This window comes from Paenibacillus sp. OK003, assembly GCF_900109515.1.
Classification (GTDB): Bacteria; Bacillota; Bacilli; order Paenibacillales; family Paenibacillaceae; genus Paenibacillus; species Paenibacillus marchantiae.
This window is the reverse complement of record NZ_FOBD01000013.1, coordinates 115344-173014: the sequence shown is the minus strand read 5'-3', so window position 1 is coordinate 173014 and position 57671 is coordinate 115344. Positions and strand designations below refer to the sequence as shown.

Here is a 57671-nt window from a genome sequence, read left to right as displayed (position 1 = left end):
GAACGCAGCAGCTTCTGCACTTCTTTTTCTTCACTCAAACGTTCACCATATGGAGGGTTAGTAATGATTACACCATATTCGCCCTGTGGTCTTGCACGATGGGCGGGCAGGACGCTGACCTCAATATCTTTGGCGAAGCCGGCACTCTTGATTGCTGCCTGTGCAACTTCAATGGCTTCCGGATCGATGTCGCTGCCCGAAATTTGCAATGGAATATCGTCTCGAACCGCGTCAAATGCTTCTTCGCGCGCCTGTTCCCACAATTCTTCAGGAATGACAGCCCAGTCCTCGGAGTTGAAGGTCCGACGAAGTCCCGGTGCAATGTTCCAGCCGATCATAGCGGCTTCAATCAGCATTGTACCTGATCCACAACATGGATCATAGAAGGGGCGGGATACATTCCAGCGGCTGAGCTGAATAAGCGCCGCAGCAAGTGTTTCTTTGAGTGGTGCTTCAGTTACGAGTTTACGATAACCCCGTTTATGCAGACCTGGTCCCGTCGTATCTAAAGTAAGCAGGGCGCGATCATTCAGCAGAATGACCTCAATCACATAACGAGACCCATCCTCTGGGAACCACTCCGTGTCATAAGTCAGCTTCAGTTTCTCTACGATCGCTTTTTTCACGATCCCCTGCGATGCAGGTACACTGCTCAACTGAGATTTTTGGGAACGACCTTCAACCGGAAATTCGCCATCGGCTGGAATCCATTCCTCCCAAGGTAATGCTTTGGTACCTTCAAATAATTCATCGAACGTTGTCGCAGGGAATTCACCCATTTTGACCAATACGCGGTCGGAACTTCTCAGCCACAGATTACACCGGCAAATATCAATATAATCTCCAGTGAAGAAAACCCGGCCATTGTCGATCGTAACATCCTCATACCCCAGCTGCTTCAGTTCCCGGGCGACAACAGCCTCGAGTCCCATCGCCGAGGTCGCAATCAATTGCAATTGAGCCATGTGATTCATTTCAACTCCATTTCAAGCTGGAGAAGGAATATCCTTCTCTCTGCTGTATAGTGACGGTGCGGCCTTGCCGCTTTCCGTGAAAAAACTTACAATGAGAAATGCGGTGCGCTAATGCATTCATCTTTCGAGCCGATGCAGCAGTCAACCGCCTGTGTTTGACAACAAACATTTATTATAGAACATTGGCATCCATATGGAAAGCAGTCCAAGTGTCCAAGGAGGATTTTAGCGGTGAATCTGACCCCTGACGAATATGTAAATCAATTATTTCAAGAGGATGATCTCTTGTTAAAGGTAAAAGAAGCCATCCGATCGAACGGCATGCCGGAAGTTTCGGTTGCAGCGGCCTATGGCCGTTTGCTCACTTTTCTCGCGAAGACATCGAAAGCGGAGGCTGTACTCGAAATCGGTGTACTGGGCGGATACAGCGGTATCTGTCTTGCTCGCGGTTTAAGTGACGGGGGAACCCTGACTTCGCTGGAACTGAAAGAGGAATACGCAGCGATGGCTCGTGGTCATCTGGAGGAAGGAGGCTTTGGGGATCAGGTCGAATATAAAATTGGCCCCGCAGCCGACAGTCTGGAGCAGCTGGCACAGGAAGGACGAACCTTCGATTTCTTCTTCATTGATGCAGACAAGGAGAATTATCCCGTTTATCTCGATTACGCCATTAAGCTCGCGCGGCCGGGGGCGGTCATTGTGGGAGATAACTGTTTCCTGCGCGGCCGTACGCTAAATCCGGACAAGCAGGGTCCGGCGGTCCTCGCGGTTCGACGCTTCAACGAGCAGATGGCGAGTGACCCGCGCCTCGTAACAACGATGCTGCCGGATTATGATGGTCTGGCTCTGGCCTGGGTGAAGTAAGAAAAGATGCAGATCCGTTAAAACGGATGGAATGCGCATTCAATTCGAAAAGAAAGAGACGATAACACTCCTGAATCTCAGAGTATGATCGTCTCTTTCTGCTTATTGGAGTGAAGTGATGAGAGCCTTATTAAACTTCCGGCGTTCCGTAAGTCTCGAACCATTTTTTGATCGTGTCAAAATCATCGCTGAAGGACAGCCCGAGCATCAACAAAATGCGTGCTTGCTGAGGACTGAGGTTGTCACCGGCGATAACGCCTTTCCCTCCGCCATATACACTGCCTGAACCTGTCCGAGTGGTCGTTACGAAGATTACGCCATCCTCCACCGCTTTGGTACGTGCTTGTCCCATTGCTTTGGAGATACCGCCTGCTCCGGTACCGGACGTTACGATTCCCTTGGCGCCGCCCTTCACAAATCCTTCAATGGCTTCGCCGCCAGCTTCCTGATAGGAAATCGCAATTTCCACCTTGGCGAGATCTGCCTTCGTGATTTTGCTCAGGTCAAAGGCCGGTTTCAATGTACCTTCAGGCTTCAAGGCACGTGCAGGGGCACGGTAAATTCGAATGTTTTCTTCATCAATATAACCGACTGCACCAAGCATCGGGGTTTCAAACGTGTCTGTTCGATAATCATTCGTTTTGGTCACGCCCCGTGCCAATTGAATGGTATCGTTCAACATCAGCACGGTTCCAAATGAAGTGGTGCGCCCGCTGCCTGCGAGCTTGATGGCGTTGTACAGATTCGCTTGTGCATCTGAGCCGATAACGGTCCAAGGGCGCATGGACCCTGTGATGACGACGGGTTTATCACTTTGTACGGTCATGTCGAGGAAGTAGGCGATTTCCTCCATGGTATCTGTACCAGTGGTAACCACAACACTGTCATACTGGGCCAGAGCCTTGTCTACCGTCTTAGATAAGTCATAGAGATCAGCCATGGTATAAGAACCTGAACCTGAATTTCCGAATTGGAGTGTGCTAACATCTGCAATCTTCTGTTTGTCCGGTAAGGCGTCGACCATTTCTCCAATCGGGAGTGTGCCAGCTTTATAGTTCTGGAAGCTGGTTGCATCCTCGGATTGACCCGCAATCGTACCACCCGTTCCAATGACCAGAACATTAGGCAGAGCGGATTGTTTGAACGAATCCGATAGAGCAGGGATGGTCGTATTGCGAGCTGGAGTGGATGATGCGGTCTGAACTGCACTGGTTGTACCGCTCACTTCTACCGTAGCCGCCTGAGCCGCATAGGTTCCGATTGGGGACAGGGAAATGGTTAGAGCTGTCAAAGCAGCTGTGCTCCATACAGCCCAAGGACGAAGATTTGAAGTTTTTTTCATGAAAAGCACTCTCCTTCAGGTTAGTTTCGTGTGATGTTTGTTGAGGGTGGTATGTATATAAGTTCAAATTGATTGTATTTCATGTTAAATAATATGACAATTGTAAATATAGATAGAGTAATCGGTTACATTGATAGATATTTAGAGTATAAAGTGTGTTTATAAGGTTTTATGGATAAATATGAGAAGGTGAAAAAGAGAATAAGGAGTGTGAAATCATACTAAAGAAATTTTTGTGTCATATTTTATTACATATGAGACTTTTGACCTGATAGGGTATAGAAAAAAATTGGGGAAAGTGTTGCAGGATCGTCCATAGCAGAAGTGTTCTTATCCAAGACGAATAGCTGGGGTATTAATTAGCAAGTCTTGACGATTTTTGTAATACGTTCTAGGAAATGAGGCTCAATTATTGCCAAATATTTGTATGCCAGCAGCGTTGAGTCTATAATATATGGTGATTTCGATATGTAAATAAATATATATTAATGATTGGAGGAGAAACGATGAACCGAGCACCCAGAAAGTATGCCAATTACATTCCGATCCGAGAGCTGGAAGGGGTGGAGCAGCAATTATTTCCCTTCCAGGTGTATGCTGAATTTCGTGACAATACTCCAGTCCGCTATGACAACCATCGAGAATGCTGGGATGTTTTCCGTTATGAAGATGTGCAATATGTGTTGAAAAATCCTAAACTGTTCTCTTCTGAACGTGATCGCGCGAACGCCAGCATGCTTACTACCGATCCACCGAAGCACAAACAACTGCGGGATCTGGTTAATCAGGCGTTCACACCTAGAGCGATCGAAGCGTTAGCTCCGCGTATTCAGGAAATCGCTGATGAGTTATTGACGCCGCATGTTCCAGAAGGTCGTATGCGTCTTATCGATGATCTTGCTACTCCACTTCCGGTTATCGTGATTGCCGAATTGATTGGAGTCCCTTCCACAGATCGCCAGAAGTTCAAAGACTGGTCTGATGCACTCGTGAAGGGTGCGCGAGATGACAGTGATGAAGCTTTCCAGGAATTGATGGAAGAAAAGAAACGGAACCAGCAGGAGCTGGCGAGCTACTTCACGGCCATAATGGAAGAAAGACGTCAGCGACCAGAGGATGATCTGATCTCTTTGCTGCTTGCTGCGGAGATTGAAGGGGAGAAGCTGACCGCAGAGGAAGTGGTCGGATTTTGCATCTTGTTACTTGCTGCGGGCAATGAAACCACAACGAATCTGATTACCAATGCTGTTCGTATTCTGTCAGAGCAGCCTGAGCTTCAGCAGCAGCTGCGAGAGCACCCTGAACTTATCCCGACTGCGGTAGAAGAAACGTTGCGTTATTATCCGCCAATTGTGGCTATTGGGCGTATTGCCAAAGAAAACGTAGAATTGAACGGACAAACGATTCAGGCAGGGGAACAGGTGATATCCTGGGTAGGATCGGCCAACCGGGATAGCGCTCAATTCGATCAAGCAGAGAAGTTTGTGCCTGACCGCAAGCCGAACAGACATATGGGTTTTGGATTTGGTATTCATTTCTGTCTCGGTGCGCCGCTTGCACGACTGGAGGCGAGGGTTGTACTTCAGACGATGCTTCGGCAAATGGAAGACATTCAGCTTGTGCCGGAAACGGTTCTGCAGCCGATTCAAAGTGCTTTTGTATTTGGCGTTAAAGAATACCCGATTCAATTCACAAGCATCTGACCAATGACTAATTGAATAAATAAGGTTTGAGCAAATGAATGCCAAAAGCCGCTTTCATGCCTAATAGTAGGCGCTGAAAGCGGCTTTTTATAAGAACAAATATGATGTGAATCCAAGCGTCAGGATTCTCTGATCAGAGGGGGCTTTTTGTACAGCTTGAGTCTTACCCACACCATGTTGAGCAGCAGCAGCCCACCAGAGACGATGAACAGTCCTTCGATGCCAATGAACCCGGCCATAAAGCCGCCGATTACGGCTCCAAGCATGTTACCCAATGCGAGTGTGCTCGTGTTAAAGCTGAACGCCCGGCTAATCATGCTATCTGGCGTATAGGAGCGAATGAGCGCGTTGACACTTGGAAGCAGGCCACCCATGAACACACCCATCATGAAACGGACGAGGATGAGCTGCCATACCGTCTGCACGAAAGCTTGAGGTATAAGCATGAGCCCTGTTCCTATAAGAGAGAACGTAAGTACCTTGTGTGAACCTACCCTGTCACTGAGTTTCCCGAGAATCGGGGACATGGCCATGTTGGATAGTCCCGTGACTGCGCCGACAAGCCCTGCCCAGAAGGCGACGTTGACATCCGAACCTTGTAACTTCTGTACATACAGCGGCAAGAGTGACATCGGGCTAATCATGGCAAATTGCAATAGGAATGTTACAGCGAATAGCGCAGGTAACTGGGGAGACTTGTTCAATTCCTTCAGACCGGACAATACGGATTGTTCCGGCAGTTTGGCCGCTTCCTTGCGGTCAAACTTCTCTCTGACCAGGAACATGGCGAGCATGGAAGCCGCAAAGATCAGTCCGCCAGTAATATAGAAGATAGGGCGGAAGCCCACTGCATCAGCAAGCAAACCGCCGATCAGCGGACCTAGAATCGTACCGGCCACTTGGCCGGATTGGCTGATGCCCATGGCAAAACCCATGCGATCCTTCGGCGTTGTACCCGAGATCAATGCAACTGCTGCCGGGTTGAAGCCGGAGATCGTACCGTTGAGCAGTCGTAATAAAAGGAGCTGCCACGGGTTCTGTGCAAAACCCATCAAGGCAATAACAATCGCCATCCCGAAGCCGGAACGCAGCAACATAATTTTCCGTCCGTACTTGTCAGACAATTTGCCCCACAAGGGCTGGAACAAAAATGAGGTGAGGAAGTTGGCAGCAAATATAAATCCCGCCCATATGCCAATCTCATGCTCACCAACCACGCCAAGATCCTTGGCGAGATAAAGGGACAAAAACGGGGTAATCATGGTCATGCCCGAGTTGACCAGAAATTGTCCAAACCAAAGCACAATGAGGTTTACTTTCCACGTTTTCAAAGTGCTTTCACTTCCTTTCAGATCGTTTCTGCAACGTTTCAAAAAAAAACGATTTTTTCATTATAACATAATTTTCATATGGATGAGGGGATGTAAGGAATGTCATAGTATTGTCATCGGAACAGATCGACACGTGGTTGTTACCGCTCTTTAAAAAGGGCATAATGTTATTTATGAGTCCAAAAACTATTGGAGGCTTCTTACATGAGCTATAATGATCGTCTGATTCAGGCCAGCTTCAAACAGCAGGTAGACCGTGTTCCCGTGTGGTACATGCGTCAGGCTGGGCGTTATGATCCCGAATATCGCAAGATTAAAGAAAAGTATTCTTTGCTCGAAATTTGCCGTCAACCTGAGCTAGCAGCTGAAGTTACACTCATGCCGGTACGTAAACTCGGTGTGGATGCGGCTATTTTGTATTCCGATATTATGAATCCGGTTGCTTCCCTCGGTATAGATTTTGATATTGTTAAAAATATTGGACCTGTTATAGACAATCCAATCCGCACGGCGGCAGATGTGGATCGTTTGCGTCCTATTGATGTGGAAGGAGATCTGTCTCATATTCTGGAGACGATTCGCATTCTGGACAAGGAACTGGATGTACCCTTGATTACATTTGCCGGTGCACCGTTTACTATTGCCAGCTATTTGATTGAAGGCCGACCTTCCAAAGGGTACATACGGACCAAAACGATGATGTACAGTGAACCTGAAGTGTGGCATAAATTGATGCAAAAACTGGGCGATATGGTGATTACATATGTCCGTGCACACATTGCGAACGGCGGTAAAGCATTCCAACTGTTTGACAGCTGGGTGGGCGCACTTTCGCCAAACGACTTTAGAACGTATGTGTTGCCGACGATTACTCGTATCTTTACCGAATTATCGGATTTGAATGTACCTAAAATTTATTTCCCTGGTGTGGCTTCTGGTGAATTGCTGCCAACCCTGCATGATCTGCAAGCTGATGTGATTGGGCTGGACTGGAGAGTATCGATCTCCGAGGGACGTAAACGACTGGGCGGAAAATTTGCTGTGCAAGGTAACCTGGACCCTTATGTGCTGACTGCACCGATGGATCTGATCAAGCAGCATGCCAAATTGATTATTGACGAAGGTATCAAGGAGCCGGGGTATATTTTCAATCTGGGGCACGGACTATTTCCTGAAGCATCTTTGGATAAATTAAGAGAACTCACGGCGTATATTCATGAATATTCCGCTGAAGCATTGAAGACTGGGGTGACGGTTACTAATGACTAATACAGTAGGTGTACTGGTGATGTCGTATGGCACACCTGAGAATATGGAAAGTATTGAAGCGTATTACACACATATCCGGAGAGGACGTGCGCCTGAACCGGAACAATTGAAGGAACTGACCGACCGTTATGAAGCGATCGTTGGGGGCGTGTTCCCACTTCGAGAAAACACGGATAATCAGGTGAAGGCCCTCCAGGAGACGTTAAACAAGGATGACCGTTCCAATGAGGTTGACTTCCGTTGTTATCAAGGGTTGAAGCATGCGTATCCGTTCATTGAGGATGGCGTGGAACAGATGGCGAAGGATGGAATTCAGACTGCAATAGGCATCGTACTGGCACCTCATTTCTCCACGATGAGTGTAGGAAGCTACATCAAGCGCGCTCGTGAGAAAGCGGAAGAATTAGGCATTCAGATGTCCTTTATTGAGAGTTACCACCTGCATCCCAAATTGATTCAGGCTCTCTCCACACGTGTTAGCGCCAAATTGGATGCTTTCGAAGAAGCGGGAGCCAAACGCGGCGATGTACGAGTGCTGTTCAGTGCACACAGTCTGCCTGCGCGAATTGTAGATATCGGTGATCCATATCCGCAGCAACTGCTGGAGACTTCGGAAGTTATTGCTTCCCGTTTAGGAATTACCAACTGGCAGTTCACGTGGCAAAGTGCGGGGCGAACGGCAGAGCCGTGGCTGGGCCCTGATATTCTGGACACACTTCAGGAGCTTGCTCGTGAACAGGTTGAGGATGTGCTTGTAGCCCCAATTGGATTCGTATCGGATCATCTGGAAGTGCTGTATGATCTTGATATTGAAGCCAAAGCGATTGCCAAAGAGATCGACATGCGCCTCATGCGTATCGATTCTCTCAATAGTGACCCGCTTTACATGGAAACGTTAAGTGACGTCATTATTAGCCAATGGCAGCAAGGAACGGAAGAGTAATGGAAGACCATAAACGTCGTGTCGTTGTTGTCGGCGGAGGTCTGACCGGCCTAAGCGCGGCATTTTATATCCGGAAGCATTACCGGGGAGCAGGAGTTGAACCTGTCATTACCTTGGTTGAGAAAAGTTCTTCCATGGGTGGCATGATTGAGACGCTGCACCGGGATGGGTTCGTTATTGAGAAGGGGCCGGATTCTTTCCTTGCCCGCAAAACGGCGATGATTGATTTGGCTAAAGAGCTGGAAATGGACCATGAACTGGTCAGTCAAAATCCGGAATCGAAAAAAACGTACATCATGCAGCGTGGCAAGTTGCATCCCATGCCGGCAGGACTCGTTCTCGGTATTCCGACGGAGTTAAGACCGTTTCTGAGAAGTGGTCTTGTATCTCCGGCAGGCAAGCTGCGGGCATTAATGGATTTTGTCATCCCTCCCCGCCGTACAACGGAGGATGAATCGCTCGGTTATATGATTGAACGCCGTCTTGGAGCGGAAGTGCTGGAAAACCTCACTGAGCCACTGCTTGCGGGCATCTATGCAGGTGATATGCGGCGATTGAGTCTTCAGGCAACCTTTCCGCAATTCGGTGAAGTGGAACGGGATTACGGTAGTTTGATCCGGGGAATGATGACTGGCCGCAAACCGGCAGAGACTCATACGGGAACGAAGAAAAGTGCTTTTCTGAACTTTCGTCAGGGTTTGCAGAGCCTGGTTCATGCGCTTGTACATGAGTTGCAGGACGTGGATCAACGGCTGAACACTTCCGTGCAATCCCTGGAGGTTCAGACTGGAGATTCAGCCAGATATAGCATTCAACTGGATAACGGAGAGCGCCTTGAAGCAGATGATGTAGTCATTACCGTGCCTACGTATGTTGCATCTGAACTGCTGCAACCGCACGTGGATACAGCGGCTCTGGATGCGATTAACTATGTATCTGTCGCGAATGTGGTGCTGGCTTTTGAGAAAAAGGATATCGAACATGTATTTGATGGGTCTGGTTTCCTCGTTCCGCGTAAGGAAGGCCGCAATATTACAGCATGTACTTGGACATCAACCAAGTGGCTGCACACCAGCCCGGATGACAAAGTACTGCTTCGTTGCTACGTTGGCCGTTCCGGAGATGAACAGAATGTGGAACTCCCGGATGATGCACTAACAGATCTGGTACTCAAGGACTTGCGTGAAACAATGGGCGTTGAGGCCGTTCCGATCTTCTCGGAAATTACTCGGCTCCGCAAATCCATGCCACAGTATCCGGTAGGTCATCTGCAGCAGATTGCAGCACTGCGCGAACAACTTGGCAGCAAATTGCCGGGGGTATACATTGCCGGCGCTGGTTATGAAGGGGTAGGCTTGCCTGACTGTATCAAACAGGCGAAGGAAATGTCAGTTCAAGCTACGCAATTGATTGCTGCAAAGTAATTAACGTATTTGGCTGTCTCAAACGTAGATTTTTTCTACAGGGAGACGGCCTTTTTTGCACCATAAAGCGAAAAGGGGAGAGGTCTGAACTCTTTCAATATTTGCAGTTCCAAGGAATGATGGAAATCCAGAATATGCCTGATATAATATGATAAGGATTGCTGTGAAGAAGAGGAGCTGCCTATGTATCCCCCAAGATCAAAACGAAGTGTACAAAAGAAAAAAGTGAAACGTGCCCGAAAACGCCGGATTTGGATCATTAATCTGGTATTGATTGCTGCAATTGGACTCGTCGGCATCTATTACGCAGTAGGCATGCGGGAGCAGCAAATAGACCCGGCGGTGACAGAAACGGCTGTGAATCAGGAACCTGTGAATGAAAAAAGCCCTCAGGGCGGTGATCAGGTGAATTCACCTGACACGGATTCGGAGGCAAGTAATACCCCGGATGAAGAATCGGAGGATTCTGCTGAACAGGTAACTGAGAATCCAGGCGCTACGTCGGGTGAGAAAAAGCCTGATGCTACAGGCTCCGAGGCAAATGGAAAGACGGATACAGGAACGAAAAAACCGACGGATACTCCCGCTTCTTCCGGCTCAAAGGGAAGCGAAGGTGCCGGAACTGGGGCGACACAGCCATCTCATTCGGCGAAGGATGTAACCATTAACTTTGTTGGGGATATTCAGTTTTCCGGCAAAGTGGCTGAATTGTTGGAGAAGAACGGTTATGACTATCCCTTTGCAAAGCTTGGCAACTTGTTCAAGGAAGATGATTTGACCATTGGAAACCTTGAGACTCCCGTAACCCTTGGTGGAACTGGTGCAGCAGACAAAACCTATGTATACAAGTCTTCGCCAAAGGCGCTCGAAGCAATGGCTTCAGCAGGATTTGATGCCGTGAATCTGGCCAACAATCATATTCTCGATCAAGGTGTAGAAGGCTTGGTCGATACGTTAACTTACCTTGAGCAATATGGTATTGCGCACACAGGGGCGGGTATGAACAGGGATGAGGCCTATGCACCTGCATATCTGGAACGCAAAGGCATGAAGATTGCACTGCTTGGATTCAGCCGGGTTGTACCTGAAACAAGCTGGAAAGCGGAAGGGAATCGGGCTGGTGTTGCCGAAGCTTACGATTCTACTGGAGCGGTAAAAGCCATTCAGAAAGCCCGTGAAAAGGCAGATCTGGTTATCGTTGTTGCCCATTGGGGAGAGGAACGGGTCAGCACTCCAAATAATGATCAGACTCGTCTGTCTCATGAATTTGTAGATGCCGGAGCCGATCTGGTCATAGGTGGGCATCCCCATGTCTTGCAAGGGGTAGAGTACTACAAAGGCAAATGGATTGCATATAGTACAGGCAACTTTATTTTCTCGAAATCAACGACAGAGGAAACGTGGAAAACAGCGGTTTTTCAGGCGAGCTGTAGTAAGGATGCCAAATGCAGCATGAAGGTTATTCCTTACGAGGCAGGGTTGGGTCAGGCCATTCCGATGGTGGATGAAGCTAACAAGCTGCTGCTGGAGCAGATGACACAGCTCTCGCCAGGCATTCGCTTTGATGCGAATGGGTTCGCTTCGCCAAGTTGAGATGCATTTTGTTGAGGAGGGGATGAAATGAACAACCTTTGTGTAGCGCACCGTGGATTTTCGTCCATTGCACCAGAAAATACGATGGCTGCATTTCTGCTTGCCATGGAGCAGCCGGAAGTTCAGTGGATGGAGCTGGATGTACAGTTGTCGCGTGATGGTGTGCCGGTCGTTATTCATGATTTTACTTTTGATCGGACTACGAATGGAAAAGGATTTGTTCGAGAAAAGGACTGGGCAGATATACAGCAGCTGGATGCAGGATCATGGAAAGGAAAAGCCTATAAAGGGGAACGTGTTCCTGCGCTTAGCGAAGTGCTGGACCGGACCTGTGGCAAAGTGCGATTGAATATCGAACTGAAAACGCAAGGCAACATGTATCCCGGTCTGCCAGCAGCGGTCATTCATGAGGTGAGGAAGAGACATATGCAGCATGATGTGGTCATCACTTCGTTTGAACCTTCGGCTCTGGTTGAAGTGAAGAAACTGGCCCCGGAGTTCAAAACGGGATTGATTATTGATGCACGTCCAGGGGATCTGGCAGCAGTGCTGCGGCAGATGAATTGCAGTTTTCTTTCCATCGGATACACCAATGTGGACAAATCGCTGATGCGTGAGATGCGTATCGAAGGCATTCAGGTAATGGCCTGGACAGTGGATGACAAAATCATCATGAAGCGGCTTGCGGCGATTGATCCGGAGCTGATGTTATGTACAAACCGGCCTGATGTGTGGGAACAGGCTTTTCAGGAAACGAGCAGCCGATTTTTCAGGCCGTAAACTCCAATTTTTGAATAGCGAAAATATGATATGTACTTATATAATAAAAAGATAAACATGCTCCATATACGCTAATGAATCCGATAAAGGTGGTCGTAAACCCATGCTGACAAACATTCGCAATGTATACTGTGTAGGACGAAATTATAAACTTCATGCAGAAGAATTGGGTAACGCGGTTCCGGATGAACCGATGATCTTTATGAAGCCTTCCCATGCGGTTGTGCCCTTGAATGGTGAAACGCTGCAATTACCTGCGACAAAGGGCGAAGTTCATTATGAGGCTGAACTAGTCATCCAAATCGGGCGGGATTATGAGCCGGGTATGGCTGTGGATGAGTTGGTTGACGCGTATGCGTTTGGCATTGACTTTACATTACGTGACGTACAGACGGTTATTAAGAAAAAAGGCCATCCGTGGACGGCAGCCAAAGGGTTCAAAAACTCCGCTCCGGTTACTGCATTCCAGCCATTTCCGGGGGCTCAGGCTCTTCTTGAGAAAGACTTTACACTCACCAAGAACGGTGCCGAGGTCCAACGGGGCAATATCCGTAACATGATCTTCAACCTGCAGGACATTGTGGATTATGTAGGTCATCATTACGGCCTGGGGGCTGGAGATGTTATCTTTACGGGCACACCAGAAGGGGTTGGACCAACGGCAGCAGGAGATGTGCTTGAACTGGCCTGGGACGGCGAATCCTTGGGCAAATGCACGATTGCAGCAGCAGTTGAGTAAGTATCATAGATAATAAATCAGCTTACTTAGAGTGAATATGAAACAGATAAAGGGGCGTTAGACGCTCCTTTTTGGCGTGCCCTCATTCTCTGCCATAACACATGAGAGACTTTTCATTTACGCGAAGCTGTAGGCTGTATTGGCACTCTCCGTGACCAACTCCTCCACTTCACTGCTTTGTACTGCGTGTTGCTCCGCGCTAATGCTTCCACTTGCGAGTCGTTGATCTAATTGCTCCTTGAGCTGCCTTATTTGCAATGCGACAACCTCGTTGAAATCACCATCATGTTCATCTGCAATCATCCTCAGCGATTTACCCGCGTAAAGATCCTGAACCAAGTCGTCTTCCGACTGTTGATTCAGAGCACTCAGCAACTCATCTCCGCTCTCGTCTTTGGTATCGATGCTAACGATGGACCATTTCGTCAAAGGTATAGGGGATATTGCTGATCTGCCCCAGGCTGTTCCTGCGAAGGACATGGTAACAATCATGGTTCCGACAACGATTACGCGCTTCATATTCATATATGTCATCCTCATTTCTATAGTTAAGTACGAACTGAATCGTAGCTGGTTTGATGTAACGCTCTGAGGATAGTGTAACCGGGAAAGCTGAACTGAAACTTAAAATCAGATAAGTAATCTAAATATGGGGGACATCGAGCTACGAAAAATATATTTAAATCCACACTTGACAGGTTGGGTTAGTGGGTTATATGATGAACTCAATTATTTTAACACTAATTAAATGAACAGTGAAATAATATGAACTGATGCGAGCTGATTGGACCACCAAAGGCTCCCGGGACTACTCCACTATGGAATGTCTACGGGAGCCTTTTTGCGTATTTGCTGCTGTTTCAGTTAGACAGGGAGGATGAAATGAGCAATAGGGACTGGGAAGCATTGGAAAAGACAGATTGGTTGTTTCGTAAAATGGTCAGACGATTCGTGAAGGAACGAGATCGCATATCGGTAGAGGGGGTCAGTTTACCGGGCATGCTTATTCTGCACAAAATCATTCGTGAAGGGGAGCAGCGATTGGGGGATTTGGCTGAACAACTGGACTTCACTTCAGGTGCCATTACAGCTTTAACAGACAAGTTGGAGAAAAAGGGGCTTACGATCCGCAGGCGAAAGGAAGATGACCGCCGGACGGTTTTGCTCGACATTACTGCCAGTGGGCGGGAGATGTTTGCACGGAACAGCAATATCGGTGCCCGATGTATCACGCTTCTGTTTGAGGGCTTTACGACGGAGGAACTGGAGCAGCAAAGCCAATTTTATGAGCGGGTGATAGCGAATCTGGAGGGGTTCTCGGATACGCTGCTGGAATTGGCAGAGAACAACGGGAGACAGGAACACGATCCGTCCACCAAAAGTAACCCTGAACAGAAGCAGAGGGAGAATACCGGAAAGAGCAATTATCTCAGTTATTAACGTTTGATCAGATAATGAAAACAAACCATCCAAGGGAGAGATGATCAATGGGGCATTCAACAATTTATCCAACCGGGGCAACCGTATATAACCCTGATAAGGCTTGGGGCGGTTATACCGTCTATCAGGCAGGCGAGGAAGGGGTTGTACTGATTGATATGAATGGTAAGGAGGTTCACCTGTGGAAGGGGCTGCTAGGCTTTCCGGCTAAAGTTTTTCCAGGCGGCTTTGTATTGGGCAGCACGGGGCGAAGAGATCCGAAGTTCGGTATCCAGGACAACGTTGATTTGGTTCAGGTGGATTGGGATGGCAATATCGTATGGAAATACAACAGCTACGAACACATTGAAGATCCAGGATATGAACCGCTGTGGTACGCTCGTCAGCACCATGATTTTCAGCGCGAAGGCAATCCGGTCGGCTATTACGCCCCTGGGCTCGCACCCAAGACCCAGAGCGGGAAGACACTGATTCTTGCGCATAAAAATGTGAATAACCCGTCCATTTCGGATAAACCTCTGCTTGATGATGCGATTATAGAAGTCGATTGGGAAGGAAATGTATTATGGGAATGGCTGCCGAACGAGCACTTTGAGGAACTTGGATTCGATGAGGCCGCCCGTAATGTTCTTTTCCGTGACCCGAACACACGCTCATTTGGACATCTCGGTGGTGGGGTGGGGGATTGGCTACATATTAATTCAGCTTCTTATGTTGGTCCAAACCATTTCTATGGAAATGGAGACGAGCGGTTCCATCCCGACAATATTATCTGGGATGCCAGAGAAGCAAATATTATCGCAATAACCGACAGACAGAGTGGAAAGATCGTATGGAGACTAGGGCCGGATTACTCTTCGCCTGAAGTAAAGCATATTGGCACCATTATTGGACAGCACCATGCACATATCATCCCTAAAGGTTTGCCTGGAGAGGGGAATCTGCTGGTATTCGACAATGGCGGCTGGGCCGGTTATGGCCTGCCCAATCCGGCTTCTCCATACGGCTTGAAACATGCCGTTCGCGATCATTCACGCGTACTGGAGATCAATCCGGTGACCCTGGAGATCGTTTGGCAATATACATCCGCAGAAGCCGGATTTTCCGTTCCGACAGATTCCTATAAATTTTATAGTCCGTATATCAGCTCCGCTCAGCGCTTGCCTAATGGAAACACGCTAATTACGGAAGGTTCCAATGGAAGACTGTTCGAGGTTACATCCGAGTATGAGCTAGTGTGGGAATATGTATCCCCTTATAAGGATGGACGGAACACCAATATGGTCTATCGCTCGTATCGCGTGCCTTATCACTGGGTACCACAGCTGGAGAAGCCGCAGGAGGTTGCTATTGAAGCCATTGATGTTTCCGACTACAGAGTACCGGGAGCTGCGCCCAAAGGTTCTGCATCCGTTGTAAGTGTTGAGATAACACTGCCGTTTGTTGAAGGTGCAGCCTGTGTGGCAACGTCAGATGAAGGCAAATGAAGTGGCGCAGAGCGACGAACAATGATTAGAACGAATGGGGTGCATACTTTGAGAAAACCGTCCACCTTAACGGGTGTGTTATTAATGCTCTTATCCATGTTATTGATATTATCGGGATGTTCTGCAAACGAAACGGTATCCGAAGCAAAAGGCGCATCCGGCACAGAGGCCAAAAAAGTGAAAATCCGGATCGCAGATACAAGTACGAACCCAACATTCAGGGTAGCCATTGCCAAAGGTTTCTTTGCGAGCCACGGCATTGATGCAGAGAGCATTACGTTTGGTTCGCCAGCGGAAGGTGTAAATGCGCTATTTATCAAGCAGGTGGATATTGCGTACGGAGCTGACTTTCCTGTATTGAACGCTTTGGCAAAAGGGGATTACTCTGTCATTGCTTCCGCAGGTCAGGCTACGAATGAAGCGGCAGCTGCGTGGAAGTTGTATGCCAAGAATGATATACAGAGTGGAGCCGATCTGAAAGGTAAAAAAGTAAGTTTCATCCGCGGTACGTTTATTCCTTATCTGTGGGATGAATATTTGAAGGACCAGGGACTGGAACTAACTGATGTAACCCAGGTGGGTCAGGGAGCATTTGACGAAGCCTACATTGCACTAAAGCAGGGCGATCTAGATGCAACCTGGGTCATTGGTTCCGCCTTGACTGATAAATTTGATGCGCTTGAAGGCGTGCATCAGCTCACCGATATGTCCCAAACCCCTGTACGTCTTGGAATGGGGCTCGTAGCAAGCAATGAATTAATCCAGGGGAACCCTGAAACGGTGAGTGGTTTTCTCACGGCGCTGAATGAAGCCTCCGTGTATGCCCAGGCACATCCTGAAGAGGTTGCAGACCTGATGTATAAGGAAACCAAGCAGCCTAAGGAGGCCACCTTGAAGGATCTGCCAATCAATCCATGGGAAGTTGGATTTACCCAGGCAGCTTATGACAGTCTGGCAGGGCAGAAGCAATATATGGTGGATAACGGGATCATCGAACACGATTTCGATCTCGATAACAAACTGAACCTGGAGCTCCTGAAGCAGGCACTGCCAGATAAAGTGACTTATAGCAAATAACTTGCAAATTGCATTGGAGGTGTTCTCATGTCCTTACCTGCAGATCAGCATACGATTCGTATCGAGCAGCTTCGTAAAACATACAATGCCCCCACCCATGGGGATGTACACTATATTATCAAGGATGTCGATCTGGTCATCAAGGGAGGGCAATTCTTTGTCCTGCTCGGTCCCAGCGGATGTGGCAAGTCCACGCTTCTAAATATGATTGCAGGCTTTATCTCTAAGTCGGGCGGTCAGCTCAAGGTGGATAATAAGGAGATTGATAGGCCAGGCAAAGATCGGGCCATGGTATTCCAGCAGGCGGATTCTTCTCTTTTCCCGTGGCTTACCGTAAGGGAGAATGTGGAGTTTGGACTTCGGATGTCCAAGGTGCCAAAGTCTCAGCGGCGTACAATATCAGACCGATACATCGAGCTTGTTGGACTGGGTAGTCATGAAGCCAAATTTCCGAAGGAGCTGTCAGGTGGCATGAAGCAGCGGGTGCAATTGGCCCGGGTGCTAGCCAACGATTCGGCCATCCTGTTGATGGATGAACCCTTTGGAGCGTTGGATGCAATGACTCGGCGTACGATGCAGAAAGAGCTGGTCAATATTTGGCAGGAAACCCACAAGACCGTTATTTTTGTCACTCATGATATTCAGGAGGCGCTCTTGCTGGGTCAGCGGATCGGAATTATGTCAGTAGGACCTTCTTCGAAGATAACGGATATTTACGACAATACTCTGTCTTATCCAAGGAACATTGCCTCATCTGAGTTCAACACGCTATATGATCAGATTCAAAGCCATTTTGAAGAATAATTGAGGTGATAGCAAGATGAGATGGTTGGAGAAGAAGTGGGTGTCTATCCCTCTATTGTGGGTGACGGTTATTCTGATTTGGCAGCTTGGAGCCATGCTCTATGGACCCGACGTGATTCCCGGTCCATGGGATACGATTCTTGGTGCTCGTGAACTGATTGCTGACGGTACACTGATGCAGTATATCGGAATTAGCTTTACACGTGTGCTTGCGGGTTGGGTACTTGGCAGTGTGATAGCGATCCCGGTAGGGCTGATTATCGGCAAGGTTCATATGATCCGGCTGTTTGCCGAACCTTTCCTTAATTTTATCCGCTTTATTCCGCCGATTGCATTCATTACTCTATTCCTGGTCTGGTTCGGAATCGGGGAGCAATCGAAGATTGCACTCATCATGTATGCAACGTTCTTCATCGTTGTGTTAAACACGCTGACAGGTGTACTCTCCATTGAAGAAGACAAGATCCGGTCAGCCCGCAGTATGGGAGCAAACGAATGGCAGATTTTGCTGCATGTCGTTGTTCCGGCGACGACTCCGTATATCTTCACGGGGGTACGATTGGCAATGGGCACTTCCTATATGGCTATTATCGGCGCAGAGATGATTGCTGCGAATGAAGGTGTTGGTTATCTGATCTGGAATTCCCGATTATTCTTTCGCACAGATTGGATCTTTGTCGGCCTGATTTCTCTGGGCTTTATGGGCTTCCTCACCGATCGGTTGTTCAATTGGTTTGGTCGCAGCGTGCTCTACCGTTATGGTGTAATTGGTGGAACGAAGCGGGTCTGAACTGGAACTTGAGGTGATGTAATCCTCGAATTCTTGGTCAAACGGAAGAAGGATCACTCATCTCAGTTTTATCGCAATATCATAGACCTGATTTGGTAGCTTTCAAAGCTGCTGAATCAGGTTTTTTGTATGCGGGGCTGGGGAGTTTCGGCATTGGGATCAAACCGTGGTATAATTGAATTTCAAAAATATAAAACGTCATGTGGGCCATGGATGCTGCCACATGCAGGAGAACTTATGGACTGGATTATTGGCGCCGTATGCGCTTTTATTGTGGCGGTTGCTGCCTACGCGAAGAAGTCGCTAACCCTGTCCGGCTGCCTCGCGGCTGTGATCATGGGTACGATATATTACGGAGCGGGCAACCTGTTCTGGTTTGGAACACTGCTGTTGTTTTTCATTACCTCAACGCTGTTCTCCAAATTTCGCAAGGATCGCAAGCAGGAGCTTGAGAAATCGTATGCCAAGACGGGTAATCGTGATGCTGGACAGGTTATGGCTAACGGTGGAATCGGCATGTTTCTTGTTCTGGGGAACTGGGTCCTCCCACACCCAGCTTGGATGTATGCTTTTATCGGTGTCATGGCTACCGTTACTTCAGATACATGGGCAACCGAGTGGGGAAGTCTCAGCCGTAAGCCGCCACGCTCTGTCGTGACGTGGAAGGTGCTGACTCCAGGTACCTCTGGAGGTGTTTCATTACTTGGGACACTAGCTGCTGCCATAGGCGGAGCTCTAATTGGGGCAGGAGCGTTCTTCTTTTCCTCGATTGCCGGGATCGAAGGCTTGAGTCTGCTTAGCTGGACGTGTGTCGGCCTTGTCGGCGGATTGGCTGGAGCTTTTGCCGATTCCTATCTGGGCGCAACGGTTCAGTATATGTATCGTTGTACTGTGTGCGGCCGTGAGGTCGAGGTAAGTGAGCATTGTGGACACAAAACCGTTCGATCGCGTGGCTGGTCTTGGATGAGTAATGATCTGGTAAACGTGCTCAGTTCATTGATCGGCGGATGTTTGGCGATCGGTTTGGGTATCATTTTGGCGTCGTAGGGAGGGAGTGCGTTTGAGCACTGTGCAAGGAGACAAATCGGAGGCTATTCTGGATGCAGCTTACGGTATTTTCGGTTCAAAAGGATTCTATGAGACGAAAATGTCCGATATTGCGGACGAAGCGGGCATCGCGAAAGGCACCATTTATTTATATTTTAAAAATAAGGAACAATTATTTGTTGCCGTATCCAAGCGGGACTGCGACAATTTTATCAGTCGCCTGGATTATGCGTTGAACTCACATCAGAGTACGGGCGATAAGCTTGGTGCGATCGCCAAGACTCACCTGACGTATTATTATGAGCGTCGCAATCATACCAAGATGTTTTTCATGGCACCCAATAATGATCCGGATCTGATGAAATTCATGAAGGCATTTATGAATGAATATATGAGCATGGTGCGTGAGGTATTAGAGAATGCTGGCGTACCTGAGCCTGTGCTGCTTGCAGAAGCTTATATCGGAATTCTCGATCGGCTAAAGATGGATATTATGCTGAATCCGGAGTTTAACGAGGAACATCTGAACAAACGAATTGCCTTTGCAGCAGCTCTGTTTCTGGACGGATGTCGTTCCTTTTTGCAAGTATAGCGTGAGTGAGCGTAGTTGCATTGCATCTTAAGTGCAGCTTCATATTGAATTTATTTTACAGAGAAGTAGGTTACGACCAATGAACATAATGACGGTAGAGCAAGTTGCGAAAAGCTATGGTGAGAAAATATTGTTTAAAGACGCCTCATTCGGCATGGGCGATCAGGACAAGATTGGTGTCGTTGGTGTCAATGGAACCGGGAAGTCCACATTTTTGCGTGTCATTGCAGGTATGGAGCCAGCGGATGAGGGACAGATCTCGATTGGGAATGACGTGCGTATACAGTTCCTGGCACAGAATCCGCAGTTTAACCCGGATAATACAGTCTTGCAACAAGTATTTGAAGGCGACAGCCCGGAGATGAAAACGGTACGTGAGTATACAGAAACGATGGAGCTACTGGAACTTAATCCTTCCGATCCGGCACTGCAAGAGCGTTTGTTGCTTTTGAACCAGCAGATGGAGCAGCTTCAGGTCTGGCAGATGGAAAGTGAAGCGAAGAGCATTCTGTCCAAACTGGGCATTCGTCAATTCGATGCGCTGATGGGCACATTGTCAGGTGGACAACGTAAACGGGTAGCGCTTGCCTCTGCGCTGATTCATCCCTGCGAATTGCTCATTCTGGATGAGCCTACGAACCATATTGATAATGATTCCGTAGTTTGGCTGGAACAGTATTTGCAAAAACGGCGAGGCGCTCTGCTCATGATCACACATGATCGCTATTTCCTGGATCGTGTAGCAAATGTGATGCTGGAGCTGGATCATGGACGTTTATTCCGGTATGAGGCCAACTATACTCGCTTCCTGGAACTGAAGGCTGAGCGTGAAGAGCGTGAATCCGCATCGGAACAAAAACGGCAAAATCTGCTGCGTACGGAGCTCGCCTGGATTCGTCGCGGTGCAAAAGCACGGACCACGAAACAAAAAGCGAGAATTGATCGATTTGAACAGTTGAAGGATCAACAGGGTCCCAATCGCTCAGGCTCACTAGAGGTATCCGTGGGGTCCACACGTTTGGGTAAAAAAATACTGGAGATTGAGCATCTGTCCAAATCGGCGGATGGCCGAAAATTGATTGACGATCTCAGTTACATTGCGGTACCAGGTGACCGGGTAGGTATTGTCGGCCCGAACGGTAGCGGTAAATCAACCTTGCTGCAAATGATTTCTGGCAAGCTGGAGCCCGATGCCGGGGAGGTTGTTGTGGGCCCGACAGTTAATCTGGGCTACTTCACTCAGGAGCATCAGGAGATGAATGAATCTCTGCGGGTTATTGAGTACATCAAGGAAGTGGCCGAGAATATAAAAACGGCGGATGGATCTCTCATTACCGCTGCTCAGATGCTGGAACGTTTCCTCTTCACCCCAGCGTCACAGTGGACACCCATCTCCCGTCTGTCTGGCGGAGAAAAGCGTCGTCTATACCTGCTGCGTGTGCTGATGGCTGCACCGAATGTCCTGCTGCTGGATGAGCCGACGAATGACCTGGACATTCAGACACTTGCAGTACTCGAAGATTACCTGGATGATTTCCCGGGTGTTGTATTTGTTGTATCCCATGACCGGTACTTCCTGGATCGGACGGTGGATAAAGTACTGTCTTTTGAAGGTGGCGGTGCTGTGCGTGTGCATGTTGGGGACTATAGTGAATATGCAGAATGGATGCTGAAAAATGCCCCTGGATCTTCTCAGGATAGCGGGGCGGGAACAGCAGCTAAAGTGAAACCGGCAACGGAGGATAATAAACCTGCTGCCTCGGCGGCTAAACCTAAGCTGAAGTTCAGCTTCAAGGAACAGCGTGAATATGACCAGATTGATGAGAATATTGAGAAAGCTGAAGCCAATCTCGCCCGCATTAATAAAGAGATGGAAGAATCGTTCAGCGATTCAACCCGTCTGCAGGAGTTAATGGCAGAGCAGGCGGAGGCGGAGCGTCATCTGGACGAACTGATGGAGCGGTGGACCGTTCTGAATGAGCTTGCGGAACAGATTGAAAACAGCAAATCTTAAAGTATAATTCAATGAATCGTCCTCTCTTCAAAAAGCGACTTGCAGTCGTCTTTTGGGGGAGGGCGATTTTTTTGAATTGATGTAAATGAATTTATATGAAACGTTAACCATATTCAAACCGTTTATTAAATAAAGAATTCCATAGAAGGGGGAGAACTCCACATCCATGTACAGAGAACTGAATGAACAATTGGCAGTGATCAAGGAAAAGGGAAGAATGTACGAGAAATGGAATGATCGGCTGGAGAAGCTGAATCAGGAGGAAGATGGCTGTAAACACGGAATTACACCTTGGAGGCCTGCTTTCATTCGCAGACTATTTCTTCGATAATCTCTTTGTGGACTGGATGGTTCAAGACAAAATTCGCAAAGCAGAAACCCAGGTGAAGGATGGACTGAATGCAGTGCGAAGCACGATGCGTGTACTGAAGAATCAGATTCAGGAGCACAAGGTGAAGTTGGAGCATCTGGAACGTAGGTATTGCGAACATATTGAACGAGCGGACTGAGACATTTCAAAGAAGAAGGACACTTCTGGCTTGCTCCTAAACGGCGCAGCTGAAGTGTCCTTTTTTACATGTTAAAAGTGAATCTTAGATATCCAAGTCGGCATGCCCGACAAGATCGAGATACACAACTCTGATCATGAATTCAAATGCTGTATTGCCTTTCTACTTGTCCATGACCATGTCCCATTTTACTTGGTCGTAATATATGCGGCAAGCAGTCTCGCTGTATTCAGGACAGCGTCTTTATGCGTGCGTTCCATGGAGTGGGAAGCGTGAACGCCCGGACCAATCAACGCAGCGCGAATGTTATTTCCTCCACGTAATGCTGCGCTGCCATCGGAGCCGTATTGTGGATAAATATCAACGACATAATCAAGGTTTGCTTGTTTGGCCAGTTCGATCAGTCGAGTGGTCATATCGTAGTCATATGGTCCCGATGAATCCTTGGCACAGATGGATACATCCGTCTCTTTGCAGCTAAGGTCGTCACCCATTGCGCCCATGTCTACAGCAATCAATTCGCTGATTTCCGCTGGGATATAAGATGCGCCGTGTCCAACCTCTTCGTAGTTCGAGATAAGCAGCGAAACGTTATGTATTGGTTTCCAGTTTTCTCGATGTGCAGATTCCAGGATACCGAACAAGGCAGCTACGCTGGCTTTATCATCAAGGTGACGCGACTTGATATATCCGCTGGGCGTAATGACCGCACGGGCATCGAAGGAAATAAAGTCCCCAACAGAGATGCCCAATGCCAGAACATCTTCCTTGGAAGAGACCACTTCATCAATACGTACTTCCATATGGCTCTCGCTTCGCTCAAACGTGCGTGCATCTGGATAGACGTGTACAGATGGGTGCAGGGAGAGAATGGTGCCTGTATAGGTCTTTCCATCACGTGTGTGGATGGTGCAATACTCATTCTCGATACTGTTCATGGTAAATCCACCGACAGAGGTGAGCTTCAGTGTACCGTAGGAAGTGATGGAACGCACCATAGCTCCCAATGTATCCACATGTGCGCTCAGTCCGATCGTTCTGGAAGAGTCCTGCCCAGGCAATGTAAGCACAGCTCCGCCTTTGTTGTTCAATTCAAAAGCGATATGAAGTGATTCAGCTTCCTTGCGGATCATCTCAATAATATCGTGGGTATAGCCACTAGGGCTGGGGGTGTCGAGTAACTTTTTCAGAAAAGACAGGACATAAGATTCGTCAATGGTAAAACTCATATGAAAATTTCCTCCTCGTTAATAAATGTGCAGAAAGTCGTTCTAAAAACAGAATACAGCCTGTCTGGCAGAATGTACAATCCCATTCTTGATAGCCAGCAGGCTGCCTCTGATGTGTTACAGCGTACCCGAAGAATTTCCTTTTCGTTGACTCTGAATGGAATCGGACTCCACCGAAGTGTTGTCCGAATCAGTCGTTCCGAATGTATCTATGGATTTAAACGAATCCAGAGAGGAGGAAGAGCTGCTTGCTGCGGAGCTTTCCAATTCGGATACACGCAGCTTCAATTGCTTGTTCTCGCGTTGCAGTCGATATTGGCGGAAGATGCCATAAGAACCTACAATGATTCCACCGATTAGGGTGCAGCCAAGAATGAGCAGAATAAGCGGGATTTGAACCGTGTTAAATAGCAGGTTGACTTGCACGGAATCCACATTAATGACCGCAAAAATTCCGGTAAGTAATGCAAAAACGAGACCTGCGATGAGTGCCCATTGCATTTTCATGGTGGTGCCTCCTTGTTGAACAATTCAAGACTATGTATGCAATTACCCTAATTCATGGCTCTTGCATCTTGCTTGATTATAAAATCCCTTGCCCGAATGGGCAAGGGACACAGGTCACATGGACGAGAGAGCAACCTTATTTCGTTAGTTGTTCCATTTGCTCAATCAGTTCCTTGAACACACTCATAGCTTCGCGAATCGGCTCTGGCGTAGACATATCCACTCCTGCTTTTTTCAGGATGTTGATGGAATAGTCACTGCCACCGCTCTTGAGGAATCCAAGATAACGGTCCACGGCAGGTTGGCCTTCTTCCAGAATTTGCTTGGAGAAACTGGTCGCTGCTGAGAAGCCGGTCGCATATTTGTACACGTAGAAGCTGTTATAGAAGTGGGGAATACGCGCCCATTCCATTTCAATTTCTTTGTCCACCACCATGCTGTTTCCATGGTATTTGACGTTAAGGTCATAATAAATTTCCGAAAGCAGTTGAGGTGTGAGAGCTTCACCCTGTTCAGCACGCTCGTGAATAATTTTTTCGAATTCTGCAAACATGGTTTGACGGAATACGGTGGTACGGAACTGATCTGCATAATACGTCAGCAAGTACAGTTTTTCCTTGGGGTCCGTCGATTTATTGAGCAGATAATCCATCAACAAGGCTTCATTCGTTGTTGAAGCAACCTCAGCCAGGAAAATGGTGTACTGTGCATCACGATACGGAAGTGTAGTGTCTGAATAGTGGGAATGTAGTGCGTGGCCCATTTCATGTGCCAGTGTAAACATGCTATTCAGGTTATCTTTGTGATTCAACAAGACGTAAGGGTGGGTGCCGTAGGCTCCCCAACTGTATGCGCCTGAACGTTTATTCTCATTTTCGTATACATCAATCCAGCGATCATCATAGCCGGCCTGTAATGCGTCTGCATAATCCTTGCCAAGCGGCTTCAAGCCATCTTTAACCGTTTGTTTTGCTTCCTCGTAGGTAATGTCCATTTTGTATTCATCCACCAATGGGGCGAAAAGGTCATACATATGCAACTTATCTACACCGAGCAATTTTTTGCGAAGGTCCATATAACGGTGTAACAGCGGAAGGCTCTCATGAATCGTATCCACAAGATTGGTATATACATCCTTCGGAATGTTGTCGCCGTAAAGAGACATTTCCATGACGGAAGGATATTTCCGAACATCGGCATAAAACATGTTTTTAGTTACGTTAGCGTTCAGAGCTGCAGCAATCGTGTTCTTTTGCTTGGCATAGGTTTCATACACCGCTTTGAAGGCACGTTCGCGAACTTCCCGATTCGGATTTTCCAAGAACTGAATATAGCTGCCATGAGTCAGTTCCACTTCGTTTCCATGCTCATCCTTTATTTTCGGGAACTTGAGATCTGCGTTGTTCAACATGCTAAAGATGGTCTGTGGTGCCTGGGACAGGTTGCCCACCTGTGCGAGCAATGCTTCCTCGGCTTGGCTCAGTACATGAGCCTTTTCACGTTTCATCTCTTCCAATGTGAACTTATAGGCAGAGAGTTTCTCGTTGGAGATGAGGGCATCCAACTGATCATCCGGAAGGGACAAGATTTCGGGTGTAACATAAGATAATGCTTCACCAACCTGCACGCTTAACTTTTGTGCTTTTTGGGACAGGTTTTGATATGTAGGGTTAGCTGTATCTTCATCTTGATGCATGCGTGCATACACAAAGAGGCGTTCGGTTTTGAGGCTGATCTCATCTTCGAGTTCAAAACAGCTTTTGAGAGTATCGGGTTTGTTCAGTTTGCCCTGGAATTCGGAGGCTTTCTTGGTCAAAGACGATACTTCTTCATATTCCTGATCCCAAGCTTTCTGATCGGCAAATAGATCTTCCAGTTTCCAGGTTTGTTCAGTAGGTACCTCGGAACGTTTCAATAGTTGACTCATGGGAATCCTCCTTTGATGAAGTGATGAGTATATAGACGAAGCTGCCTTCGTCCCACTCGCTTGTGCGGAGAGAGACGAAGGAATCAGACTAAGTACCAGCAGAATGAACAGCGATTTGCGGTATTTCAACGGCCTTCCTCCTCACTATACGAATAATCCCGTATAGTATGACCTGAGGGGCATTGAAATATTTGAAAAAGCTAGGCTCCCATATTGACCAAAAAGTAAACGATCAGGAAAAATGCGAAACAAATCAGCAGGGTGGCAATCAGAGCCATGCCCCGTCTTAAACGATCCGGGATGGAGTTGCGTCCCAGAATCAGCACGATTCCTAGGGAAAAAGCAAGAATTATGAAGATGACAACATTGCTTGAGTCAAGCTGCATGGGCTAGACCCCTTTGAAGGCAGCCATCAGTTGACGCCATTCGTCCTCGCGGTTCTCGAAATCGGCTTTCGGGAAGCGGCGTTCAGCCCAGTGCATCAACGCAGGACGGCTGAGGAATGTATGGCATTCTTCGCCCCATTCTTCCGAGATTTCACGAAGCACCAGATACTTGCCTTGAACTTCTACGGTCATCATATTCCACTTGTCTGTTTTGTATATTTCATGTTTTTTTATCATAGGTAGTCTCCAAACTAACGGTTTTGGTAAAATGATACCGTACCCTTGGATTCAAAGCAAATTTTTTCGACTTTTATGGAAAAGATAAATTGCAATGTAGAAGGTCATACAGTATAATAAGGGTATTCGCCATAGATGGCGATATTTTTAGGAGGTTGTTCATTTGAAAGGTACAGTTAAATGGTTTAACGCAGAAAAAGGCTATGGCTTTATTTCAGTTGAAGGCGGCGAGGACGTATTCGTACATTTCTCCGCAATCCAAGGCGACGGCTTCAAAACATTGGAAGAAGGTCAAGCGGTAGAATTCGAAATTACTGATGGAAACCGTGGTCCTCAAGCAGCTAACGTAAACAAATTGTAAGAATATTTCCGGTCATACGGATTTCTTATAAATGATTGGCTTATAGCTGAATATACGAACCCAAGCACAGTCCCCCCCATGGGAGGCTGTGCTTTTTTTGATATGTTTTGATATGTTGAGATCCATAAGGGAAATCCTTGTTGGATGCTTATGTGCGGCTAGTCATGCTTGACCAAAGCTTCATGGAAAATCCAACAAGTGCGGCCAGGGAAAACGCCATCGCAGTGAGATAGAAGGTGCTTCGGTTGGTATGCTCTAATAGCAATCCCCCCAGGGTTCCGCTGAGCAGACCGGAAGCGCTGGACCACACAATGGTGAACAGGGCCATACCAGTGGCGCGATAGCCATCCGGAACAAGGCGGGTAATATAACGGACTGCAGTCACGTAGAAGATGCCAAAGGTCACGCTATGCATCGTCTGAATAGCAACGACTGCCGCTGGTGTATTTGAGATGGACATCAGAAATAAACGAATCGTATACATCAGTGCAGCGATCGTGAGCAAAGGAAGTTCTTTGTAGCGATTGCCGTATCTGCTTAGCAGCAAAAACACGGGAATCTCACTGACCGAAGAGATCAACAGGGACCAGCCGATCAGCCCTTCACTGGCACCTAGATCTTTCAGCGTAATGGTAAGAAAGGCTTCATTCATCCGGTGACCCAGAGCGAGCAGGAAAACGCAACCGAAAAAGGTGAGGACATCCCTTCGTTTCAAGATGGACCACAGACCCGAAAGATCCATCTTAGTGCTGCTGCCCGAAGGCTGATCTTTTAATCGAAAACCGATCAGGAGTGTAGTTGCGGCCAGCGCAATACATACCCACATCGTCCATCCCGGTCCGAAAGATCCGAGAAAATATCCAATGCTTAACGCAAAGAATGCATAACCGATCGAGCCAAATACACGAATGGAAGTGAAATTTCGCCCGTACTTGCTCGCGGTTGTAATTGCCATCGTATCGGAAAGTGGATAAACCGGGTAGTAGAAAAAGTAAAACAGGGCCACCAGTACAAACACCTGACCAAAGGTTGTGGCATTGGCAAGCATGACACCGGTGAGCAGTTGCCCGGCAAGCAAGATGATCATCACTTTGCGTACGGTTTTGTAGCGGTCACTGGCCATACTCCAGAACATGTTGGAGAATACGGAGACGAGAGGACCGATTCCGTAGAGGTAGCCGATTTCGGCCCGACTGAATCCCAGATGACTGAAGTAAAGCTGGAAATACGATACCACCAGAACGGTGGAACCGAAGATGGTGAACATAAGTGCCCGCAGCCAGTTTTGATCTGGCCGGGCGGTATGACTTGATTTCATGATGAAAGGCTCCATTCTTGATTACAGTTCAAATTTATTATCCCTTGAGGGAAGTTGATTTCCCGGATGGGGTTACAGACATGGTAGGTTCCTTCTGTGTACGCCGGATGACAAGCCAGACAATGACGAGCTCGGCAAGCAGGCCGAGGGATTGAGCGACTGCGCCGATCATGCCGTTCCACGCAGGGAATATGCTGACCAGTATGAGCAGGACGATCACCGTACATATGGCATTGGCCGTCTGGGAGCGAAACATCGTTTTGGTTTGTCCGCGCAGCAGAATCAAACCGTTGCTAAAGTCGAGAAAAGGTGAAATTAGCGGAAACAGTACAAATGCACGCAGCGTCCACAAACTTTGCTGTAGCAGATTGCCCTGAACACTCATTACATTTTCCAATACCCAAGGTCCAAGCGGGGTGTAAGCAATCGATACGGTCATGGCAAAAGGAATAAATCCGGTGACCAGTGCGAACTTTTTCACCAGTTTGGGATCAACAAGATAGAAATTTAGCACGATTTGGTGGATGTATGTAAAAAAGCTCAGCATCAACTGCATCAGGCTACTCGCAACGGCAAAGGAAGAGATGGCTAGAGCAATCCCGGTCGTTTTGCCAAGTACGATATTAATGACGGGTCCGATAAACAGGGCCACGAAACTGGACAATAACAGTGGCTTGTAGAAGCGAAAGACGTCTGCCTTGTTTTCAACAGGATGATCCTCCAGCTTGGCTGGCATCTTGCGCTTGATGCTGTTGCCTTCGAGAAAACTGACCAAAGCCTCAATCATCATACCCGCGGCAAAAATGATAGCGCCTACACGTCCACTGTCAATGCTGTCGGTATAGATGAAATACAAGGACAGGCCATACATGCCGGCAAGGCGGAATAACATGCCGATCGTCAGCCATTTTGTACGGTTATTCGTAATAATGATGCCCTGATAGATGTTGCGGATGACCGAAAAGATGCTGACATACATGAGAATCTCGTAAACGTCAATCACTTTGGTTAACAGATCCGGACTTACGCCAAACAGATATTTGAATACACCTGTACCAATGGGAGAATATACGATGAGGAATCCGATCAGGAGCACACAAGCGAGAAATATTTTGGTCACAAACGTGAGGGCCTGAAAGGAAAGGCGATCCCGAACCAGCGCCGAACAGGTTTGACGCAGAAGGGTTGAAGGGCGCTCGGTGAGGGTCAGCAGGCTACCAGCGATGGCGTAGCTGGCAATGACCGTCTCGGGATGAGCGGAACGTGCGAGTGTACTGTTAATGATTACGTGCGAAATGGTAACGAGAGAGGCGGATATGCCCAGTGGGACAAAAAATGCAAATAACCGTCTCCACGAAAGTGGTTCACTTGACGTCATGTCAACGACTCCTTTGATGGATGAAATATGGCTAGTATATCACAAAGCCTTGAAAGCGGATGCGATTTTTTGTGCGGAATATGCGGGAGATCATTTGTACAATTAAGGGGATCATATTATAATAGGATTGGTTAAAAATCGCTCTAATACGTATTCAACCAAGTGGAGGCACATTTATTTTGAGCCAATCAAATCGAAATCGTCATCAATATCCGCGTGGACCGTTGGCATTGATGAGAGGGGTGTACAAATACACCATTCCGGAAACGCGGAAGGAATTGGATGGATGGCGTGCCCAGGCTGAGAAAATTCCGAATGAGGAATTGCGCAATCAGGCACTGGCCAGTCTCAGGGACAAGCAGTTCCACTGTGAAGGCGGGACCGTTTATGCTTTACCTGATTTGCCGAACAGGCACATTCTGATTCCACTGATCGTTTCATATCAGACTATTAGTGATTATTTGGACAATCTGTGTGATCGTAGTACATCGATGGACCCGAATGACTTTCGGCTTCTCCATCAATCTATGCTTGATGCGGTAGATCCCGAAGCAACCCCTGTCAATTATTACGCGCTTCGCGAGGAGCAGGATGATGGTGGATACCTAAGGAATCTGGTGACCTCGTGTCAGGAGCTGACTCGTCAGTTGCCAGGATATGCATCCGCCAAGCCTCAAATTCAGGATCTGGCAGGCCTATACACGGACCTGCAGGTATATAAGCACATCAAGCCGGAACTGAGAGAAACGGCATTGCTGGAATGGTGGTCGGAACATCGCCACCGCACCCCTCAGTTCCGTTGGAACGAATTTGCCGCCGCTACCGGCTCTACGCTGGGCGTATTCATGCTGTTTCTGGCTGCGAGTGATGATCAGCTGACAGAAGAGCAGGCGGCTTCGATCCACACTGCCTATTTTCCTCATGTATGCGCACTGCACATTATGCTTGATTATTTAATCGATCAGGATGAAGATCGCATCGGAGGAGATCTCAACTTCTGCAATTATTATGAGAATGTGGAGACAATGCTGGACCGAATTGCTTTTATTGTGGAGATGGCCCGCAGTGATGTGCAGAAAATTCCGGGGAGTGCGTTTCACCGGATGATTATTGAAGGACTGCTTGCCATTTACCTGTCTGATCCCAAAGTCAGCGAACAACAGGAAGTTCGCGTCGTTTCCAAGCGTCTGATGAAGAATAGTCCGATGACAAGAGTATTTTTCTTTATCTTTAGCCGCTGGATTCGTAAGCATATGTAAGTCAGGCGTTTGTGGTGGGAGCCTGAAGTGAAACTAGAGGAGGAAGAAACATCATGAGAGCAGTAAAGAAAATCGCAGTTTTAACGAGCGGTGGTGATTCACAAGGGATGAACGCGGCTGTTCGTGCGGTTGTTCGCAGCGGACTGTTTCACGGTCTCGAAGTGTACGGGGTTCAACGTGGATACCAGGGTCTTTTGAATAACGACATTTTCCCAATGGACTTGCGTAGTGTAGGGGATATCATCCAGCGTGGGGGAACGGTTCTGCAATCGGCACGCTGCAAGGAATTCTATACCGCTGAAGGTCAGCAAAAAGGCGCAGACATTTTGCGTGCACGTGGCATTGACGGCCTGGTTGTTATTGGTGGAGACGGTTCATACAACGGCGCCAACAAACTGAGCAAGCTGGGCATCAACACGATGGGTCTTCCGGGAACGATTGATAATGACGTTTCTTTCACCGATTACACGATCGGATTCGATACAGCAGTAAGCGTAGTAGTAGATGCAGTTAACAAATTGCGCGATACGATGTCTTCACACGAACGTTCTTCTATCGTTGAAGTTATGGGTCGTCACTGTGGCGATATCGCTTTACATGCAGGACTTGCATCGGGTGCAGAAACGATTCTTGTACCGGAAGTTCCGTTTGACATGGATGAAGTGGCAGATCGCATGAAAGCCAACTTTGCACATGGCAAACGCCACAGTATCATCATCGTTGCTGAAGGTGTGGGCAAAGGTGAGGATGTAGCAAAAGAACTGATGGAACGCTGCCCAACATATGAGCCGCGTGTAACTGTCTTGGGTCACATTCAGCGTGGGGGTACGCCAACTCCGTTTGACCGTAACCTTGCGAGTCGTCTGGGAGATTTCGCAGTTCGCAGTCTGATTGCAGGTGAGACAGACAAAGGTTGCGGTATTATCAAGGGTGAACTGACCCTGACCGATATTGATAAAGTTGTGAATACCAAAAAAGACTTCGATATGGAAACTTACGAGCTTGCACAGCGTTTGTCCCAATAATCGAGTTCCAGTCATCACCAAAAGTTCAAATCAAAAGAGCACAGTCCCGTTTTACCGCGGGCTGTGCTCTTTTTTTATATGTCCATTATTTATTTTCGGCCATACGTACCGAGGCTTGCTTCTGCACAAGAAACAATCTCCAGAGAAGCGCCGTTGCTCCAACAGCAAGGCCGGCAATGAGTCCGACCCAGTATCCAAAGGCACCGAGAGAAGTATACGTAGCCGTGATGTAGCCGACAGGTAGACCGATGATCCAATACGCGACAAACGTTATGATCAATGCAGGATTCACGTCCTTGTAGCCCCGAAGTGCTCCCTGTGTTGGGGTGGCAATGGCATCAGAGATTTGAAAGAAGATGGCGTAAATCAGGAAATGCTGTGTCAAAGCAATAACCTCGCGATCATTCGAGTACACGCCCGCAATTTGTTCCCCGAATACCAGTAATACCACAGCGGTTAACAGAGAAAGGCCAATGGCACCTCCGATACCCAGGAGGCTGTATTGCTTTGCGTCTCTCACACGCCCTGCGCCCGCCTCATAGCCCACAAGAATCGTAAGGGCCATACATATACTCACAGGCAGCATATACAGCGTAGAAGCGAAATTCAGGGCCGCCTGGTGGGCAGCTATCGTAATGGTGTCGAACCGGCTCATTAATAATGTGACCGCTGCAAAGATGGAGGTTTCAAAAAAAGTAGCGAAACCAATGGGAACGCCGATCTTGAGCAGCTCTTTCCATTTGGTCAATGAAATGTTGGGCATTTTCCGAAAGATCCCATATTGGGCAAAGGGCTCAATCCGGTGTACGAAAAAGAGGCTAAGGAGAAAAATGAGCCAGTATGTACTTGCTGTAGCCACACCTGCTCCAACACCTCCCAGTTGTGGGAAGCCCCAGCGTCCGAAGATAAGTAAATAATTCAGGAAGATGTTTACTGGCAGCGAAACAAGCGTAATCATCATGGTGATCCGTGTCTGGCCCAGTGCATCCATAAAACTCCGAAGCACAGTATAGCCGAAAAGGGGGATAACCCCAAAAGCCAAAGCACACAGGAAATAGAAGGCGACTTGGGCAACCCGCGGCTCCAAGGGCATTCCGTTTAGAATCGGACTGAGCAGCAATGTGCCTGCTGCAAGAACGACGATTCCGACCGCCACACCGAGATATAAGGCTTGAATGACGCTATGACCAATTTTGTCATTACGCTTCGAGCCGAGCAGGTGGGAGACGACAGGTGTTATGCCGATCAGAATACCGCTGAGTCCTGTCTGCACCGGCAACCACAGACTTGTGCCAATAGCGACACCCGCGAGATCAGCAGGGGAGAACTTGCCTGACATATTGGTATCGAAAAACGACATGGCAGAGAGGGCGATTTGTGTGGTGAAGATGGGTAGAAATATAATCAGGAATTGCTTTACTTTTTGAGAAAAGCTGGTGGTGGTCATGTTCACTGGCAGTGCCTCACTATTCTTAAGAGTTATCACTAAACTGTCATGTACGGACAGCTATTTATTGTAGTGGATTTTGCCCGATTTGAATAGGGAGGGGGAACGTGGTTGTGCGGAAGGTAAGATTGAGAGCATAGTAAAAAACCTCGCTCCAGAGAATACGGAACGAGGTTATTGGAGTAAAGTGAACAAAAATAAGAGTGCATTATTTATAATTTACATCTGGTGTGTATCGATTGGAGGCATTCCAGAGCAGGTACTCATCTACATTCATGTCTTTCATCGCACGAATTTGGTCCTCTACCTGTTTTTTGCCGTATTTGATGTAATGTCCACTGCCTAACCAGCTTGCGGTAAAGTCCTGAATCCATGGGCGGATAACGGGTTTAAGCTCCTTGGTTGGATCCAGTTTCTTATGTGTATCTTTCATAGAGCCTTTAATGGTTGTATATGGATCTTTATCAGGGTCCTTCACACCGTACCAGCCGGTGGAGTAGTGACTCGGGTAAACCATCGGCGAGATGACATCCACGTTTTCAGATATTTTCACAAAATCCTGTCCAATACCCTCGGCTGCTGGAACAGAGGCGGCGTAACCGAATATATCAACCGAGACTCGAACACCCAGCGGTGCAAGCTCCTTGCGTGCATACTGCACGAATTCAGCTACAATGTCGACTCTGGACTTGTCGGATTTAGTGTATTTCAATGCGTCTGCACGCGTTTCAAAACCTTCCGGAAAACGAACATAATCGAACTGGATTTCCTTAAATCCCAATTTAGCAGCTTCCTTGGCAATCTCTATATTGTAATCCCATACTTCCTTGCTGTAGGGATTCACGAAGCTGTCGCCTTTACCATTGGCCCATACCGAACCGTCCTTATTGCGGAAAGAGAGCTCCGGATTTTTCTTGGCGAGGATTGTATCCTTGAATACGACCACTCGTGCGATCGGGTAAACATCATGTTTTTGCAGACGTTTCATCAAGGCATCCATATCACGGATAAAAGGCTGAGATTTGCCCATTTCCTGTAACGTCTTGTTCTCCGTAGGGTAAGTTATGTAACCGAGATCGTCCTTGATATCAATGACCATGGAATTGAGCTCTGTGTTATCCATCAGATCGAGTAATGATGTCATTCGTGCACCACCGGCGCTGTAAGCCGTCACATAGATGCCTTTGACAATGGGTGCATCAGGTTGTGGGTCGATTTTGGTAGGCGGGTTATCCGCATCAATAACGACCTGTTCTTTTTGAGATTGAATGATGGCGGTATTGAAACTGCTTGTTAATGATTGAAAGGGTTGTTTCCCTTGATCGGCTGTAGCAGGTGTACCACTGAAGGTTCCCCAGACCATAGCCAGTAAAGCCCAAAACATGTTCATTCATTTCCACTCCCCTATGTGCATTCCATGTTTGAATTATACAATAAAGCCTCTGGGCTTTTAACCATATTATTCAAGTGATGAAACATACGGGAAAAATGAAAACCGCTTCCTGTTGAGGGTAACCCCCACAAGAAGCGGCGTGATCAATCTAAAAAAAATTATTGAATGTAAATCTCATTTTGATGCTCACAAATACTGTACTGAATGATTTCCATTGCGTCTCCCTGTTCCAGGATGCCCAGCCCATCCCGGAGAACAATCAGTGAGTCGAGCTCATTCGGTTTTAAGAAAGGGAGCATTTCCGGGCACCATTTGTTGACGATTTCAAACAGTTTTACCGTTTCCATATCCACAATAATCACCCTTCCCTACTCGAATTCCAAAATGGTAAGTCATTCGGCGCGATTCGGAAAAGCACATGGTTCTGTGAAATTGAAGGGCACATCCTGCTATACAACATATTTAGGAGCCGTACACCGTTATTATACCACAATGTTTTGAATTGTTAACCGTACATCTGTCTCAACTTCTGCGGAAAGAGCCCATAACTCCAACCGTTTCCACAATATTAACAAAAGCCTTCGGATCGGTTTCCTTGATAATTCGTTTGATTTCAACGAGTTCGTAGCGAGTAGTCACTGTCATTAACATGTCCTTATCGATGTCTGTATATGCTCCCTGAGTCTTAATTTTGGTGACCCCACGAGGGCGAACAAGCAATTTTTTCAACATCGCTTCGGTTTCATTGGTAATAATGTACAATGTGACTTTGACATGGCTGATGTGAATCAGATCCAGCACTTTGCCTGTGATATAGATCGATACCATGGAGGCAAGCGCGATATTCCAGTCATCATTCAGATAGCCTGCCAGCATAATAATGGCTCCGTTCATGCCAGCCATTACCGTACCAATCGGGAAATCACGATTCCGGGTAAAAATGGAACCAACAATGTCCAGCCCGCCTGTCGAGCCGCCGACTCGGAAAGAAACGCCCGTACCCAGTCCCACTAACACGCCGCCAAATACACAGCTCAGAAGGGGATCTGTTGCCACAGCAAAAACAGGCAGAAGCGCGATGAACCATGAAGTGGCTGCTACCGAAACAATACTTAATGTAATGAAGCGTCGTCCAAGAATAAACCAACCTGCAATGAGCAGAGGGATGTTCAGAACAAAATACATTATACTAAGATTCAAATTCGTGAAATAGCCGAGAAGCATGGAAATACCGGATACCCCGCCGCTAAGAAGCTGATGGGGAACCAAAAACCAGTTGAAGCCGCAGGCAATAGCTGCAGCACCCAATACGATCACTAAAAAGTGCCAAATCATTTTGGGCAATTTAATCACCTCATTTATATTTAAAACCAGATTGCTGGTAATCTTGAATTGTTTTGTGATATAATAATTTGTGGATATTCTTGAGTAGGAAACTTTTCCTAAATGGAGCAATAAAATTTTTTGAAATGTTTCAAACACATGTATGTAGTTTTAGTCTTATGTTTGGGACCCATTCATGGAATTATATTCGTTCGTGAAAATAATTTGGCTTGATGGGATACCCTATAAATATTAACGCTACTTAAGAATACAGACAACAAAGTGGATTGTCCACCATGTCCACCATATAAAAGGAGCATGAATAATTTTGACAAATTTAAATTTCACAGATTTCAATCTTGAACCACTGGTGCTGCAAGCCATCACTGAGCTCGGGTTTGAAGAAGCAACACCGATCCAATCCCAAGCGATTCCTTTGGCACTCGAAGGCAGAGATTTGATTGGTCAAGCACAAACAGGTACGGGTAAAACAGCTGCATTCGGTATTCCGTTGATCAGCAAGATCACTAAAAGTGACGAGAAAATCCGCGCCCTCATTATGGCACCTACACGTGAACTTGCAATCCAAGTTGCTGAAGAAATCGAAAAACTCACTCGCTTCAAAGGTCTGCGCTCCCTGCCAATCTACGGCGGACAAGATATCGTTCGTCAGATTCGTGCACTGAAAAGAAAACCACAGATTATCATTGGTACACCTGGACGTCTCCTTGACCACATCAACCGCAAAACAATCAAACTTGATGATGTACAAACTGTTGTATTGGATGAAGCAGATGAAATGCTCGACATGGGTTTCATGGAGGATATTCAATCCATCCTGAAACAAGTTCCAGACGAGCGCCAAACCATGCTGTTCTCAGCAACAATGCCTCCTAACATTCAAAAATTGGCACAACAATTCTTGAACAATCCTGAGCATATTTCTGTGATCCCGAAACATGTTAGTGCACCATTGATTGACCAATCCTATATCGAAGTACCTGAGCGTCAAAAATTCGAAGCGCTTAGCCGTTTGTTGGATATGGAATCTCCTGAGCTGGCGATCGTATTCGGACGTACTAAACGTCGTGTTGACGAATTGGCTGAAGCTTTGCAAAAACGTGGATACTCTGCTGACGGTCTTCATGGTGACTTGTCCCAGAATCAACGTGATGCGGTAATGCGTAAGTTCCGTGACGGCAGCATTGACGTACTCGTTGCAACAGACGTGGCTGCACGTGGTCTCGATGTATCCGGCGTAACTCACGTTGTGAACTTTGACCTTCCGCAAGATCCGGAGAGCTATGTTCACCGTATCGGTCGTACAGGTCGTGCGGGTAAAGAGGGGGCTGCATGGTCTTTCGTAACTCCGCGTGAGATCGACCACCTGCACTTTATCGAGCGTGTAACACGTCACCGTATTCCGCGCAAACCACTGCCAACCATGGCTGAGGCTGTAGAAGGAAAACAACGTTTGACAGCTGAGCGTTTGCTCGAAATCGTACAATCTGGCGAACTGAACGAATACAAAGGTATCGCGATTCAAATGCTTGAGCAATATGATTCTGTTCAACTGTTGTCAGCTGCGCTGAAGCTCCTGACAGGTGACAAAAAAGATGCTCAGGTTGATCTCACTCCTGAAGATCCGATTCGTGCAAAACGTCGTAAACCGGATGTTCGCTCTGGCGGACGCAAACCATCTGGTTACAGCGGCAACCGCAGCAGCAGTGGTGGTGGCGGTAGTTACAACCGTGATCGCAACAGCAGTGGTGGCGGACGTGGTGGGTACAACCGCGATCGTAACAGCAGTGGAACTGGAAGTGGAAGTGGAAGCAGAGAAGGTGGTTACAATCGTGACCGCAAACCGCGTCCAAGCAGCAATGAAGGACGTCGTCCTGCGAAAGATTCTTCTTTCGAATAATATACAAGCGTGAACTGGAAAATGGGGCAGGGCGACTGCTCCATTTTTTTTATGTGCAGATTATGCCAAACCAGTGAGCCGTCGATCTCTTTTCGGGAAGGGCTGGCTTTTCCTATCTATAATAAGGTATATTAATATTATTAGAATTAAGGCTAGACGCAAGGCTGCGGAGGAGGAGAATTGTTTGGAATTTAAAGGAGCTATGGGTGGGATCTACCGACTTACAGAGTGGATTACGAGACTGGCCGCAACCAATCTGTTGTGGGCTATTTGTTCGTCTCCGTTCTTGTTTTTCTTGATTATGAAACTGCTCGTGATGCAGCAGAACCTGGCCAACGAATCACTACAAATGAACTGGGCTATAGCCATTGTGGCACCGCTTACACTATTCCCGGCGACGTCGGCGCTGTTTACGGTTGTACGTAAATGGAATATGGGTGATACGGACGTGCCGATCTTCCGTACTTTCTTTGTAGGTTACAAAGAGAACTACAAACAGAGTTTAATTGGAGGTATATTCTATACCTTGCTGTTTGCCATCATGTATCTGGATTACACAGTATACATGACACAATTCAAGAATATGCAGCTGGTCGGAATTATTATGCTTGTACTGTTGCTGCTGCTGTTTGTTTCTCTCTTTAACTTCTTCTCGATGGTTGTACATTACCACATGTCCATCGGATTGATCATCAAAAATGCGGTTCTGTTGACGCTGATTAGACCATTCCGTGTATTTTCCACGTTGCTGGGAAGTGGATTGTTGTTCTATATCGGTTTTCGTTATCCGGTCTTGTTCATCTTCTTCATTATTAGTATTGTTGCCTGGTTTGCTTTCTTCAACTTCTACGCAACGTTTAATAAGATGCAGGAGCAGATGGAGAAAATGCAGCTGAAGAAAGAAGAAGAGGAAGCTGCACAAGCTGCTGAACAGGCAGGGGAGTCAGTTGAAACGAAAGAGGCGGCTGAACCATCTGAGGTTAAGCCATCTGACGAAAAACAAGATAATCTCCAAAAATAAAACATGAGCTGTCACCATTTACTTTTTACACAGTTAGGGATATAATAATTGTACATCCTGCGATGTACGTTTCGGTTATTCGTTGTTTTGAACCAATGATGATGTCTTCGGGAGATCAATACAGAATGTTGCTGAAACGCCCTGTCTATATGACATGGGGACTTCAAAAAACATTTTTGCGGCCACCCACCTGCCAAGCAGGTTCATAAGACAATGTAGCCGGACGGCATAGGCGGGTTCCTATTTTATCATGTACAGCACCCTGACTTTTTCCTCTAATCGAGGAATTTCAGGGTGCTTTTTATTTGAGCTTATTTTGTTGAATGGGCTGTATTTTGTTAAAAGTGTCGCTTGCCCTTTTGTTACTACATGAACAATGTTACACTAGTATACATAAATGGAACGGTTACATTCAAAGGAGGAAGGGTCTTGACCTTAAAGAGAACGCTCGTCGGTATCATCCGCAGCATGGAGGGAACCAGCGATCGAGCCAAGGATCCCAAATTAAAAACACGGTATTATAACTTATCCAAAGACAGAGCCTGGGAAGAGGTTTCTTCGACACTCAAAAAAATCCCGGGTTATAAAGTGCTGCATGAAGTACCTTCTGTAGGAGAGGTCATACTGGAGAAGCGGACTACCTTTGGACGGACGATGGATATTACGGTTTCCATTATATCGGTAAGTCCTGTACGCAGTGCGGTCGATATGTATTCGGCTTCGCGTGGTTCACTTGGAGACCTGGGTTCTAATTATCGCACGATTATGAACTTGTTCTCCGTATTGGATAAGAAGCTGAGTAAGTATAAGTCAAATGATTGAAATAGATGGGTGAATAACAAAAAGCGAGAGAAGGTTAACCTTCCTCGCTTTTGTTCTGAACGTGAACTACCTTTTACAGCAAGGCTTTTACAGCGGAAATCGCTTGCTCGAAGTTAGGGGAGTCTGTCATCTCAGGCAGATATTCCACATATGTAATTCGGTCTTCAGCATCCAGCACAAAGATGGAGCGCATGTCCAATTGGAATTCTTTGATCAGAACACCGTAGTCTTCACCGAATGAACGTGTTTTGTAATCAGACAGTGTTACGACGCGGTCAACTCCGGCTGCGCCGCACCAGCGTGCTTGTGCAAATGGAAGGTCAACGCTTACTGTCAATACGACAACATTGTCTCCGAGCTCTCCAGCTTCAACATTGAAGCGGCGGGTTTGGGCATCGCATACGCCAGTATCCAGTGAAGGAACAACGCTGATTAATTTGATTTTACCTGCGAAGTCTTTCAGTGATGCATCTTCAACCAGGTTTTTACTCAGTGTAAAATCGGGTGCTTGATCGCCCACTTTCAATTCGGGTCCGATCAATGTAATAGGGTTGCCTTTAAAGGTGGCTGCGCCTGTACGTTCTTGTGCCATAATAATGTTCCTCCTTATAAGTTGGTGATCCGTGCCAAAATCCATTATAATCTTTTATGAAAGGCATTGTCCAATTCGGAAGAAGGATTATTAGAATGGGTCAGACTTGCAGGCCGATCTGAACAGGGTGGAGTGAAAGCAGAAACTTATGATATTTATCAGGTATGAGAACTGGAAAAGTTATTTGAAATTTTTTCCTTTGACGTCGATTCTTTTAATTGCCAATGTTGTTATGTTTATTGTATTGAGTTTGAACGGTGGTTCCACAAACAGTATAACGCTGCTTAAGTTTGGAGCGCTTGTTAACCATGAGTTATTTGCAGCGGACTGGTGGCGTTACATTACGTCCATGTTCCTGCATGCTGGTTTCAGCCACTTGTTGTTTAACAGCTTTGCTCTCATCGTATTTGCACCACCAATGGAACGGCTGCTTGGGTCGGTGAGATATGGTGTGCTGTACTTGGGTGGAGGCATTCTGGGCAACATTCTGGCTGTTGCGTGGTATAACTCGGTTGGAGCGACGACCATATCGGTAGGTGCTTCAGGCGCGATCTATGCAATCTATGGAGCGTTTCTGTATGTAGCCTTGTTCCAGCGGACAATGATGGATGAAACCTCACGTAAAACGTTGTATACGCTGCTTGTATTCGGAATTATTTTTTCCTTTGCCATGACAGGCATTAACTGGATGGCGCATTTGGGTGGGTTGTTAGGTGGATTCTTCATCTATGGACTTCTCATCCGCTTGTGGAAACCCCGTAGCTTTAAGCAGTAGTCGGAATGATCTGAAGACGGAATGCAATCAAGGATAAGTAGGGTATAGAGCAGATTGGAGAGATCAGGGGCAGTGGAATTAAGACAGTTGCATTACTTTTTGAAAGTGGCACAGAAGGAGCATGTTACGCAGGCGGCGGAGGAATTGCACGTAGCGCAATCTGCAGTGAGTCGTCAGATTCATCAGCTGGAGGAAGAACTGGGAGTAGACCTTTTTATGCAAAAAGGGCGAAATTTGCAGTTGACCGCAGTCGGGCAGCTCTTTTGCAAACGAGTTGAAGGCATATTGAAAGATCTGGACAAAGCGGTCGGGGAGGTACATGAGTTTCTCGACCCGGAGCATGGTGAAATTCGTATTGGTTTTCCTCACAGTCTCGGTATTCACTTGATTCCTTCGGTTGTAGCAGCGTTCCGTCAGCGTTATCCTAACGTCAAATTCAGATTCAAGCAAGGCATGTTCCCAACGCTCATTCGCGATGTGTTATCGGCTGAAGTGGACTTGGCATTTATATCTCCATTTCCGGAGAAGCACGACCAAGTAGATGGTGACATTGTGCTTACGGAAGAACTGCATGCAATCCTTCCACCTAATCATCCATTGGCTGGTGAAGAAAGCATTGCGTTAGAGCAACTTAAAGACGACAAGTTTGTATTGTTCAGTAAAGGGTATTCTCTGCGTCCGATTGTCTGGCACGCGTGTCTTGAAGCAGGGTTTACGCCCAAGATTGCTTTTGAGGGTGAAGAGACGGATACCATTCGCGGATTGGTTGCCGCTGGCATGGGTGTGAGTTTACTGCCAGAAATGGCGCTTTTCCAGACGAATCCGCTGCAACCGGCGCATGTTGCCATTTCTCATCCCAAAGTCACGCGCACGATCGGGTTGATCCACCGTGCGGATGACAAACTTCCGCTTGTAGCGCAGTCATTTCGTTCATTCTTGCTTAATTATTTCGGTTTACAGCAAAACAATACCCCATCCGATTAACGGTGGGGTATTGTTTTTTTTGATTAGTGTATTCAATTAGTCACGGCTATTGAAAATTCCGATGTAACGAATCAGTTCCAGCAATGAGATCAATGCTGCAGCGACGTAAGTCAATGCTGCGGCATTCAATACTTTGGCGACGCCTCTCTCTTCTTCGTTCCGGATATAACCTTCCGATACCATAATCTCTCTTGCGCGGTTACTTGCATTGAACTCGACTGGCAACGTAATGAGTTGGAACGCAACAGTTACAGAGAAGAAGATAATACCAATACCTACTAGGTTCATTGCATTAAAGATGAATCCAGCAATGAGCAAGAAGGGAGCAAGTCCGGATGCGAAGTTGACGATTGGGAAAATCCGGTGACGTAGTGCCAACATCGGATAACTTTCCTTGTGCTGAATCGCATGACCCACTTCGTGACAGGCAACGGAGACAGCTGAGATTGAATTTTCATAATATACAGGCTCAGACAACCTCACGACTCGATTAATCGGATCATAGTGATCGGAGAGTGCTCCACGCACCGGTTCGATAGGAACGTCGTGTAGGCCATTGGAGTCCAGCATATGACGGGCGGCATCGTAACCGGTCATTCCATTCAGGTTTTTAACATCAGACCAACGATTGAATGTACTCTTAACGCGAAATTGCGCCCATAAGGAGAGCAAAAAGGCGATAATGATCAAAACGAACATACCGTTATTAAAACTCATATTCATTCCTCCGCTTTCTAAATAATAAGCTACATCATGGTGTTCTCAAGCAAGATTTTCAAGGCTTCCATCGTACCAGCACTTTTGGCGAGCAGTCCAGCCATCATCTTGCGTGCTTGTACAGGTTTCATCTCGCCAAGCAGCGGTTTAAGCTCATTCACCTCTCGCTCAAGCTGTTGCACGTGGAGCTCCAATGTTGTCAGTTTGCTGGCAACCTGCTCTTCCGTGCTCACCAGACTCCACTTCTCAAGAGATTGCTTAATCTCGTCGAGACTATATTTCTCTTGTTTCATCTGTACAATACGTTCAAGCCTGGTTAAAGTTTCATTACTATAAAGACGATAGTTTTTTTCTGTGCGCTCTTCAGGAGCGATGAGACCGAGCTTCGTGTAATAATCAATCGTCCGTTCGCTCACACCTGCAGTTTTGGCAAGTTCGCCAATCCGAAACAATTTCATATCCCCAATGATATTCACCTCGCTTGCAAGTTCAAATGTAGGGAATTGTTAATTCCAGTTGCGGCTTTGCATAACCCGCCCAATTTTTTTCTTACTAATAGTTATGATACATGATCTTTAACCATACAGTCAAACGTTACGCTTTGGTGGCAGTCAGGCTGCGTTTCTATATCTATGTACTCATGGGACATGATTATGTACTTAAATGCAAGAAAAAGACGTATGACTTTATTCCCAGAAATATTTTTCGGTTTTGCTGAAAATACTCTTGTCAACTTTCCTGTCTTCTGCTTATAATGGCATTAAGAGTTTCACGAAATGTGAAGAAACTTAACATAAGAGGGAGTGGGGTATATGAGAAAGAAATGGTTGGTTTCGGTGTTAATAATGCTTACTTTATTGGCTTTCCCGGTCAGCGCATTTGCAGCTGCAGAGGGGCCAACTAACATCGAACTTCAAAGCGGTCTGAACTCAGCCTTTACGTTTCTGGCTGTTGTGCTGGTTTTCCTGATGCAAGGGGGATTTGCTCTACTTGAAGCGGGTTCGACTCGAATGAAAAACGCAGGACACATTGCGGGGAAAACAATCCTGACATTGGGAATTTCGGTTATTGCCTTCTGGGCTCTTGGCTTCGGTCTTGGTTTCGGTAATGGTAACAGTTTCTTCGGAACAACCGGATTTTTCCTGAGTGGGGACGGAATGGCTGCTTCGTTCGAATCCCTGGCCTTCTCTGATGTTCCGCTAACAATCAAGTTTGTATTCCACCTTGCCTTTGCAGCAGTATCCTTGGCCATTGCCTGCGGTGGTATGGCAGAACGTGCAAAGATGAGTGTATATATCGTTTTCGGTACGCTGTACACCATTATCATGTATCCGGTTGTTGCTCACTGGGTATGGGGCGGCGGCTGGTTGGCTGAGCTTGGTATGCAAGACTTTGCGGGTTCGACGGTTGTTCACTTGACGGGTGCAACTGCCGCACTGGTAGCCACGATCTTGTTGAAGCCGCGTATCGGCAAATATAACAAAGATGGTAAACCTAACATCATTCCAGGTCATAACCAAGTTTACTCCGTACTCGGTGTAATTATTCTCTGGATCGGTTGGTTCGGTTTCAACCCAGGTAGTACATTATCTGCCATGGGTGATGGATTCTTTGGTTATGTAGCTTTGACTACAAATGTAGCAGCTGCTGCTGGTGGTGTGGCTGCACTATTGATCTCATGGGCTGTATTGGGTAAATCCGATATTCCTAGCATGCTGAACGGGGTGCTTGCGGCACTCGTTGCCATCACAGGTGCTTGTGCATTCGTAGAACCATGGGCAGCTCTGGTTATTGGTGCTTTGGCAGGTATTATCACATTCTTCACGGCTCAATACTTTGAGCGTAAAGGAATTGACGATCCAATCTATGCTTTCTCTGTACACGGTATTGCCGGTATGTGGGGAGCGATCTCTACAGGTTTATTCGCTACACCGGAACTTGCTGAAAATGCTGGTGTAGGTCAGGCGGGTCTGTTCTACGGTGGTGGTTTCCACCAACTGGGCGTTCAGCTTCTGGGTCTGGCAGGCGCATTTGCCTTCGTACTGATCATGTCCTTCATTATTCTCGGTGGTATGAAAGCTATCATGGGAATCCGTGTAACGGAAGAAGAAGAAACGATGGGTCTGGATTTAAGCGAGCATGGTACTTACGGGTACCCTGAACAAATGAAAAATGTAGAAACTAAATCCAATGGCGGTACGTTCAGCTCCTAAGAGGAATGATTGCTGAATCATGCTTCAAGGAGGCTGGACATGATGGAACCCATCCCGTATATAAATCAATCCTGGTCCTATCAGGGAATAGATGATGCGGCATCTTCTCAAGAACTGCGCCAGGCACGTGTGATATTGCAGAATGAGCTCCAGGAACTGTTGTCCGCTTCCTTGTCGCCGATTGAATGGTACCAGACGGTAAATGAACTGCATGACCGGGTTGCTCGGCGAGCAGTAGAGTTATGCATCCAGGGGATGGTAGAGGAAGGCCTTGGCCAACCTCCCGTCCCCTATGCCTTTATCGTTTTTGGCAGTTCCGGCCGGCAAGAAGCGACGTTATGGAGTGATCAGGATAATGGCATGATTATCAGTGATACCCTGCATGAGGGGAAAGAAGCATATTTTGCCGAACTAGGGCTTCGAATGGCCGATATGCTGGAGGCACTTGGCTACGCCAAATGTGAAGGCAAAGTGATGTGTTCGGAGCCTTTATGGAGGAAAACGCTGGAATCCTGGAAGGAACAACTGAAAGCATGGCGATCGGACCTGTCGTGGGAGCCGGTTCGCAATCTGATTATCGCTTCAGACATGCGTTTTGTTGCGGGTGAGCCAGAGCTCGCGGAGGATTGGATTTCTGCATTTTATGAAGGGTTCAGATCGGTTCCTGAGCTTTCCGATGCTGTGCTGCGCAATACCGTTAAACATAAGGCGACACTGAACATTCTCGGAAGGGTAGTAACCGAACGATTCGGTGAACATGCAGGTGGATTTGATGTCAAATACGGCTTGTATATTCCGCTGGTGAACAGTGCGCGTTTTCTGGCTTTACAGCATGGTATCAAAGAAACGTCTACGCTCAAGCGGATTCAGAGGTTGGTCTCGCTTGAAGCCGTTCCGCTTACTTTGCTGGATGCAGCTCAGCGAGCCTTTATGACGGCTTTGAAGCTGCGACGCAGTACACCCGTTGTGATGAAACAGGGGTTACAGCATAGCGGTGGTTTCCTGAATGAGAAACAGTTGAAGGAAAAACAAATGCTTTATGAACTCCGGGATACGTTGGGGTTGGTGCGGCGAGTACATCGTGCGCTGCAAAGACAACTTCGTTTTGCAGAAAGGAGACGTCCATGAGAGAGCCGGCAAGGGGCAATACTGGATTCTGGAATTCGCTGCGCCAGGGAGGGGTTCCTTCCGCCATCGCTTCCATAATGGGAGCCCCTACGGCGCAACATATGGCGTTCATCCGTTCGATGATGAGAGAACAGCGCAGACCCGAGGTCCTTCATACGCCCTTGAATGAATTGAATGCTGTCGTATTCGATCTAGAAACGACGGGCTTCTCTCCCCAGCATGGGGATGAGATCCTTTCCTTTGGGGCGGTGCGTATTAATGGCGGTGTGATACTGGAGAATGAGCAGTTCTATACATTGGTTCAGTCCAAAGTCTCCGTTCCGGAACATATTACTGAACTGACGGGAATTACTCAGGAAATGACGATGCATGCTCCGTCGCTCCTGGAAGGCTTGCATGACTTCATGTCTTTTGTTGGCGGAAGTGTACTGGTTGCCCATGCAAGCGCGCATGATCGGGCTTTTCTGAATGCGGCCTTGTGGCGGACATCCAAAGTAAGGCTAACTCACCGGCTCATCGATACGATGATGCTGGCACGTTGGCTAGAACCGAACAGACCGGGTTATGGTCTGGATGAGTTGCTGGAATCCAAAAGCATTCCGATCTATGGACGCCACCACGCTTTGGAGGACGCCAAAATGACTGCACAGTTATGGTCCTGTTATCTGGAGGATATGTCTCGCAAAAATGTAGAAACATTGGGTGATCTGTACACCCAGTTAAGTCACGCATAGCGGGGCGGGTTGTAAGCTGTAAGATTGAATATGGCTCATTCTAATGCTCGAATCAACAGCTGCATGAATTTGATAACCATTTAGAAGCATCTTTGATTGTGTACCAGTTGTCTGATCAGGCGAGCCTATAAAATAGACCTGGAGTAGTCCGGCGAAAATCGGTAGGTTACGCAGATCCTCATTGGAAGGAACGGGAGTGGTTCGGGGATGGGAGTGAAAGAGTCCGATAAGTTGTGGCTCATTGAACACACACCGGATCCATTCTGCATCTTCCAATGCGAAATGGTGCAGCGGGTCAGGCGCTACGTTACGAATGGGCTGAAACCGACTGATTCGTATGCCGCCCGCTGCGGCTTCACCCAGCACAACCCCGCAGGTTTCCTGTGGCAGTGAAGCGAACATGTACTTAGACATCTCCTGTTCTACGGAGGAAGGGATGTATAAGGTGTTTTGCTGCCCGTGAAGTGCTGCCATTTGTATTCACCCCTCTCTCTTTGGCTCCTGCTTCGGCAGGAGTCCTTTTTTATTTTATTTTATTTTATTTTGTGTGACTCGGATTGTAAAATTTTAAAGGAAAAGGGTACAATATGAGAGAGAGCTTGAAATATCTCACATGTTAGAAGAGCGTGAATCTCGATATGTTTGATTATACAAAAGGGTGGCTGGTCATGAAACGAAATATGTACATACTGCTGGGTGTTGTTTTGCTGGTGGGCATTGCTTTGGCTCAAAATGCAGACAACGGAATCGCAGCTGTGTTTAAGCAAGAGGAGCCAATGCCCACGGAGACGGGGCCGAAAGCGAATCTACTGGCACCAGCATTCTCTTTGCCAGCCATGGATGGGAAAACCTACGCTGTAGGTGGAGCCAAAGAAAAAGCCATCTTCGTCAGTTTCTGGGCATCCTGGTGTGAACCGTGCAAGCAGGAAGCACCCGCGCTCAATGCATTAGCAGCAAAATACAAGGATAAACTGGATCTCTACGGTGTGAACGTAACCACGTACGATAAAATCAGGGATGCCAAAGCTTTTGTAGATGAATACAAACTGACGTTCCCTATTTTGCTTGATGAAGACGGAGCGGCATATGCCAAATATAACGGTTTAGCTTTTCCGACGAATGTATTGATTGATTCTCGAGGTGTCGTTCAGGAAATTATCTTGGGGATTTTGCCTGAGAAAGAGCTGGAGCGTAAAATCAAGGAGTTAATTGAGGATTAGCCAAGCAAGAAGCTAGCCAAGCGAGAAGCAAAAGCGCCTGTCTTCCAATGTTTTTTGGAGACAGGCGCTTCTTTTATTTTCCGGGAAATATGCATTAATGGTTGCTTAGTCCGTGAGCAGGGATGTTGACTACGCCAGGCTCGTCCTGCAATTTTTCCTGAAGAAGGGCATAACGGAAACTGTGTACGAGGGCTTCCCAGCTCGCTTCAATCACGTTCTCGGATACACCGACCGTATTCCACGTGTTTTCCGTGTTTTTGGATTCAATTAATACACGTACCTTTGCGGCGGTAGCGTCTTTCTCATCCAGAACACGTACCTTATAGTCGGACAAATGCATGTTGGCAAGGGAAGGGAAGTACTGCACAAGTGCTTTCCGAAGTGCGTTATCCAGTGCGTTGACCGGACCGTTGCCTTCAGCTGCGGTATAAGCACTTGTCCCGCCTACGTTAAGTTTAACAAAGGCTTCCGAAACAACAGACTTGCCAGCCACTTTTTCAACAAGCATCTTGAACGATTCAAAGGTAAATAATTCTTTCATGTCACCGTTGGCTTCACGAATCAACAATTCAAGGGAGGCATCGGCGCCTTCGAACTGATAGCCCTGATGTTCCAAATCTTTGATTTTCTCAATGATGTGACGTGAGTTGGCACTGCTTGGATCGAATTCAAGACCCAGTTCCTGTGCTTTGGACACAATGTTGCTTTGTCCTGCCAGTTCGGAGACGAGCACACGCTGTTTGTTACCAACCAACTCGGGGGCGATGTGTTCGTAGGTCCGGGAATCACGCAATATAGCAGAGACGTGAATACCGCCCTTGTGAGCGAAAGCAGCATTTCCAACGTAAGGCTGGTTGATTGGCATATTTACGTTGGCAATCTCGCTGACATAACGAGCAACATTTGTAAGCTGTCTCATCGAATCCTCAGTAACGCACTCATATCCAAGCTTCAGTTGCAGGTTAGGGATAATGGAAGCCAGATTAGCATTACCACATCTCTCTCCATAACCGTTCATCGTACCTTGCACCTGTCTGGCACCAGCTTGTACAGCGCTTAAGGTGTTGGCTACAGCAAGTTCACAGTCATTATGTGTATGAATGCCCAGATGGGCTTGCGGAAGTCGTCCAGCGAGAGTGGACACGATCTCGTACACTTCATGCGGCATCGTTCCACCGTTGGTGTCACACATTACAAGCCAGTCCGCTCCAGCTTCATGGGCTTTGGTCAATACAGCCTGTGCATATTCCGAATTGTTCTTAAATCCATCGAAGAAATGCTCTGCATCAAAAATGACTTCCATATCGTTTTGTTTCAGATAGGCAATGGAGTCGTAGATCATCGACAGATTTTCTTCCAAAGTAGTCTGCAAAGCAGTGTGTACGTGGAAATCCCACGATTTTCCTACCAGAGTCGCTGCCTGAGCACCGGATTCAATCATGCGCTTCAAGTTGGCGTCTTCACTGGCGATGCTACCTTTACGACGCGTACTGCCAAAAGCGACAACCTTCGCGTTCAGGTTCAGTTCCTTGACTCTTTTGAAAAACTCAATGTCCTTGGTGTTGCTGCCTGGAATTCCGCCTTCAATATAATGAGCACCCAGGTCATCGAGCTTCTTGGCAATTTTGAGCTTGTCATCTGCCGATAAGCTGACTCCCTCCCCTTGTGTGCCGTCACGTAAAGTCGTATCGAAGATGGAGATGGCCTTTGACATGAAGATCCTCCTTTAAGATGAAGCGCTTTTTTTAGAAAGTTTAATGGTGTGTTTAAAAAACATATGGGCATGTTGGTGACGAATCCTTCGATTCTGTACCGCTACACTGTATTAAATTCAAAGTGTAGATTTGTCCTAAAATCGTGAATTTGTATAATTAATTATTATAGCACCATTATCGCCAAATGCTACATCGAATTCACCATTTGGTGTAACAAATGATGGATTGTAGAGTTAAGTGAGCTGTAAACGTAGTCTTGTAATATGTTATGCTTCATCTAAATACAAGTATTCCAGGATTGAATATGAATTCAAACTTTGTCTTTATAAATGGAGGGAAAAGGATGAACTTTGTTTGGGAGAATACAATTATTTCACTCATTATAATCGCTATTATCGTCGTTGCCGCGTGGGGTATCATTCGATCGATCGTTAAATCTCTCCGAAAATAAGGGGTATAAATGATTTTTACATAAGGGATTTTGATATAATAGAGTAGAGAGTGCATTTAGCGGAATTGTGTATACGAAAGGGCGGTGGTGGATCATGTCTTCAGACGAGACGCATAACAACATAAATGTAGATCGATATTATCCTACCGCCGGACGAGTGATTTTGCATGTCGATATGAATGCTTTTTATTGCTCTGTACATGAAGCCGAGGAACCGGAACTATATAAAGGAAAAGCGACGGCCGTTGCGGGCAGTAGTGAAGTACGCAAAGGTGTCATTGTAACTTGTTCGTACACGGCACGGAGCAGAGGCATTTCCACAGGTATGGTCGTTCATCAAGCTTTGAAAAAGTGTCCTGACTTAATTGTAATTCGTCCGGATTTTCATTTATATCGTAGGTATTCGAGAGAATTCATGAAAATAGCTTACAGTTATACCCCGCTGCTTGAAGCGACCTCAATCGATGAGTGTTACCTCGATATTACGGGGTCCAGACAGTTCGGTACACCGCTGGAAATTGCGGAAAGTATTCAGACCAGAATCCGGGATGAACTGGGGATGCCTTGTTCGATCGGAATTGCACCCAACAAGCTGCTTGCCAAGATGGCCTCTGATTTGAAAAAGCCGAATGGCATTTCGATTTTGCGGATGAGGGATGTACCTCAGATTTTATGGCATAGACCTTGTAACGAGATGTTTGGCATCGGCAAAAAGACAGCGGAGAAGCTAAAGAAGCTGGGCATTGAAACCATAGGCCAGCTGGCCAAATCAGACGAGCGGATGTTAACCGATGTGTTTGGAATTAATGGTTCTTGGTTAAAAAATTCAGCAAACGGCATTAATCATTCGGCAGTTCAGGCTGAACGTGAAGCGAACAAATCGATCGGACACACAACAACGCTGCCTGCGGATATATCTGAAATGGATGATGTACATCGGGTGTTATTGAATATAAGTGACCAGGTTGCCAGACGGTTGCGCAAGCACGAAATGCTCAGTCAGGGCATTCATATTACGATTCGTACACCGGATATGAAGACGATTACGAGATCACGGATGATGGAAGTGCCTACTGAAGATGCCTCGATCATATACCGGGAGGCCTGTGCTTTATTTGCGAAACATTGGCGCGGCGGGAAGCCTGTTCGTATGTTGGGTGTGACCCTCCAAACACTGATTCCGCGTGAGGAGTCCGCGATACAGCTTGATCTGTTTGAATATGAGCAGAAACCGAAGAAGGAAAACCTGATTCGCATCATGGATCAGTTACGTGACAAATTTGGCGAAAATGCTGTCGTTACTGCTGGCATGCTGGGGGATGATCCTTCTGTATTACTGCGCAATCATAAAGTCCGGGGAACGTCGCTGCAAAAAGATAATTTGCAAAATCTCGATTAAATAGGGCATAATGGAGTCTTGAGGCTGTTAAAATGATTTGTAATAACTCTTACTTTGTATTAATATGTTTCTAGATAAAAATACTGTACGTTTTTGAATAATAGGAGGAGAGATTGGTAATGAGTAAATATACTTGGGTAGAAAAAGATACATGTATTGCGTGTGGAGCATGCGGAGCAACGGCGCCAGACATTTATGACTATGATGATGAGGGTTTGGCAGAAGTAATCTTCGATGGAGATGCCAACCAAGGGATCAAAGCAATTCCGGATGACTTGTTCGACGACATGCAGGATGCTTGTGACGGCTGCCCTACGGACTCCATTAAAGTAGCGGATGAACCTTTCAACAAAGAAGGTTAATTCCTTTCATATGAACATACAAAAGCACATTCTTCTGTCTTTGGGACAGAGGGGTGTGTTTTTTTGTCGAATGTTGAGGCTTAGATCCGGGTACTCAAGTCCTATGGATTTCTTGTCATCATTTGCCGATATATAAAGAAACGGAAAAAGGCGAAATGATGGAGGATCGGATGCAAAACACTCACCTACGAACATATGTAAAGAAACATCCCGATAATAAAATGGCCTGGTATTTACTCGGTAAGGAATATTTGGGTGAAGGGCAGGAGGCCAAGGCGAACTATTGTTTTCAACAGGCGGGTGAAGTCTACGAGGCTTTTGAGCGGAGTAAAGCACCGGCCGATATCTGGGTGGATTATCAGGAGAAGCTGGTTGAAATGGCTGAGCAAAAAGAGAAAAAACATCGTGTTCGCAAGATGTGGCTTACCCTGCTGATGCTGCTTGTACTGGCAGGATTACCACCTGCGGATGCTCCTGGTTTCAATCGGGATGCAGCCGAGGCCTTGGCTTCAGCGTTGGAATCGACGGATGATTCCATGGATAGCGAATCAGGGAATAAGCCGATGGAAGACCTGGCTCTTGTTGCAGAATCCAATGTGTTTACAGCTGGAGCATTCGGTGGCGGGGACCAGGGTGAGGCTGCACTTGCAGCTGCATGGTCAGGCTCTGGTGTGAAAGTGCAGACATCGGCTGTGCTTGGAATGCAGACCGCAGGTAACTGGACATTATGGAAGCGAAATATGGCGGTGAAATACATCGTTCAGACAAACAGCAGTGGCAAATTAACGGCACAGAGTTATGATGCCAAACAGTGTAACTGTGAACCACCGGAAGTATCACCGGAGATCAAGCGTCTGGCACAAGCCTGGACAGCCAAACAGGAATCCGCGGCAGCTCTGTCGAGTGCAATGATTACATATAAAAAACAAAACGGTAGCTGGCCGAAAAGTGTGGCACAACTTGCCCGGCCATTTCCAAATAATATTCTCGGAGAGACTGCACCTGGCATGACTCGGATGTTTCCGACACTACTAGCCATGCATCAACAAGGGCGAATGGGAAAAGGGAAAAACACAGATGAGGGAACAGGTGAAAGTTCAGATTTGCCGCAAGGCAAAAACGCTGCATTTGTGGATACGTTAGGCGGAAAGCCTTTTTTGCAGGATCGGCTTGAGATCATCGTGGACAAGAGCAGGCATAAGCTTGCACTGATTAGTGGCAACACCATTATTCGGAACTACGAGGTGGGGCTTGGAGGAGATCGCACTCCAGAGGGTTCGTTTGTCATTTCAGACAAGGTTGTTAATCCAAATGGTCGCTCTAACGGCGAATTTGGAAGTAGGGGCATGCAGCTATCGGACACGAATTATGCCATCCATGGGACCAACGAGCCAAACAGTATCGGGCTGGATGAATCCCTTGGATGTGTGAGAATGAGTACTGAAGATGTGGAAGAGCTATTTGCTCTTGCTCCTCAGGGAACTCCGGTACGCATCGGGAAAGATTTGCTGCCTGAGACAGCTATGGTTCCAGAAGCGAAGGATCGCTACCGGTACACACTTGTTCCCAAGCAAAATAATCCGAATAAGACGTATCATTGGTTGAATTAAACGATAGACCAAGTGATTCAGACCGAAGAAAACGTAAAATCCAAGCCGGATTGGTATGTAGATGCAGGAACAGTCGGTTGAGCATTTACAGGTTGGCGATAATAATAAGCGCACCAATGATAATGATCAATCCACCGACACTGGCTGCCGTCCAGATAATGGCTTTCCGGTTGACCTCATCTTTCTTTTGCTGCAAAGTAGGTGGTTTGCGTTTGGGAGCCATGGGCTGTTCCTCCTTCATGGAATAAGGCTATATAGATGTAGCCATGCTCCCATTGTAAAGAATTCAACTCGCCATTTCCAGTAGGCGGGTGGATTTCTTGTGAGCATTTTGCATCATACGATTCCTGTTGCTTGTGGGGGGATGCAAAATGCTTCTGTCTGTGCTCAAACTACTTTCCTTTTGAAGAAGAAACGGATAGACTTGTGTATAGAGTGTTTTTTTACATATGAAAAAGACGGAAAGCAGTTTTTTCAGCGTACCGGACCAGAACGGAGTGAGTGATTTGTTATACAGAAGTCTTGCTAAACCCTTGTTGTTCAAAATGGACCCTGAGCAGGCCCATCATCTTATTATCGGCGGCCTCAGTGGAATGGGGAGTATTCGCCCGGTTCCTTCCGGTTTGCGTGTCATGTATGGCGTGCGTGAAACATCGGATCTGGCTGTGGACATGTTCGGATGTCATTTCCCTACACCTGTAGGACTTGCGGCCGGATTGGACAAAAACGGACAGGCTGTAACGGGCTTTTCTTCCATCGGGTTTGGCTTCATGGAAGTGGGCACAGTCACACCGCTTGCACAGCCAGGTAACGACCAGCCACGGTTATTCCGCCTGCCTCCCGACGAGGCATTGGTGAACCGGATGGGCTTCAATAACCTTGGAGCCGAAGCGATGGCGGGTGAATTGGCACGCCTCACGGAGCGCCGAATTCCAGTGGCCGTAAATATAGGTAAAAATAAGGCGACATCAAATGAAGAAGCGCATTTGGATTATGCAAAATGCATTCGAGCGCTATACGATTATGCGGACCTGTTTGTGGTGAATATCAGTTCACCAAATACACCGGATTTGCGTAATCTGCAACATGGGAATGAACTGAAGGAATTGCTTGCCGCTGTCATGAATGAGATGGAGACGCAGCGCAAGAGAGCGGGTAGTTCCGTTAAATCGGTGCTGGTCAAAATTGCACCGGATGTGAATGACCAGGAGCTTGAATATATGGTGAGTACCATTGCAGATAGTGGAGTTGCCGGAATCATCGCAACGAATACTACGATTAGCCGAGAAGGTCTGTCTCATCAGCATGCCAAAGAGACAGGTGGACTAAGTGGCAAGCCGCTGCGTGACCGTTCCACGGAGATCATTCGCCAAATCTATCGCCAGACCGAAGGTAAACTGCCAATCATTGGATCGGGGGGCATTTTCACAAGTGAAGATGCTTACGAAAAGATTAAAGCAGGGGCCAGCCTGGTGGAAATTTATACGGCATTGATCTATGAAGGGCCTGAAGTGAACCGGCGCATTCATGCCGGACTGCGTGAATTGCTGCGCAAAGACGGTTACAGTCATATTTCGGAAGCTGTCGGTGCAGAGCATCGTTAAGCAATCTTTGGGAGTTCCCTGGATAGAAAATTAGAAGCTCGGAAGAGGGTAAAGTCGTACGGGACTCTTCCCCCCGCTTAACATCATGTATAATGGATAAGAACAGGGGAAGCTATAGAGACAGGAGGCATAAGCATGGACGGTAGAGACTGGGGTACATTTTTACTTCCTTATGAACAAGCGGTAGAGGAATTGAAAGTTAAGTTTAAAACGATGCGGGCGGAGCTTAAGAAAAGGGAAGAATACGCCCCGATCGAATTCGTTACCGGTCGTGTCAAAAAAATATCCAGCATTCTGGAGAAATCCAGACGCCTGAATGTGCCGCTTGATCAGGTGGAAACAGGCATTGAGGATATTGCAGGTATCCGCATTATGTGCCAGTTTGTGGATGATATTCGGCGGGTAGCCGAGTATATTCGTGGACGTAAGGATTTGACGGTATTAATCGAGAAAGATTATATCACCAATTTCAAAGAAAGCGGCTACCGCAGTTTCCATATGATTATTGAGTATCCTGTTCAGACAGCTCTTGGGCAGAAGAATGTGCTGGCCGAGATTCAGATTCGGACGCTGGCGATGAACTTCTGGGCCACGATCGAGCACTCCCTGAGTTACAAGTTTCGGGAGAGTCTGCCGGATGATATGCGCGCCAGATTGAAAAAGACGGCGGAAGCCGCTTTTGTACTCGATAATGAGATGTCGGCGATCCGTCTGCAAATTCTGGAGGCACAAAAGGCCTTTGAAGATGATTCCAATATTGTATCAAGAACGCTGAACATCATACATCAATTGTATTTCTACCACCTTGTGAACGAAGCGATAGAGGCACAAAAGCGCTTCAATGACTGCTGGGAACGTCATGATATGGAAGGGTTAAAAGACCTTCTGGATGATGTAAAAGCACTTCTGAACGCGGCCAGAAAGGGCGAAAACCCGGATGAGCAGCTATGAACCGCTGTATGTTGACTATCTGATCTACTTCAATCGCGATCAGGACTACTTTGAATGCCATGAAGTATTGGAAGAACTGTGGCTTGAACGGGATCGGGATTCTCTGTACAAAGGTTTGCTCCAGATTGCAGTGGGGCTGTATCATTTCAGGAATGATAACCTTCGCGGAGGACGCATGATGTTACAGAGTTCGGTAAATCTGTTAAAGTCATATCCGGAAACTTCGCGAGGTATTGCCCTTGGACCGTTGGTGCATGAAGTACAGGAGCTGGTTCATGGACTTTCGGGTCCTGAGCCGCAGAATTTTCCTTACAGAGACTTGCATATTCAGATTCAGGATGAGGTACTGGTGCAGGAGGTTCGGAAACGAGCTCTTGAACTGAAGCCTAATATTCCCCAACGCCGAAGTCCTACACGTGGACGAATCTATGAAGAGAAGATGAAGGCAATGCAGCAGGAGCAGAACGTGCAGAGCGAGTAAGCTTGTAATTCGAAAAATATCATTCACTTCATCATTAACATGTTCTCAGACATATGATCTATAAAAAACACCCCGACCGTTCCTCTAGAGGAATTGGCCGGGGTGTTCGATATTGAAGGACATCTTTAAAGTTAGGAATAATTCCAGAGCTTGTCCAAGCAAAGGACAATAACATGCATGCGGGTCCATCAAATCCGCGAAGGGAATATACGATTAGCTTGCCGATGGAGTGGCACTGCCTTTATATTTCTCGAAAAATTGCTTGTAGTCATCCAGGGTATAACCGTTGTCACTGCCATTTTCCTGCAGCCCGCCAACCATACGGTCTTTCTCAACACCATCCTGATAATATACCAGAGTTGGTGTGTACTCAATGTTATAATCGGTCCAACCGGAATCAAATTCGCGCAGATTGAACTGAGGCAGTTGAATGCCTTCTTCATCGACCAGTGGCATCAA

The 57671-nt window shown here is 47.0% G+C and carries 57 protein-coding genes and 1 other RNA gene (2 of these 58 cut by a window edge); 36 read left to right on the top strand and 22 right to left on the bottom strand.

The window, feature by feature from the left end; translation table 11 throughout:
- On the bottom strand, positions 1 to 965 hold the 5' portion of the coding sequence (locus BMW94_RS20670; protein ID WP_091000820.1) for a THUMP domain-containing class I SAM-dependent RNA methyltransferase. The gene continues 187 nt to the left of window position 1, outside the view; the window shows 965 of its 1152 coding nt (coding positions 1-965); the start codon lies at positions 963 to 965; its stop codon lies off the left edge, out of view.
- A gap of 240 nt (positions 966 to 1205) precedes the next feature.
- Here BMW94_RS20670 and BMW94_RS20665 point away from each other — a divergent pair, with 240 nt between their 5' ends.
- The gene (locus tag BMW94_RS20665; RefSeq protein WP_091000819.1) at positions 1206 to 1838 is read left to right on the top strand and encodes an O-methyltransferase; all 633 of its coding nucleotides are present in this window, start codon (positions 1206 to 1208) and stop codon (positions 1836 to 1838) included.
- A gap of 130 nt (positions 1839 to 1968) precedes the next feature.
- On the opposite strand, the gene BMW94_RS20660 is transcribed toward BMW94_RS20665, so the two are convergent.
- On the bottom strand, positions 1969 to 3180 hold the full coding sequence (locus BMW94_RS20660; RefSeq protein WP_091000818.1) for an asparaginase: 1212 nt from the start codon (positions 3178 to 3180) through the stop codon (positions 1969 to 1971).
- 506 nt (positions 3181 to 3686) lie between these two features.
- Between BMW94_RS20660 and BMW94_RS20655 the strand changes: the two genes are divergently transcribed.
- Entirely contained in the window at positions 3687 to 4883 is a 1197-nt protein-coding gene (locus BMW94_RS20655; protein WP_091000817.1) for a cytochrome P450, read from the top strand.
- A gap of 119 nt (positions 4884 to 5002) precedes the next feature.
- On the opposite strand, the gene BMW94_RS20650 is transcribed toward BMW94_RS20655, so the two are convergent.
- Complete coding sequence (locus BMW94_RS20650; protein ID WP_091000816.1) at positions 5003 to 6214, bottom strand: MFS transporter; 1212 nt, start codon at positions 6212 to 6214, stop codon at positions 5003 to 5005.
- A gap of 204 nt (positions 6215 to 6418) precedes the next feature.
- Here BMW94_RS20650 and hemE point away from each other — a divergent pair, with 204 nt between their 5' ends.
- The 6 genes from hemE to BMW94_RS20620 all read left to right on the top strand — a co-directional run bounded on the left by hemE (position 6419) and on the right by BMW94_RS20620 (position 12962).
- The gene (gene hemE, locus BMW94_RS20645) at positions 6419 to 7483 is read left to right on the top strand and encodes a uroporphyrinogen decarboxylase (protein ID WP_063564891.1); all 1065 of its coding nucleotides are present in this window, start codon (positions 6419 to 6421) and stop codon (positions 7481 to 7483) included.
- Positions 7476 to 8426, top strand: coding sequence for a ferrochelatase (gene hemH / locus BMW94_RS20640; RefSeq protein WP_091000815.1), 951 nt, complete (start codon positions 7476 to 7478; stop codon positions 8424 to 8426). The genes hemE and hemH overlap by 8 nt, the downstream gene beginning before the upstream one ends.
- A complete protein-coding gene (gene hemY / locus BMW94_RS20635) occupies positions 8426 to 9850 on the top strand; it encodes a protoporphyrinogen oxidase (protein ID WP_091000814.1) in 1425 nt (474 codons plus the stop codon). Before hemH ends, hemY begins: the two co-directional genes overlap by 1 nt.
- A 183-nt stretch (positions 9851 to 10033) precedes the next feature.
- The gene (locus BMW94_RS20630) at positions 10034 to 11443 is read left to right on the top strand and encodes a CapA family protein (protein WP_091000813.1); all 1410 of its coding nucleotides are present in this window, start codon (positions 10034 to 10036) and stop codon (positions 11441 to 11443) included.
- Between the two features lie 27 nt (positions 11444 to 11470).
- Entirely contained in the window at positions 11471 to 12223 is a 753-nt protein-coding gene (locus BMW94_RS20625; protein ID WP_091000812.1) for a glycerophosphodiester phosphodiesterase, read from the top strand.
- 103 nt (positions 12224 to 12326) lie between these two features.
- Positions 12327 to 12962 carry a fumarylacetoacetate hydrolase family protein gene (locus BMW94_RS20620; RefSeq protein ID WP_091000811.1) on the top strand — a complete coding sequence of 212 codons (636 nt, stop codon included), beginning with the start codon at positions 12327 to 12329 and terminating at the stop codon, positions 12960 to 12962.
- Positions 12963 to 13079: 117 nt separating this feature from the next.
- On the opposite strand, the gene BMW94_RS20615 is transcribed toward BMW94_RS20620, so the two are convergent.
- On the bottom strand, positions 13080 to 13487 hold the full coding sequence (locus tag BMW94_RS20615) for a hypothetical protein (RefSeq protein ID WP_091000810.1): 408 nt from the start codon (positions 13485 to 13487) through the stop codon (positions 13080 to 13082).
- 357 nt (positions 13488 to 13844) lie between these two features.
- Between BMW94_RS20615 and BMW94_RS20610 the strand changes: the two genes are divergently transcribed.
- From BMW94_RS20610 to BMW94_RS20570, 9 genes are all read left to right on the top strand, one after another.
- Positions 13845 to 14402, top strand: a complete 558-nt coding sequence (locus BMW94_RS20610; RefSeq protein WP_091000809.1) for a MarR family winged helix-turn-helix transcriptional regulator — start codon at positions 13845 to 13847, stop codon at positions 14400 to 14402.
- A 47-nt stretch (positions 14403 to 14449) separates the two neighbouring features.
- Positions 14450 to 15889 (top strand): aryl-sulfate sulfotransferase, encoded by a 1440-nt coding sequence (locus BMW94_RS20605; RefSeq protein WP_091000808.1) that lies wholly within the window; start codon positions 14450 to 14452, stop codon positions 15887 to 15889.
- Between the two features lie 48 nt (positions 15890 to 15937).
- Complete coding sequence (locus BMW94_RS20600) at positions 15938 to 16966, top strand: ABC transporter substrate-binding protein (RefSeq protein WP_091000807.1); 1029 nt, start codon at positions 15938 to 15940, stop codon at positions 16964 to 16966.
- A gap of 27 nt (positions 16967 to 16993) precedes the next feature.
- On the top strand, positions 16994 to 17770 hold the full coding sequence (locus BMW94_RS20595; protein ID WP_091000806.1) for an ABC transporter ATP-binding protein: 777 nt from the start codon (positions 16994 to 16996) through the stop codon (positions 17768 to 17770).
- A 16-nt stretch (positions 17771 to 17786) separates the two neighbouring features.
- On the top strand, positions 17787 to 18560 hold the full coding sequence (locus BMW94_RS20590; protein WP_064639209.1) for an ABC transporter permease: 774 nt from the start codon (positions 17787 to 17789) through the stop codon (positions 18558 to 18560).
- A 237-nt stretch (positions 18561 to 18797) separates the two neighbouring features.
- On the top strand, positions 18798 to 19607 hold the full coding sequence (locus tag BMW94_RS20585) for a DUF92 domain-containing protein (RefSeq protein ID WP_091000857.1): 810 nt from the start codon (positions 18798 to 18800) through the stop codon (positions 19605 to 19607).
- Positions 19608 to 19620: 13 nt separating this feature from the next.
- Positions 19621 to 20199, top strand: a complete 579-nt coding sequence (locus BMW94_RS20580) for a TetR/AcrR family transcriptional regulator (protein ID WP_091000805.1) — start codon at positions 19621 to 19623, stop codon at positions 20197 to 20199.
- A 79-nt stretch (positions 20200 to 20278) separates the two neighbouring features.
- Positions 20279 to 22213, top strand: coding sequence for an ABC-F family ATP-binding cassette domain-containing protein (locus BMW94_RS20575; protein WP_091000804.1), 1935 nt, complete (start codon positions 20279 to 20281; stop codon positions 22211 to 22213).
- A gap of 266 nt (positions 22214 to 22479) precedes the next feature.
- Complete coding sequence (locus BMW94_RS20570) at positions 22480 to 22722, top strand: hypothetical protein (RefSeq protein WP_091000803.1); 243 nt, start codon at positions 22480 to 22482, stop codon at positions 22720 to 22722.
- A gap of 188 nt (positions 22723 to 22910) precedes the next feature.
- On the opposite strand, the gene BMW94_RS20565 is transcribed toward BMW94_RS20570, so the two are convergent.
- The 5 genes from BMW94_RS20565 to BMW94_RS20545 form a co-directional block, all read right to left on the bottom strand.
- Positions 22911 to 23951: a M42 family metallopeptidase gene (locus tag BMW94_RS20565; protein WP_091000802.1), complete on the bottom strand. Its 1041-nt coding sequence runs from the start codon at positions 23949 to 23951 to the stop codon at positions 22911 to 22913.
- Positions 23952 to 24068: 117 nt separating this feature from the next.
- Positions 24069 to 24458, bottom strand: a complete 390-nt coding sequence (locus tag BMW94_RS20560) for a LapA family protein (RefSeq protein WP_091000801.1) — start codon at positions 24456 to 24458, stop codon at positions 24069 to 24071.
- 136 nt (positions 24459 to 24594) lie between these two features.
- Positions 24595 to 26385, bottom strand: a complete 1791-nt coding sequence (pepF, locus tag BMW94_RS20555) for an oligoendopeptidase F (RefSeq protein ID WP_091000800.1) — start codon at positions 26383 to 26385, stop codon at positions 24595 to 24597.
- 200 nt (positions 26386 to 26585) lie between these two features.
- On the bottom strand, positions 26586 to 26771 hold the full coding sequence (locus tag BMW94_RS20550) for a hypothetical protein (protein ID WP_024629224.1): 186 nt from the start codon (positions 26769 to 26771) through the stop codon (positions 26586 to 26588).
- Between the two features lie 3 nt (positions 26772 to 26774).
- A complete protein-coding gene (locus BMW94_RS20545; RefSeq protein ID WP_017689395.1) occupies positions 26775 to 27008 on the bottom strand; it encodes a hypothetical protein in 234 nt (77 codons plus the stop codon).
- A 163-nt stretch (positions 27009 to 27171) separates the two neighbouring features.
- Between BMW94_RS20545 and BMW94_RS20540 the strand changes: the two genes are divergently transcribed.
- The gene (locus BMW94_RS20540) at positions 27172 to 27369 is read left to right on the top strand and encodes a cold shock domain-containing protein (protein WP_017689394.1); all 198 of its coding nucleotides are present in this window, start codon (positions 27172 to 27174) and stop codon (positions 27367 to 27369) included.
- A gap of 148 nt (positions 27370 to 27517) precedes the next feature.
- On the opposite strand, the gene BMW94_RS20535 is transcribed toward BMW94_RS20540, so the two are convergent.
- Positions 27518 to 28687 carry an MFS transporter gene (locus BMW94_RS20535; RefSeq protein ID WP_091000799.1) on the bottom strand — a complete coding sequence of 390 codons (1170 nt, stop codon included), beginning with the start codon at positions 28685 to 28687 and terminating at the stop codon, positions 27518 to 27520.
- 37 nt (positions 28688 to 28724) lie between these two features.
- Entirely contained in the window at positions 28725 to 30065 is a 1341-nt protein-coding gene (locus BMW94_RS20530; RefSeq protein ID WP_091000798.1) for a polysaccharide biosynthesis protein, read from the bottom strand.
- A 179-nt stretch (positions 30066 to 30244) separates the two neighbouring features.
- Between BMW94_RS20530 and BMW94_RS20525 the strand changes: the two genes are divergently transcribed.
- On the top strand, positions 30245 to 31324 hold the full coding sequence (locus BMW94_RS20525; protein ID WP_175480778.1) for a tetraprenyl-beta-curcumene synthase family protein: 1080 nt from the start codon (positions 30245 to 30247) through the stop codon (positions 31322 to 31324).
- A 53-nt stretch (positions 31325 to 31377) separates the two neighbouring features.
- Positions 31378 to 32349 (top strand): 6-phosphofructokinase, encoded by a 972-nt coding sequence (gene pfkA / locus BMW94_RS20520; protein ID WP_091000797.1) that lies wholly within the window; start codon positions 31378 to 31380, stop codon positions 32347 to 32349.
- An 85-nt stretch (positions 32350 to 32434) separates the two neighbouring features.
- Here the strand turns inward: pfkA and BMW94_RS20515 are convergent, their stop codons facing one another.
- The 4 genes from BMW94_RS20515 to BMW94_RS20500 all read right to left on the bottom strand — a co-directional run bounded on the left by BMW94_RS20515 (position 32435) and on the right by BMW94_RS20500 (position 36533).
- Entirely contained in the window at positions 32435 to 33796 is a 1362-nt protein-coding gene (locus BMW94_RS20515; RefSeq protein ID WP_091000856.1) for an MATE family efflux transporter, read from the bottom strand.
- Positions 33797 to 34004: 208 nt separating this feature from the next.
- A complete protein-coding gene (locus tag BMW94_RS20510) occupies positions 34005 to 35186 on the bottom strand; it encodes a putative glycoside hydrolase (RefSeq protein WP_091000796.1) in 1182 nt (393 codons plus the stop codon).
- 161 nt (positions 35187 to 35347) lie between these two features.
- A complete protein-coding gene (locus tag BMW94_RS20505) occupies positions 35348 to 35536 on the bottom strand; it encodes a hypothetical protein (RefSeq protein WP_170867818.1) in 189 nt (62 codons plus the stop codon).
- Positions 35537 to 35711: 175 nt separating this feature from the next.
- Positions 35712 to 36533, bottom strand: a complete 822-nt coding sequence (locus BMW94_RS20500; RefSeq protein ID WP_091000795.1) for a YitT family protein — start codon at positions 36531 to 36533, stop codon at positions 35712 to 35714.
- A gap of 307 nt (positions 36534 to 36840) precedes the next feature.
- Here BMW94_RS20500 and BMW94_RS20495 point away from each other — a divergent pair, with 307 nt between their 5' ends.
- The 4 genes from BMW94_RS20495 to BMW94_RS20480 all read left to right on the top strand — a co-directional run bounded on the left by BMW94_RS20495 (position 36841) and on the right by BMW94_RS20480 (position 40276).
- Positions 36841 to 38433, top strand: coding sequence for a degradosome RNA helicase CshA (locus BMW94_RS20495; RefSeq protein WP_091000794.1), 1593 nt, complete (start codon positions 36841 to 36843; stop codon positions 38431 to 38433).
- A gap of 184 nt (positions 38434 to 38617) precedes the next feature.
- On the top strand, positions 38618 to 39454 hold the full coding sequence (locus BMW94_RS20490) for a YesL family protein (RefSeq protein ID WP_091000793.1): 837 nt from the start codon (positions 38618 to 38620) through the stop codon (positions 39452 to 39454).
- Between the two features lie 51 nt (positions 39455 to 39505).
- Positions 39506 to 39697: non-coding RNA, 6S RNA (ssrS, locus tag BMW94_RS20485), on the top strand.
- Between the two features lie 186 nt (positions 39698 to 39883).
- Positions 39884 to 40276 carry a DUF1499 domain-containing protein gene (locus tag BMW94_RS20480; RefSeq protein WP_024629239.1) on the top strand — a complete coding sequence of 131 codons (393 nt, stop codon included), beginning with the start codon at positions 39884 to 39886 and terminating at the stop codon, positions 40274 to 40276.
- A 73-nt stretch (positions 40277 to 40349) separates the two neighbouring features.
- On the opposite strand, the gene tpx is transcribed toward BMW94_RS20480, so the two are convergent.
- Positions 40350 to 40868: a thiol peroxidase gene (gene tpx / locus BMW94_RS20475; RefSeq protein WP_091000792.1), complete on the bottom strand. Its 519-nt coding sequence runs from the start codon at positions 40866 to 40868 to the stop codon at positions 40350 to 40352.
- A gap of 148 nt (positions 40869 to 41016) precedes the next feature.
- On the opposite strand from tpx, the gene BMW94_RS20470 reads away from it, so the two are divergent.
- Complete coding sequence (locus BMW94_RS20470) at positions 41017 to 41643, top strand: rhomboid family intramembrane serine protease (protein WP_091000791.1); 627 nt, start codon at positions 41017 to 41019, stop codon at positions 41641 to 41643.
- A 72-nt stretch (positions 41644 to 41715) separates the two neighbouring features.
- Positions 41716 to 42627 (top strand): glutamate biosynthesis transcriptional regulator GltC, encoded by a 912-nt coding sequence (locus tag BMW94_RS20465; RefSeq protein ID WP_024629242.1) that lies wholly within the window; start codon positions 41716 to 41718, stop codon positions 42625 to 42627.
- A gap of 36 nt (positions 42628 to 42663) precedes the next feature.
- Here the strand turns inward: BMW94_RS20465 and BMW94_RS20460 are convergent, their stop codons facing one another.
- A complete protein-coding gene (locus BMW94_RS20460) occupies positions 42664 to 43344 on the bottom strand; it encodes a zinc metallopeptidase (RefSeq protein WP_062322116.1) in 681 nt (226 codons plus the stop codon).
- 29 nt (positions 43345 to 43373) lie between these two features.
- Entirely contained in the window at positions 43374 to 43802 is a 429-nt protein-coding gene (locus BMW94_RS20455) for a MerR family transcriptional regulator (RefSeq protein ID WP_024629244.1), read from the bottom strand.
- Positions 43803 to 44156: 354 nt separating this feature from the next.
- Here BMW94_RS20455 and BMW94_RS20450 point away from each other — a divergent pair, with 354 nt between their 5' ends.
- The 3 genes from BMW94_RS20450 to BMW94_RS20440 are packed head-to-tail and all read left to right on the top strand — an operon-like array spanning position 44157 to position 47419.
- Positions 44157 to 45557 (top strand): ammonium transporter, encoded by a 1401-nt coding sequence (locus BMW94_RS20450; protein WP_091000790.1) that lies wholly within the window; start codon positions 44157 to 44159, stop codon positions 45555 to 45557.
- Positions 45558 to 45599: 42 nt separating this feature from the next.
- Positions 45600 to 46685, top strand: coding sequence for a DUF294 nucleotidyltransferase-like domain-containing protein (locus BMW94_RS20445; RefSeq protein ID WP_091000855.1), 1086 nt, complete (start codon positions 45600 to 45602; stop codon positions 46683 to 46685).
- Positions 46682 to 47419: an exonuclease domain-containing protein gene (locus tag BMW94_RS20440; protein WP_091000789.1), complete on the top strand. Its 738-nt coding sequence runs from the start codon at positions 46682 to 46684 to the stop codon at positions 47417 to 47419. The genes BMW94_RS20445 and BMW94_RS20440 overlap by 4 nt, the downstream gene beginning before the upstream one ends.
- On the opposite strand, the gene BMW94_RS20435 is transcribed toward BMW94_RS20440, so the two are convergent.
- Positions 47405 to 47893: a M67 family metallopeptidase gene (locus BMW94_RS20435; protein ID WP_091000788.1), complete on the bottom strand. Its 489-nt coding sequence runs from the start codon at positions 47891 to 47893 to the stop codon at positions 47405 to 47407. The two genes, BMW94_RS20440 and BMW94_RS20435, sit on opposite strands and share 15 nt — an antisense overlap.
- A 194-nt stretch (positions 47894 to 48087) precedes the next feature.
- On the opposite strand from BMW94_RS20435, the gene BMW94_RS20430 reads away from it, so the two are divergent.
- Positions 48088 to 48639, top strand: coding sequence for a TlpA family protein disulfide reductase (locus tag BMW94_RS20430; protein ID WP_091000854.1), 552 nt, complete (start codon positions 48088 to 48090; stop codon positions 48637 to 48639).
- A gap of 94 nt (positions 48640 to 48733) precedes the next feature.
- On the opposite strand, the gene cimA is transcribed toward BMW94_RS20430, so the two are convergent.
- On the bottom strand, positions 48734 to 50353 hold the full coding sequence (gene cimA / locus BMW94_RS20425) for a citramalate synthase (protein ID WP_091000787.1): 1620 nt from the start codon (positions 50351 to 50353) through the stop codon (positions 48734 to 48736).
- Between the two features lie 546 nt (positions 50354 to 50899).
- Here cimA and BMW94_RS20420 point away from each other — a divergent pair.
- The 3 genes from BMW94_RS20420 (at position 50900) to BMW94_RS20410 (ending at position 54176) form a co-directional block, all read left to right on the top strand.
- Positions 50900 to 52204 carry a DNA polymerase IV gene (locus tag BMW94_RS20420; RefSeq protein WP_091000786.1) on the top strand — a complete coding sequence of 435 codons (1305 nt, stop codon included), beginning with the start codon at positions 50900 to 50902 and terminating at the stop codon, positions 52202 to 52204.
- A gap of 119 nt (positions 52205 to 52323) precedes the next feature.
- Complete coding sequence (locus tag BMW94_RS20415; protein ID WP_062322102.1) at positions 52324 to 52566, top strand: ferredoxin; 243 nt, start codon at positions 52324 to 52326, stop codon at positions 52564 to 52566.
- A gap of 170 nt (positions 52567 to 52736) precedes the next feature.
- Entirely contained in the window at positions 52737 to 54176 is a 1440-nt protein-coding gene (locus BMW94_RS20410) for a L,D-transpeptidase family protein (protein ID WP_175480777.1), read from the top strand.
- Between the two features lie 85 nt (positions 54177 to 54261).
- Here BMW94_RS20410 and BMW94_RS30600 read toward each other — a convergent pair whose 3' ends face one another.
- Positions 54262 to 54399 (bottom strand): hypothetical protein, encoded by a 138-nt coding sequence (locus BMW94_RS30600; protein WP_162842436.1) that lies wholly within the window; start codon positions 54397 to 54399, stop codon positions 54262 to 54264.
- A gap of 283 nt (positions 54400 to 54682) precedes the next feature.
- On the opposite strand from BMW94_RS30600, the gene BMW94_RS20405 reads away from it, so the two are divergent.
- The 3 genes from BMW94_RS20405 (at position 54683) to BMW94_RS20395 (ending at position 57212) form a co-directional block, all read left to right on the top strand.
- The gene (locus tag BMW94_RS20405; RefSeq protein ID WP_091000853.1) at positions 54683 to 55780 is read left to right on the top strand and encodes a quinone-dependent dihydroorotate dehydrogenase; all 1098 of its coding nucleotides are present in this window, start codon (positions 54683 to 54685) and stop codon (positions 55778 to 55780) included.
- A 135-nt stretch (positions 55781 to 55915) separates the two neighbouring features.
- Positions 55916 to 56731 carry a GTP diphosphokinase gene (locus BMW94_RS20400; protein WP_053783647.1) on the top strand — a complete coding sequence of 272 codons (816 nt, stop codon included), beginning with the start codon at positions 55916 to 55918 and terminating at the stop codon, positions 56729 to 56731.
- The gene (locus BMW94_RS20395) at positions 56718 to 57212 is read left to right on the top strand and encodes a DUF309 domain-containing protein (RefSeq protein WP_091000784.1); all 495 of its coding nucleotides are present in this window, start codon (positions 56718 to 56720) and stop codon (positions 57210 to 57212) included. Before BMW94_RS20400 ends, BMW94_RS20395 begins: the two co-directional genes overlap by 14 nt.
- A 213-nt stretch (positions 57213 to 57425) precedes the next feature.
- Here BMW94_RS20395 and BMW94_RS20390 read toward each other — a convergent pair whose 3' ends face one another.
- A protein-coding gene (locus tag BMW94_RS20390; RefSeq protein WP_091000783.1) for a thioredoxin family protein crosses the window boundary here: on the bottom strand, positions 57426 to 57671 show its 3' end. The gene runs 303 nt beyond the window's last position; only the last 246 of its 549 coding nucleotides appear in the window; its start codon lies off the right edge, out of view — the gene reads right to left on this strand; it ends in the stop codon at positions 57426 to 57428.

What these genes read in the sequence shown, in the direction of transcription:
- BMW94_RS20655 (WP_091000817.1), top strand. Translation starts at nt 3,687, where the DNA reads ATGAACCGAGCACCCAGAAAGTATGCCAATTACATTCCGATCCGAGAG.
- BMW94_RS20445 (WP_091000855.1), top strand. Translation starts at nt 45,600, where the DNA reads ATGGAACCCATCCCGTATATAAATCAATCCTGGTCCTATCAGGGAATA.
- BMW94_RS30600 (WP_162842436.1), bottom strand. Translation starts at nt 54,399, where the DNA reads ATGGCTCCCAAACGCAAACCACCTACTTTGCAGCAAAAGAAAGATGAG.
- BMW94_RS20585 (WP_091000857.1), top strand. Translation starts at nt 18,798, where the DNA reads ATGGACTGGATTATTGGCGCCGTATGCGCTTTTATTGTGGCGGTTGCT.
- BMW94_RS20410 (WP_175480777.1), top strand. Translation starts at nt 52,737, where the DNA reads ATGCAAAACACTCACCTACGAACATATGTAAAGAAACATCCCGATAAT.
- hemY (WP_091000814.1), top strand. Translation starts at nt 8,426, where the DNA reads ATGGAAGACCATAAACGTCGTGTCGTTGTTGTCGGCGGAGGTCTGACC.
- BMW94_RS20535 (WP_091000799.1), bottom strand. Translation starts at nt 28,687, where the DNA reads ATGAAATCAAGTCATACCGCCCGGCCAGATCAAAACTGGCTGCGGGCA.
- BMW94_RS20510 (WP_091000796.1), bottom strand. Translation starts at nt 35,186, where the DNA reads ATGAACATGTTTTGGGCTTTACTGGCTATGGTCTGGGGAACCTTCAGT.
- BMW94_RS20450 (WP_091000790.1), top strand. Translation starts at nt 44,157, where the DNA reads ATGAGAAAGAAATGGTTGGTTTCGGTGTTAATAATGCTTACTTTATTG.
- BMW94_RS20400 (WP_053783647.1), top strand. Translation starts at nt 55,916, where the DNA reads ATGGACGGTAGAGACTGGGGTACATTTTTACTTCCTTATGAACAAGCG.
- BMW94_RS20560 (WP_091000801.1), bottom strand. Translation starts at nt 24,458, where the DNA reads ATGAAAATGCAATGGGCACTCATCGCAGGTCTCGTTTTTGCATTACTT.
- BMW94_RS20615 (WP_091000810.1), bottom strand. Translation starts at nt 13,487, where the DNA reads ATGAATATGAAGCGCGTAATCGTTGTCGGAACCATGATTGTTACCATG.
- BMW94_RS20395 (WP_091000784.1), top strand. Translation starts at nt 56,718, where the DNA reads ATGAGCAGCTATGAACCGCTGTATGTTGACTATCTGATCTACTTCAAT.
- BMW94_RS20530 (WP_091000798.1), bottom strand. Translation starts at nt 30,065, where the DNA reads ATGACGTCAAGTGAACCACTTTCGTGGAGACGGTTATTTGCATTTTTT.
- BMW94_RS20625 (WP_091000812.1), top strand. Translation starts at nt 11,471, where the DNA reads ATGAACAACCTTTGTGTAGCGCACCGTGGATTTTCGTCCATTGCACCA.
- tpx (WP_091000792.1), bottom strand. Translation starts at nt 40,868, where the DNA reads ATGGCACAAGAACGTACAGGCGCAGCCACCTTTAAAGGCAACCCTATT.
- pfkA (WP_091000797.1), top strand. Translation starts at nt 31,378, where the DNA reads ATGAGAGCAGTAAAGAAAATCGCAGTTTTAACGAGCGGTGGTGATTCA.
- BMW94_RS20430 (WP_091000854.1), top strand. Translation starts at nt 48,088, where the DNA reads ATGAAACGAAATATGTACATACTGCTGGGTGTTGTTTTGCTGGTGGGC.
- BMW94_RS20565 (WP_091000802.1), bottom strand. Translation starts at nt 23,951, where the DNA reads ATGAGTTTTACCATTGACGAATCTTATGTCCTGTCTTTTCTGAAAAAG.
- BMW94_RS20435 (WP_091000788.1), bottom strand. Translation starts at nt 47,893, where the DNA reads ATGGCAGCACTTCACGGGCAGCAAAACACCTTATACATCCCTTCCTCC.
- BMW94_RS20545 (WP_017689395.1), bottom strand. Translation starts at nt 27,008, where the DNA reads ATGATAAAAAAACATGAAATATACAAAACAGACAAGTGGAATATGATG.
- BMW94_RS20515 (WP_091000856.1), bottom strand. Translation starts at nt 33,796, where the DNA reads ATGACCACCACCAGCTTTTCTCAAAAAGTAAAGCAATTCCTGATTATA.
- BMW94_RS20590 (WP_064639209.1), top strand. Translation starts at nt 17,787, where the DNA reads ATGAGATGGTTGGAGAAGAAGTGGGTGTCTATCCCTCTATTGTGGGTG.
- BMW94_RS20575 (WP_091000804.1), top strand. Translation starts at nt 20,279, where the DNA reads ATGAACATAATGACGGTAGAGCAAGTTGCGAAAAGCTATGGTGAGAAA.
- BMW94_RS20610 (WP_091000809.1), top strand. Translation starts at nt 13,845, where the DNA reads ATGAGCAATAGGGACTGGGAAGCATTGGAAAAGACAGATTGGTTGTTT.
- BMW94_RS20420 (WP_091000786.1), top strand. Translation starts at nt 50,900, where the DNA reads ATGTCTTCAGACGAGACGCATAACAACATAAATGTAGATCGATATTAT.
- BMW94_RS20630 (WP_091000813.1), top strand. Translation starts at nt 10,034, where the DNA reads ATGTATCCCCCAAGATCAAAACGAAGTGTACAAAAGAAAAAAGTGAAA.
- hemE (WP_063564891.1), top strand. Translation starts at nt 6,419, where the DNA reads ATGAGCTATAATGATCGTCTGATTCAGGCCAGCTTCAAACAGCAGGTA.
- hemH (WP_091000815.1), top strand. Translation starts at nt 7,476, where the DNA reads ATGACTAATACAGTAGGTGTACTGGTGATGTCGTATGGCACACCTGAG.
- BMW94_RS20660 (WP_091000818.1), bottom strand. Translation starts at nt 3,180, where the DNA reads ATGAAAAAAACTTCAAATCTTCGTCCTTGGGCTGTATGGAGCACAGCT.
- BMW94_RS20570 (WP_091000803.1), top strand. Translation starts at nt 22,480, where the DNA reads ATGGCTGTAAACACGGAATTACACCTTGGAGGCCTGCTTTCATTCGCA.
- BMW94_RS20460 (WP_062322116.1), bottom strand. Translation starts at nt 43,344, where the DNA reads ATGAGTTTTAATAACGGTATGTTCGTTTTGATCATTATCGCCTTTTTG.
- BMW94_RS20620 (WP_091000811.1), top strand. Translation starts at nt 12,327, where the DNA reads ATGCTGACAAACATTCGCAATGTATACTGTGTAGGACGAAATTATAAA.
- BMW94_RS20595 (WP_091000806.1), top strand. Translation starts at nt 16,994, where the DNA reads ATGTCCTTACCTGCAGATCAGCATACGATTCGTATCGAGCAGCTTCGT.
- BMW94_RS20470 (WP_091000791.1), top strand. Translation starts at nt 41,017, where the DNA reads ATGATATTTATCAGGTATGAGAACTGGAAAAGTTATTTGAAATTTTTT.
- cimA (WP_091000787.1), bottom strand. Translation starts at nt 50,353, where the DNA reads ATGTCAAAGGCCATCTCCATCTTCGATACGACTTTACGTGACGGCACA.
- pepF (WP_091000800.1), bottom strand. Translation starts at nt 26,385, where the DNA reads ATGAGTCAACTATTGAAACGTTCCGAGGTACCTACTGAACAAACCTGG.
- BMW94_RS20550 (WP_024629224.1), bottom strand. Translation starts at nt 26,771, where the DNA reads ATGCAGCTTGACTCAAGCAATGTTGTCATCTTCATAATTCTTGCTTTT.
- BMW94_RS20440 (WP_091000789.1), top strand. Translation starts at nt 46,682, where the DNA reads ATGAGAGAGCCGGCAAGGGGCAATACTGGATTCTGGAATTCGCTGCGC.
- BMW94_RS20415 (WP_062322102.1), top strand. Translation starts at nt 52,324, where the DNA reads ATGAGTAAATATACTTGGGTAGAAAAAGATACATGTATTGCGTGTGGA.
- BMW94_RS20505 (WP_170867818.1), bottom strand. Translation starts at nt 35,536, where the DNA reads ATGGAAACGGTAAAACTGTTTGAAATCGTCAACAAATGGTGCCCGGAA.
- BMW94_RS20605 (WP_091000808.1), top strand. Translation starts at nt 14,450, where the DNA reads ATGGGGCATTCAACAATTTATCCAACCGGGGCAACCGTATATAACCCT.
- BMW94_RS20455 (WP_024629244.1), bottom strand. Translation starts at nt 43,802, where the DNA reads ATGAAATTGTTTCGGATTGGCGAACTTGCCAAAACTGCAGGTGTGAGC.